The sequence below is a fragment of the Microcoleus sp. PH2017_28_MFU_U_A genome (assembly GCF_020738035.1).
Classification (GTDB): Bacteria; Cyanobacteriota; Cyanobacteriia; order Cyanobacteriales; family Microcoleaceae; genus Microcoleus.
This window is the reverse complement of the sequence record NZ_JAEQCX010000059.1, coordinates 1-57,671: the sequence shown is the minus strand read 5'-3', so window position 1 is coordinate 57,671 and position 57,671 is coordinate 1. Positions and strand designations below refer to the sequence as shown.

The 57,671-nt window shown below is 44.9% G+C and carries 57 protein-coding genes and 1 pseudogene (1 of these 58 running past the window's edge); 38 read left to right on the top strand and 20 right to left on the bottom strand.

The features are described from left to right. The 10 genes from JGK14_RS15190 to JGK14_RS15145 form a co-directional block, all read left to right on the top strand. Nucleotides 1–342, top strand: the 3' end of a protein-coding gene (locus tag JGK14_RS15190) for a flippase (RefSeq protein WP_325315241.1). The gene continues 993 nt to the left of window position 1, outside the view; 342 of the gene's 1,335 nt are visible here — the last part of the coding sequence; its start codon lies beyond the left edge, outside the window; its stop codon occupies nt 340–342. Next, a complete protein-coding gene (locus JGK14_RS15185; protein ID WP_325315240.1) occupies nt 339–1,556 on the top strand; it encodes a hypothetical protein in 1,218 nt (405 codons plus the stop codon). The genes JGK14_RS15190 and JGK14_RS15185 overlap by 4 nt, the downstream gene beginning before the upstream one ends. A 38-nt stretch (nt 1,557–1,594) precedes the next feature. Beyond that, nucleotides 1,595–2,656, top strand: coding sequence for a hypothetical protein (locus tag JGK14_RS15180; RefSeq protein WP_325315239.1), 1,062 nt, complete (start codon nt 1,595–1,597; stop codon nt 2,654–2,656). Nucleotides 2,657–2,674: 18 nt separating this feature from the next. After that, on the top strand, nt 2,675–3,601 hold the full coding sequence (locus JGK14_RS15175) for a glycosyltransferase family 2 protein (RefSeq protein WP_325315238.1): 927 nt from the start codon (nt 2,675–2,677) through the stop codon (nt 3,599–3,601). A gap of 150 nt (nt 3,602–3,751) precedes the next feature. Continuing rightward, nucleotides 3,752–5,002, top strand: coding sequence for a glycosyltransferase family 4 protein (locus JGK14_RS15170; protein WP_325315237.1), 1,251 nt, complete (start codon nt 3,752–3,754; stop codon nt 5,000–5,002). A 315-nt stretch (nt 5,003–5,317) separates the two neighbouring features. Then, nucleotides 5,318–6,199 (top strand): glycosyltransferase family 2 protein, encoded by an 882-nt coding sequence (locus JGK14_RS15165; protein WP_325315236.1) that lies wholly within the window; start codon nt 5,318–5,320, stop codon nt 6,197–6,199. Between the two features lies 1 nt (nt 6,200). Continuing rightward, entirely contained in the window at nt 6,201–7,367 is a 1,167-nt protein-coding gene (locus tag JGK14_RS15160) for a glycosyltransferase family 4 protein (protein WP_293183717.1), read from the top strand. Nucleotides 7,368–7,600: 233 nt separating this feature from the next. After that, the gene (locus tag JGK14_RS15155) at nt 7,601–8,842 is read left to right on the top strand and encodes a glycosyltransferase family 4 protein (protein ID WP_325315235.1); all 1,242 of its coding nucleotides are present in this window, start codon (nt 7,601–7,603) and stop codon (nt 8,840–8,842) included. A 58-nt stretch (nt 8,843–8,900) separates the two neighbouring features. Continuing rightward, entirely contained in the window at nt 8,901–9,983 is a 1,083-nt protein-coding gene (locus tag JGK14_RS15150) for an NAD-dependent epimerase/dehydratase family protein (protein WP_293183713.1), read from the top strand. A gap of 110 nt (nt 9,984–10,093) precedes the next feature. Beyond that, a complete protein-coding gene (locus JGK14_RS15145) occupies nt 10,094–10,900 on the top strand; it encodes a WecB/TagA/CpsF family glycosyltransferase (RefSeq protein ID WP_293183711.1) in 807 nt (268 codons plus the stop codon). Nucleotides 10,901–11,100: 200 nt separating this feature from the next. On the opposite strand, the gene JGK14_RS15140 is transcribed toward JGK14_RS15145, so the two are convergent. Then, nucleotides 11,101–11,376 carry a hypothetical protein gene (locus tag JGK14_RS15140; protein ID WP_325315234.1) on the bottom strand — a complete coding sequence of 92 codons (276 nt, stop codon included), beginning with the start codon at nt 11,374–11,376 and terminating at the stop codon, nt 11,101–11,103. Between the two features lie 142 nt (nt 11,377–11,518). Here JGK14_RS15140 and JGK14_RS15135 point away from each other — a divergent pair, with 142 nt between their 5' ends. Beyond that, nucleotides 11,519–12,985 carry an Ig-like domain-containing protein gene (locus tag JGK14_RS15135; RefSeq protein ID WP_325315233.1) on the top strand — a complete coding sequence of 489 codons (1,467 nt, stop codon included), beginning with the start codon at nt 11,519–11,521 and terminating at the stop codon, nt 12,983–12,985. 603 nt (nt 12,986–13,588) lie between these two features. On the opposite strand, the gene JGK14_RS15130 is transcribed toward JGK14_RS15135, so the two are convergent. Beyond that, nucleotides 13,589–14,527 carry a class I SAM-dependent methyltransferase gene (locus JGK14_RS15130; protein ID WP_293191965.1) on the bottom strand — a complete coding sequence of 313 codons (939 nt, stop codon included), beginning with the start codon at nt 14,525–14,527 and terminating at the stop codon, nt 13,589–13,591. A gap of 394 nt (nt 14,528–14,921) precedes the next feature. Then, nucleotides 14,922–15,890 (bottom strand): DUF362 domain-containing protein, encoded by a 969-nt coding sequence (locus JGK14_RS15125; protein WP_293206944.1) that lies wholly within the window; start codon nt 15,888–15,890, stop codon nt 14,922–14,924. Nucleotides 15,891–16,008: 118 nt separating this feature from the next. Between JGK14_RS15125 and JGK14_RS15120 the strand changes: the two genes are divergently transcribed. Beyond that, a complete protein-coding gene (locus JGK14_RS15120) occupies nt 16,009–16,188 on the top strand; it encodes a hypothetical protein (protein WP_325315232.1) in 180 nt (59 codons plus the stop codon). Here the strand turns inward: JGK14_RS15120 and JGK14_RS15115 are convergent. Then, nucleotides 16,185–16,511, bottom strand: a complete 327-nt coding sequence (locus JGK14_RS15115) for a hypothetical protein (RefSeq protein ID WP_293206940.1) — start codon at nt 16,509–16,511, stop codon at nt 16,185–16,187. The two genes, JGK14_RS15120 and JGK14_RS15115, sit on opposite strands and share 4 nt — an antisense overlap. Before the next feature lie 176 nt (nt 16,512–16,687). Then, nucleotides 16,688–18,139, bottom strand: a complete 1,452-nt coding sequence (locus JGK14_RS15110) for an aspartate ammonia-lyase (protein ID WP_293206938.1) — start codon at nt 18,137–18,139, stop codon at nt 16,688–16,690. A gap of 187 nt (nt 18,140–18,326) precedes the next feature. Here JGK14_RS15110 and JGK14_RS15105 point away from each other — a divergent pair, with 187 nt between their 5' ends. The 8 genes from JGK14_RS15105 to JGK14_RS15070 all read left to right on the top strand — a co-directional run bounded on the left by JGK14_RS15105 (nt 18,327) and on the right by JGK14_RS15070 (nt 25,194). Continuing rightward, the gene (locus JGK14_RS15105; protein WP_293183700.1) at nt 18,327–18,524 is read left to right on the top strand and encodes a hypothetical protein; all 198 of its coding nucleotides are present in this window, start codon (nt 18,327–18,329) and stop codon (nt 18,522–18,524) included. Between the two features lie 6 nt (nt 18,525–18,530). Then, nucleotides 18,531–18,980 (top strand): hypothetical protein, encoded by a 450-nt coding sequence (locus JGK14_RS15100; protein WP_293183698.1) that lies wholly within the window; start codon nt 18,531–18,533, stop codon nt 18,978–18,980. Nucleotides 18,981–19,635: 655 nt separating this feature from the next. Continuing rightward, nucleotides 19,636–21,516: a hypothetical protein gene (locus JGK14_RS15095; RefSeq protein ID WP_293312881.1), complete on the top strand. Its 1,881-nt coding sequence runs from the start codon at nt 19,636–19,638 to the stop codon at nt 21,514–21,516. Nucleotides 21,517–21,960: 444 nt separating this feature from the next. After that, a complete protein-coding gene (locus tag JGK14_RS15090) occupies nt 21,961–23,649 on the top strand; it encodes a DNA repair helicase XPB (protein WP_325315231.1) in 1,689 nt (562 codons plus the stop codon). Between the two features lie 133 nt (nt 23,650–23,782). Then, nucleotides 23,783–24,007, top strand: coding sequence for a hypothetical protein (locus JGK14_RS15085; protein WP_293183692.1), 225 nt, complete (start codon nt 23,783–23,785; stop codon nt 24,005–24,007). After that, nucleotides 24,004–24,288, top strand: a complete 285-nt coding sequence (locus tag JGK14_RS15080) for a type II toxin-antitoxin system RelE/ParE family toxin (RefSeq protein ID WP_293183690.1) — start codon at nt 24,004–24,006, stop codon at nt 24,286–24,288. The genes JGK14_RS15085 and JGK14_RS15080 overlap by 4 nt, the downstream gene beginning before the upstream one ends. A gap of 182 nt (nt 24,289–24,470) precedes the next feature. Next, nucleotides 24,471–24,878 carry a DUF2281 domain-containing protein gene (locus tag JGK14_RS15075; protein ID WP_293183688.1) on the top strand — a complete coding sequence of 136 codons (408 nt, stop codon included), beginning with the start codon at nt 24,471–24,473 and terminating at the stop codon, nt 24,876–24,878. Further along, nucleotides 24,865–25,194, top strand: a complete 330-nt coding sequence (locus tag JGK14_RS15070; protein WP_325315230.1) for a type II toxin-antitoxin system PemK/MazF family toxin — start codon at nt 24,865–24,867, stop codon at nt 25,192–25,194. Before JGK14_RS15075 ends, JGK14_RS15070 begins: the two co-directional genes overlap by 14 nt. Nucleotides 25,195–25,475: 281 nt before the next feature. Here JGK14_RS15070 and JGK14_RS15065 read toward each other — a convergent pair whose 3' ends face one another. From JGK14_RS15065 to JGK14_RS15050, 4 genes are all read right to left on the bottom strand, one after another. Next, a complete protein-coding gene (locus tag JGK14_RS15065; RefSeq protein ID WP_325315229.1) occupies nt 25,476–26,192 on the bottom strand; it encodes a hypothetical protein in 717 nt (238 codons plus the stop codon). 269 nt (nt 26,193–26,461) lie between these two features. Next, the gene (locus JGK14_RS15060) at nt 26,462–27,079 is read right to left on the bottom strand and encodes a hypothetical protein (RefSeq protein WP_325315228.1); all 618 of its coding nucleotides are present in this window, start codon (nt 27,077–27,079) and stop codon (nt 26,462–26,464) included. 56 nt (nt 27,080–27,135) lie between these two features. Then, nucleotides 27,136–27,906 (bottom strand): SGNH/GDSL hydrolase family protein, encoded by a 771-nt coding sequence (locus JGK14_RS15055; protein ID WP_325315227.1) that lies wholly within the window; start codon nt 27,904–27,906, stop codon nt 27,136–27,138. Between the two features lie 236 nt (nt 27,907–28,142). After that, on the bottom strand, nt 28,143–28,922 hold the full coding sequence (locus JGK14_RS15050; protein WP_325315226.1) for a class I SAM-dependent methyltransferase: 780 nt from the start codon (nt 28,920–28,922) through the stop codon (nt 28,143–28,145). Nucleotides 28,923–29,116: 194 nt separating this feature from the next. Between JGK14_RS15050 and JGK14_RS15045 the strand changes: the two genes are divergently transcribed. Together JGK14_RS15045 and JGK14_RS15040 are read left to right on the top strand one after the other, a co-directional pair. Further along, nucleotides 29,117–30,262 carry an iron-containing alcohol dehydrogenase family protein gene (locus JGK14_RS15045; protein WP_325315225.1) on the top strand — a complete coding sequence of 382 codons (1,146 nt, stop codon included), beginning with the start codon at nt 29,117–29,119 and terminating at the stop codon, nt 30,260–30,262. Between the two features lie 233 nt (nt 30,263–30,495). Further along, the gene (locus JGK14_RS15040; RefSeq protein ID WP_325315224.1) at nt 30,496–31,677 is read left to right on the top strand and encodes an aspartate aminotransferase; all 1,182 of its coding nucleotides are present in this window, start codon (nt 30,496–30,498) and stop codon (nt 31,675–31,677) included. Between the two features lie 265 nt (nt 31,678–31,942). On the opposite strand, the gene JGK14_RS15035 is transcribed toward JGK14_RS15040, so the two are convergent. Beyond that, nucleotides 31,943–33,085 (bottom strand): hypothetical protein, encoded by a 1,143-nt coding sequence (locus JGK14_RS15035; protein WP_293196276.1) that lies wholly within the window; start codon nt 33,083–33,085, stop codon nt 31,943–31,945. Between the two features lie 504 nt (nt 33,086–33,589). Continuing rightward, nucleotides 33,590–34,468, bottom strand: coding sequence for a diaminopimelate epimerase (gene dapF, locus JGK14_RS15030; protein WP_293191949.1), 879 nt, complete (start codon nt 34,466–34,468; stop codon nt 33,590–33,592). Nucleotides 34,469–34,525: 57 nt separating this feature from the next. Between dapF and JGK14_RS15025 the strand changes: the two genes are divergently transcribed. Continuing rightward, nucleotides 34,526–34,672: a hypothetical protein gene (locus JGK14_RS15025; protein ID WP_293183669.1), complete on the top strand. Its 147-nt coding sequence runs from the start codon at nt 34,526–34,528 to the stop codon at nt 34,670–34,672. 59 nt (nt 34,673–34,731) lie between these two features. Next, nucleotides 34,732–34,944, top strand: a complete 213-nt coding sequence (locus JGK14_RS15020; protein WP_293183666.1) for an Hfq-related RNA-binding protein — start codon at nt 34,732–34,734, stop codon at nt 34,942–34,944. 157 nt (nt 34,945–35,101) lie between these two features. On the opposite strand, the gene JGK14_RS15015 is transcribed toward JGK14_RS15020, so the two are convergent. Next, entirely contained in the window at nt 35,102–35,260 is a 159-nt protein-coding gene (locus JGK14_RS15015) for a hypothetical protein (RefSeq protein WP_293183663.1), read from the bottom strand. Between the two features lie 16 nt (nt 35,261–35,276). After that, a complete protein-coding gene (locus JGK14_RS15010) occupies nt 35,277–37,592 on the bottom strand; it encodes a cation:proton antiporter (RefSeq protein WP_293196272.1) in 2,316 nt (771 codons plus the stop codon). Between the two features lie 119 nt (nt 37,593–37,711). Here JGK14_RS15010 and JGK14_RS15005 point away from each other — a divergent pair, with 119 nt between their 5' ends. Continuing rightward, entirely contained in the window at nt 37,712–38,803 is a 1,092-nt protein-coding gene (locus JGK14_RS15005; RefSeq protein WP_293206930.1) for an acyltransferase family protein, read from the top strand. Between the two features lie 331 nt (nt 38,804–39,134). On the opposite strand, the gene JGK14_RS15000 is transcribed toward JGK14_RS15005, so the two are convergent. After that, nucleotides 39,135–40,262 (bottom strand): formylglycine-generating enzyme family protein, encoded by a 1,128-nt coding sequence (locus JGK14_RS15000; protein ID WP_293191945.1) that lies wholly within the window; start codon nt 40,260–40,262, stop codon nt 39,135–39,137. A gap of 235 nt (nt 40,263–40,497) precedes the next feature. Between JGK14_RS15000 and JGK14_RS14995 the strand changes: the two genes are divergently transcribed. From JGK14_RS14995 to JGK14_RS14985, 3 genes are all read left to right on the top strand, one after another. Beyond that, nucleotides 40,498–41,439 carry a M23 family metallopeptidase gene (locus tag JGK14_RS14995; protein WP_293211930.1) on the top strand — a complete coding sequence of 314 codons (942 nt, stop codon included), beginning with the start codon at nt 40,498–40,500 and terminating at the stop codon, nt 41,437–41,439. 212 nt (nt 41,440–41,651) lie between these two features. Then, nucleotides 41,652–42,194, top strand: coding sequence for a late competence development ComFB family protein (locus tag JGK14_RS14990; RefSeq protein ID WP_293185350.1), 543 nt, complete (start codon nt 41,652–41,654; stop codon nt 42,192–42,194). A gap of 156 nt (nt 42,195–42,350) precedes the next feature. After that, complete coding sequence (locus tag JGK14_RS14985) at nt 42,351–42,509, top strand: hypothetical protein (protein ID WP_293196268.1); 159 nt, start codon at nt 42,351–42,353, stop codon at nt 42,507–42,509. A gap of 20 nt (nt 42,510–42,529) precedes the next feature. Here the strand turns inward: JGK14_RS14985 and psb29 are convergent, their stop codons facing one another. Further along, on the bottom strand, nt 42,530–43,243 hold the full coding sequence (psb29, locus tag JGK14_RS14980) for a photosystem II biogenesis protein Psp29 (RefSeq protein ID WP_293185349.1): 714 nt from the start codon (nt 43,241–43,243) through the stop codon (nt 42,530–42,532). Nucleotides 43,244–43,266: 23 nt separating this feature from the next. Here psb29 and JGK14_RS14975 point away from each other — a divergent pair, with 23 nt between their 5' ends. Both JGK14_RS14975 and JGK14_RS14970 read left to right on the top strand, forming a co-directional pair. Then, nucleotides 43,267–43,470, top strand: coding sequence for a hypothetical protein (locus tag JGK14_RS14975; protein WP_293211927.1), 204 nt, complete (start codon nt 43,267–43,269; stop codon nt 43,468–43,470). Nucleotides 43,471–43,583: 113 nt separating this feature from the next. After that, nucleotides 43,584–44,234 carry a chromophore lyase CpcT/CpeT gene (locus tag JGK14_RS14970; protein WP_293191937.1) on the top strand — a complete coding sequence of 217 codons (651 nt, stop codon included), beginning with the start codon at nt 43,584–43,586 and terminating at the stop codon, nt 44,232–44,234. 191 nt (nt 44,235–44,425) lie between these two features. On the opposite strand, the gene JGK14_RS14965 is transcribed toward JGK14_RS14970, so the two are convergent. The 3 genes and pseudogenes from JGK14_RS14965 to hemF all read right to left on the bottom strand — a co-directional run bounded on the left by JGK14_RS14965 (nt 44,426) and on the right by hemF (nt 46,421). Next, complete coding sequence (locus JGK14_RS14965) at nt 44,426–44,788, bottom strand: STAS domain-containing protein (protein WP_106149243.1); 363 nt, start codon at nt 44,786–44,788, stop codon at nt 44,426–44,428. Nucleotides 44,789–44,899: 111 nt separating this feature from the next. Continuing rightward, nucleotides 44,900–45,031, bottom strand: a pseudogene (locus JGK14_RS34060) (zinc ribbon domain-containing protein); the annotation flags it as partial. Nucleotides 45,032–45,377: 346 nt separating this feature from the next. Next, a complete protein-coding gene (gene hemF, locus JGK14_RS14960; protein ID WP_293185344.1) occupies nt 45,378–46,421 on the bottom strand; it encodes an oxygen-dependent coproporphyrinogen oxidase in 1,044 nt (347 codons plus the stop codon). 189 nt (nt 46,422–46,610) lie between these two features. Between hemF and JGK14_RS14955 the strand changes: the two genes are divergently transcribed. From JGK14_RS14955 to JGK14_RS14935, 5 genes are all read left to right on the top strand, one after another. Further along, entirely contained in the window at nt 46,611–47,681 is a 1,071-nt protein-coding gene (locus tag JGK14_RS14955) for an Mrp/NBP35 family ATP-binding protein (protein WP_325315223.1), read from the top strand. Between the two features lie 198 nt (nt 47,682–47,879). Continuing rightward, complete coding sequence (locus tag JGK14_RS14950; protein WP_293185343.1) at nt 47,880–48,071, top strand: NAD(P)H dehydrogenase subunit NdhS; 192 nt, start codon at nt 47,880–47,882, stop codon at nt 48,069–48,071. 170 nt (nt 48,072–48,241) lie between these two features. Beyond that, nucleotides 48,242–48,910 carry an HAS-barrel domain-containing protein gene (locus JGK14_RS14945; protein WP_293185341.1) on the top strand — a complete coding sequence of 223 codons (669 nt, stop codon included), beginning with the start codon at nt 48,242–48,244 and terminating at the stop codon, nt 48,908–48,910. A 53-nt stretch (nt 48,911–48,963) separates the two neighbouring features. After that, entirely contained in the window at nt 48,964–49,272 is a 309-nt protein-coding gene (locus tag JGK14_RS14940; protein ID WP_293185331.1) for a Rieske (2Fe-2S) protein, read from the top strand. Nucleotides 49,273–49,897: 625 nt separating this feature from the next. Beyond that, the gene (locus JGK14_RS14935) at nt 49,898–50,368 is read left to right on the top strand and encodes a cupin domain-containing protein (RefSeq protein ID WP_293185330.1); all 471 of its coding nucleotides are present in this window, start codon (nt 49,898–49,900) and stop codon (nt 50,366–50,368) included. 248 nt (nt 50,369–50,616) lie between these two features. Here JGK14_RS14935 and JGK14_RS14930 read toward each other — a convergent pair whose 3' ends face one another. Together JGK14_RS14930 and xrtO are read right to left on the bottom strand one after the other, a co-directional pair. Further along, nucleotides 50,617–53,481 (bottom strand): TIGR02921 family PEP-CTERM protein, encoded by a 2,865-nt coding sequence (locus JGK14_RS14930; RefSeq protein WP_325315222.1) that lies wholly within the window; start codon nt 53,479–53,481, stop codon nt 50,617–50,619. Continuing rightward, nucleotides 53,459–55,009: an exosortase O gene (gene xrtO, locus JGK14_RS14925; protein WP_293185328.1), complete on the bottom strand. Its 1,551-nt coding sequence runs from the start codon at nt 55,007–55,009 to the stop codon at nt 53,459–53,461. The genes JGK14_RS14930 and xrtO overlap by 23 nt, the downstream gene beginning before the upstream one ends. A gap of 138 nt (nt 55,010–55,147) precedes the next feature. Between xrtO and smpB the strand changes: the two genes are divergently transcribed. The 3 genes from smpB to JGK14_RS14910 all read left to right on the top strand — a co-directional run bounded on the left by smpB (nt 55,148) and on the right by JGK14_RS14910 (nt 57,278). Further along, nucleotides 55,148–55,615 carry an SsrA-binding protein SmpB gene (gene smpB, locus JGK14_RS14920; RefSeq protein ID WP_293185326.1) on the top strand — a complete coding sequence of 156 codons (468 nt, stop codon included), beginning with the start codon at nt 55,148–55,150 and terminating at the stop codon, nt 55,613–55,615. 749 nt (nt 55,616–56,364) lie between these two features. Next, nucleotides 56,365–57,051 carry a tetratricopeptide repeat protein gene (locus JGK14_RS14915; protein WP_293203343.1) on the top strand — a complete coding sequence of 229 codons (687 nt, stop codon included), beginning with the start codon at nt 56,365–56,367 and terminating at the stop codon, nt 57,049–57,051. Further along, on the top strand, nt 57,048–57,278 hold the full coding sequence (locus JGK14_RS14910) for an Osc7112_2153 family protein (RefSeq protein WP_293185323.1): 231 nt from the start codon (nt 57,048–57,050) through the stop codon (nt 57,276–57,278). The genes JGK14_RS14915 and JGK14_RS14910 overlap by 4 nt, the downstream gene beginning before the upstream one ends. Nucleotides 57,279–57,671: the final 393 nt, after the last annotated feature.

Below are 57,671 nucleotides of genomic sequence, written 5' to 3'. Positions count from 1 at the left end.
GCTCAATATACAGAGTCAGCCAGGGTATTGTCAATCTACGTTTGGGCTCAATTTGGCAGTAACTTCGGCATCGCTAGAAATACCTATTTTGCCTTAGAAGGTCAACTGCGATACGGTCTTTACTTGACATTTATTGGCTCATTTTTTAATATAGTATTGAACTCTCTACTAATTCCTAAATATGGAGCTTTTGGAGCAACTGCGGCAACTTTAATTACTTATTTCTATGTAATTATTTTAGTCAACTTTTTGATTAAAGAACTGAGACCTTTTGGTAATTTAATTCTGAATTCGCTGAATTTATACAAGGCTGCATCCAGGCTGATAGGATTGATCAAATGATTGAAATTAAACCCAAGCTCGAACACCGATCGCACTGTCCCTCTTCTGGGCAAATACTCAAACCTGTCAAAGTATTGTGGCAAGGTTCCCGCATCTGTGTTGTGTCTGAGTCTCCAGGAGGTGGCGAAATCATTGACGAGTTGAGAATTGGCCACGCGGCTAAAACTGCTTACAGCATTAACTTAGCTGAAGGAACAACTTTTAGTGATGACAAATATGCGGAAGAATTTTTAGCAAAACCCTTGCTCAAATCTCTGCAAAATCCTCAAAACGAACACCTAGAAATTACTCAAGAAATCTTTAAATCTTGCGATCGGGCGATCGTATTAAACTGCATCGATTATCTGTACGGACACAGCCTTTTAAAGTTGCTCAACGCACAGAGACATTTAGAATCTCACCCAGAATTTGGTTTGATTGTCATTGTCCAAAAATTTATGAGGTGGATGGTTCCCGAAGGAGTTGCTGAAGTCTGGACAGTACCTATATCGCTGAAAAACGGTCAGTGTTACTATCCCAGTTTTGGCAATTTTGTCAGCAAACAGTTAGAACGTTTCCAGGAAGTTTACATCAGTGAAGCCTATTCTCACCCCAGTCAATTTGACATTAGTAAATTTACGGGGGTTGCCAAACACGATTTTGATAAGGAAGAATACAAAATTACTTTTGTTTGGCGGGAAGATCGGCTGTGGTGCCGGCATTTGGTTGTCAAAATTTTCAGAAAAATTAACTTGCTACAAATTCCTTTAAGTATTCAAAATTGGAAAGTGCAGAGGTTGTTTGCGAAAATGCGAAAGTTGCTGCCGCAAGCTAAGTTTGCAGTTGTAGGTTTAGGCAAAAACACTAGCTTTCCAGAGTGGGTAGAAGATTTCAGAGTGGATAAGTTCGATGAAAAAACTGAGAGGCAAATGTGTCAGGTTTATTCAGAGAGTCGCTTGGTAATTGGGATTCACGGTTCCAATATGTTGCTGCCTTCGGGACACGCTGGTATGACGATCGATATGATCGATGAAAGGTGGGGCAATTTTGCTCAAGATATTTTATATCAAGAAACAGATCCCAGACTGTCTTCGTTTCGCTATCGATATCTGCCGCTGGCGACTAGCTTAAAAAACTTAGCGCATATTGGTTCTGAAATGATTATCAAGCGCTTGGATTTCTATTTTCACATGACGGGCGATTCCCTTAGGGATAGCTTCGCTTCACGGCTTTAATTTACTCCAAACTTTAAAGATAACAGGAGATATACACGATGAATGACAGCGGTTCTGTTTACATAGTTACTGGAATGTGCTGCGATGAAGAAGGCCAGGAAAGTAAATATCCCCAAGGATCGGATGCTAAATCTTCTTCGGAAAAATTTCAATCAGTTTACTGGCGATGTGCGGTGGTATATTTTGCTTCCAGCGTTAGAAATAACCCGGCAGCTCAGCATATCTTATTTACGAATGCCGATCGCATTCCAAATATTGAAAGCTTTAACACCGTTGAGTTTTTCGACAAAATCGGAGTTAAAGTTGTCCGGATTCCATTTACCTATCAGCCACCAATGGAATACTACCCCGCCTTCAGAAGTACGTTTTTTAAGTTTGACATTATTCAATATTTGAAAAATCATTCAGCGTTAAACGATCGCTGTATAGCTTTAGACTCTGACTGCGTGTGGGTAAACTCCGCCGATCGCATAATTGCCGATATTGAAAAACAAGGTTTGGCTACCTACGATTTGTACGAGCCTGAAGACAAAAAAATCAGCGGTTTAACCAGGCGAGAAATGCAGAAAATTTATGAGGAATTAGGCTATAAAGTAGATGAGCCTCCCAAGTATTTTGGTGCAGAATTTATCGTAGGAAGTGGCAAACACATTAAAATATTGTCCGACGAAGTAGACTCGATCTGGGAGACTTGCTTGCAAAGATTTGCCGAAGGAAAGACAAAATTAAATACAGAAGAGCAGATGCTCACCTACATTTACAACAAGCTGGGATATGCTCGCAGCAGCGGCAATGCTTATTTTAATCGAGTGTGGACATCGCCGATCATTCATACGGCAACTGAGGCTGATTTAAAAATGGATATATGGCATTTGCCAGCCGAAAAAGGATACGGAATTAAGCGAATTTTTGCACAAGTTTCTAATCCCCAATCAGATTTTTGGAATTTGCCTTTAGGAGAGCAGTTTACTAAATATGTTGCGGGTTATGTTGGCATACCACAACGGAATATTTCTAAGACTGTCTTGGATGTTTTTGACAATAGAATTTCTGGTATCAAAAGGAGATTGTCGAAAGTCAAAAGTGTTGTCAGCAATTAGCATAGTGGAGTTGTGTAAATGTTCGATCGACCGTTAAAAACCCCCGTCGCATTTATTATTTTTAAACGCCCCGAAGAAACTCAGAGAGTATTCGCAGAAATTCGCAAAGTCAAGCCGTCAAAATTGTTAGTAGTTGCTGACGGGCCGCGGCCGGACAAGCCGGGAGAAGACGCGCAATGCGCTGCGGCTCGCGCGATTATTGAGCAGGTGGATTGGGAATGCGAAGTTTTGCGGAACTATGCTGAGACTAATTTGGGCTGTCGCCAGCGAGTTTCTAGCGGGTTAGATTGGGTGTTTGATACGGTGGAAGAGGCGATTATTATTGAGGATGATTGTTTGCCTGATAGTAGCTTTTTCTACTTTGCCGAAGAGTTGTTGGAACGCTACCGATACGACGAAAGAATTATGTCGATATCTGGTCAAAACGTGCAGTTTGGCAAGCAGCGAACTGATTGTAGCTACTACTTTTCTCGCTACACTCATTGCTGGAGTTGGGCGAGTTGGAGGCGAGCTTGGCGACACTACGATCTAGATATGAAGCTGTGGCCGTCGGTTCGAGATGGAAATTTTTTGATGGATGTATTGGAAGATGCTCATGCTGCCAAAATCTGGACTAAAACTTGTCAGTTGTGTTACGACAAAGCTATTGATACATGGGATTTTCAGTGGACATTTGCGAGTTTTATTCAAAATGGTTTGAATATTTTGTCTAATGTCAATTTAGCTGCAAATATCGGACACGGAACGGGGGGGACTCACACGGATGATATCAATAGTCCCTACAACAATATGTCTGTTGAACCGATCGCCTTTCCTCTAAAACATCCTCCGTTTGTGATTCGCGATGCCCAAGCGGATCGCTTTACTCAAGAGAGTTTATATGATTACGATCCGAAATTGGTCAAGAAAGTCCAGCGCAAAATTAAAGGATTATTGAAAATGTAAGTAAAAATGCTGTTTTTTAGATATCCTACTTTTTGAATGAGTCGGGGATTTGGGTCTTTGGTTTGGGATTTTTAAGGATTTAACCACAGAGGGCGCAGAGGGCGCAGAGAAAGAGAAGAGGAGAAGGGATTTGATAATGAGGATGTTTCGATGAATGTTCTGCTGGTGAGTAATTACGATCTTAAAGGCGGTGCTGCGAGGGCGACTTATCGGCTGCACAAGGGCTTGCAAAGTATCGGGGTGAATTCCGAAATTTTGGCTGGTTATAAGTTTAGTGATGATGAAACTGTGCGGTTGATGCCGACAAGGTTAGGAGAAAAGTTTAAGAGTCTCCGAGGAAAATTAAATAGATTGCCGTTAAAAGTTTATCCCAAACTAGGTCAGGTAATTTTTTCGCCGCAATGGGTTCCTGATTCCTTGGCATCGGAAGTTGCCAAAATTAACCCTGATGCGATCAATTTGCACTGGGTTTGTGAAGGTTATATGCAGATTGAAACTCTGGCTAAGTTTAATAAACCGGTGGTTTGGACGCTGCACGATATGTGGGCGTTTACGGGTGGATGTCACTACAGTGAAAATTGCGATCGCTATCTTGATGCTTGCGGTGCTTGTCCGCAACTGCACAGCACTAAGGATGCTGATATTTCTCGTTGGATTTGGCAGCGGAAAGCTGAGGCTTGGCAAAATTTGAATCTGACTTTGGTAACTCCGAGTCATTGGTTGGCTGAATGCGCGAAATCTAGTTCTTTGTTGAAAAATTATCCAGTTAAAGTCATTGCGAATGGCCTTGATGCTGAACTCTACAAGCCGCTGAACCGCCCGCAGGTGAGGGATAGTTTGAATTTGCCTCAAGATAAACAGTTGGTCTTGTTTGGGGCGATGCAGGGTACGGGCGATCGCTGGAAGGGGTTTCCGTTGCTGGTTCCGGCTTTGCAAAGCCTCAGTCAGTCGGGTTGGCAAGATAAGATTGAACTGTTGGTTTTTGGGTGTTCTGAGCCTGAAAGCCCGATCGATGTTGGTTTCAAAACTCATTATTTAGGCAGGTTGGATGATACTACTTTGTCACAGGTTTATGCAGCGGCGGATGTGATGGTTGTACCTTCGCGGTACGAAGCTTTTGGGCAGACGGCATCGGAAGCCATGGCTTGCGGTACGCCTGTGGTGGCTTTTGATGTGACGGGACTAAAAGATATTGTCGATCGCCAGTACAATGGCTATTTAGCCCAACCCTATGATACCGAGGATTTAGCGCGAGGGATTGCTTGGGTGCTAGAAGATGGTGAGCGGCACCAAAAGCTTTGTCGCCTAGCACGAGAGAAAGTTGAAGCCAAGTTTACCTTAGAAGTGCAAGCTCGCGAGTATCAAAATCTTTATCAAGAAGTTTGCCAAACTCCTAAGTAAGTAAAACTGATTAAATGTAAAACTTGTAGGGTATTTATAATGCCGATTTTTGGGTGTTTATTAGTATATTTTCGGACAGCCGACGTGTTGATTGTTACAATTACACCGTCAGGCAATTAGAGGCTGGGCAAAGCTGGCCAATCAAAAAATAAACGATCGACTAAATATCTTGATACTTGTGACAGATTAAGTTATTAATTGAATAGGACTCGCCTGCGATCGGCATTGTCGATCGCCCGAGGACAGTTTTATACCAATTTTGCACAAACAGCCCAATATTTGATATAGATGGAGCAGATAAGTATAGCAGTCCTGATGACTTGCCATAACCGCAAGTTAAAGACTTTGGCCACTCTAGAGTCGCTGTTTAAGCAAAAATTAACAAAGGAAATTGCACTCAATGCTTATCTGGTAGATGATGGTAGCACTGATGGCACAGCAGAAGTAATACAGCAAACATACCCTCACGTCAAGATTTTTTCGGGAGATGGTAACTTATTTTGGAATGGAGGAATGCGGGTTGCTTTCAGCGAAGCTATGAAAGACGATCCAGACTACTATGTCTGGCTCAACGACGACACCGTACTCGAACCAGAAGCTTTCAACGACTTGCTCGCCACCAGTAGCGAGCTAATCAAAAAAGGAGAAAAAAAGGCGATCGTTGCCGGCTCTACTCGCGATCCAGAAACCGGTGATTTTACATACGGCGGTATAGTCAAGATTACCCCATTACTTCCCTTTAAATTTCGCTTCCTTCAGCCAACAAAAGCACCTCAGCCTTGTGACAGCATGAATGGTAACTGCGTGTTAATTCCCCGCAGCGTGGTTGAACTGGTTGGCAATCTCGATCCAGCCTTTATTCATTATCTATCAGATTGGGAATACGGTCTGCGTGCCCGACAAAAAGGCTGTACAGTTTGGATAGCTCCAGGCTATCAAGGAACCTGTTCTCCCAATCCGCAATCAACAACAATAGCGGCTGCCAATATGAGTGAAGGCTTGGAAAAAATGAACCAACCCAAGGGTTTAGCTTTTAAAGATGCTACCCTTCAACCCTGGGAAGAGTGGAAAGTTTTTGCTCGCCGTCACGGTGGTTTATTCTGGCCAGTATATTGGTTGCTACCTTACAGAAGGTTAGTTTGGTTTTCAGTTTTAAGCAAGCTGGGATTCAATAAAAACAAAACTGAAGGTGAATAGCATGGTCGATAGAGATGATTTGCGCGTCGCTTGGCTGGTTCCAGAAGTAGAATTGGGCGCATATTGGCAGCCTGTATTAAGAGAATTTACAAAAGTATATAAAAATACTGTGTTTTATACTGGTCGCGTTTGGTCTGGGTTCGATCCGACGCTACCGGGAGCATCAGCAATTAAATTGGTAGGGGAGACTAAATTTGTCGAGACAGAAAAGATCGAAACAGGATACGATCGCGGTTTCATCGCAGTCTCGCCTAGCATCATCGGTCATTTGCTTAAATTTAGGCCACAAGTAGTTTTTCCTCAAGCTTTTTCTTTGTGGACTGTCTTGGTAATTCTCCTCAAACCGCTTTGTCAATGGCGAGTTGCAATTATTTATGACGGGAGTTCGCCAAACACAGATTTTCGAGATTCGAGTTTTCGGACATTCGCCAGACGCATTCTAGCTAAGTTTGCCGATGCTTTTGTTTCTAACAGCCAAGCTGGAAAAAGATATTTGGTGGAAGTTCTCCATGCACCCCAAGAGCAAGTTTTTACGAGAACTTATTTAGTTCCCGATGCGGAAACGCTGCTGAAACCTTTGGTCACAACCAAGCCACTAAATTTAGATCTCAAACACCCAGTTTTTTTATATGTGGGACGGATCACAGCTAGAAAAGGAATTAAGACGCTGTTAGAAGCTTGTGCCCTTCTCAAAAAGCAAGGATATTCTGATTATACTTTACTAATTGTTGGCAAGGGCGACCAGCGAGAGGAGTTGGAAGCTTTTATTAAAGAGCAAGATTTCCCCGAGCAAGTAAACTGGGTGGGATGGGTTGACTACGGAAGTTTGGGAGCTTATTTTCAGCTTGCTGATATTTTTGTTTTTCCTACTTTTGAGGATGTCTGGGGTATGGTTGTACCGGAAGCAATGGTGTTTGGGAAACCGGTATTGTGTTCTAACGGTGCAGCTTCCTGTGAGTTAATTGCGTCTGGGGAAAACGGTTATATTTTTGACCCTAACAATGCCAAGGAGTTGGCAGAAAAAATGCAGATTCTCATAGACAATCCTAATTTGATTGAATCGATGGGAGAGTGTTCGCGACAGCTAATTTCTCAAAAATCTCCTGAAACAGCAGCTAAAGCTTATGTCGAAGTTACATCTTTTTTGATGAAGTCAGTTGACGGTTGACGGTTGACAGTTGACAGTTGACAGTTGACAGTTGACAGTTGACAGTTGTTAGTTGTTAGTTGTTAGTTGTTAGTTATTGGTTATTGGTTATTTATTCCCAATTCCCAATTCCCAATTCCCAATTCCCAATTCCCAATTCCCAATTCCCAATTCCCAATTCCCAATTCCCAATTCCCAATTCCCAATGCCCAATGCCCAATGCCCTATGCCCTATTCCCTATTCCCAATTACCTATGAAAGTTCTATTATCTGCCTTTGCTTGCGAACCAAATCTAGGATCTGAAGAGGGAGTAGGATGGAATACTGTTATCCAATCTGCTAAACATCACGAAAGTTGGGTATTTACTCGGACGTTTTGTCGATCGTACATTGAAGCAGAACTAGAACGCAATCCAGTGCCCAACCTGCACTTTGTTTATTTCGATCCGTTTGGGTGGAGCGAAGATTGGAAAGGAAAACAAGGATTGCTGCAACTTCACTACTATCTGTGGCAAATCTGGGCTTATTTTATCGCTCGAAAGCTCGATCGCGAAATCGGTTTTGACATAGTACACCACGTAACTTATGTCAAACATTGGTCACCAAGTTTCCTGGCGCTGTTGCCGCATCCTTTTATTTGGGGGCCTGTCGGGGGTGCAGAAGCAGCACCAAAGCCTTTTTGGCAAGATTTTAGCCGCCGGGGCAGAATTTATGAAACACTGCGAGCATTGGCTCAAAGCGTAGGAGAACGCGATCCGTTTGTGGGGCTGACGGCGCGTCGCAGTGCGATCGCGCTAGCAACTACCGAAGAAACAGCAGCCCGACTGCGATTTCTCAAAGCAAAAAATGTGAAAATTTTCTCGCAAGTCGGTTTGTCCCAGCAGGAAATTGAGGAACTAGAAAAATTTCCAACCCCGCCCGATCGACCAATTAGATTTATTAGTGTGGGTCGTCTATTACACTGGAAAGGAGTGCACTTGGGACTCCGTGCATTTGCGGAGGCAAACGTGGAAGAATCGGAATACTGGATTGTGGGAGACGGCCCGGAAAGGAAGCGTTTAGAAGCTTTGGTAACAGAATTGGGACTGGCAAATAAAGTATATTTTTGGGGAGCTTTATCGCGTACTGAAACTCTTTCAAAAATGGGCGAGTCTCATGTTCTCCTCCATCCGAGTTTGCACGACTCGGGAGGTTTTGTATGTACTGAAATCATGGGGATTGGGCGTCCTACGATTTGTTTGGATTTAGGTGGGCCTGCGACTCAAGTAACGGCCCAAACTGGCATTAAAGTCAAGGCTAGCGAGCCCGAAAATTCGACGAAAGGTCTAGCAGAAGCTATAGTGTGTTTAGCGCACGATCGTGAATTGCGAGATCGCTTGGGTCAAGCCGGTCAAAAGCGCGTCCGGGAAATATATGACTGGAACATAAAAGGTAAATTTTTTGCCGAATTGTGCGCCGAATTGTGCGAAGATGTATTCCAAGGCAAATCAGGATAACTTCTGATTTGTGCGATCGCACAAAACAAAGAAAACTATATTTTTTAGGCGGTGAAACGTGAGCGTTGCAATTATTACTGGAGCGGCGGGTTTAATTGGATCCGAGGCTTGTAAATTCTTTGCCAAACAAGGTTTCGACATCGTTGGCATCGACAACAATATGCGTCAGTTCTTTTTTGGTGCTGATGGTTCTACTAATTGGAACCGCCAACAACTCGAAAAATCACTGGGAACAAAGTATTACCATTTAGATGTGGACATTCGCGACTATGAAGCGATTACCAATATCTTTCAGCGGTATGGCGAGTCGATCGAGTTAGTAATTCACACAGCAGCCCAACCCAGCCACGATTGGGCTGCCCGCGCTCCTAAAATAGATTTTACCGTCAACGCTAACGGTACTCTCAATCTTTTAGAAGTAACTCGCTTGTACTGTCCCAAAGCCGTTTTCATTTTTACTTCTACCAACAAAGTATACGGCGATACGCCCAACAAATTACCTTTAATTGAATTAGAACACAGGTGGGAAATTGAACCAGGTCACACTTACGAAGGTGGGATTCGGGAAGATATGTCAATCGATCAGTGCCTGCACAGTTTGTTTGGTGCGTCTAAGGTGTCCGCTGATATTTTAGTTCAAGAATACGGTCGTTATTTTAATATGAATACGGCTTGTTTTAGGGGTGGCTGTCTGACTGGGCCCAATCATTCGGGAGCTCAATTACACGGATTTCTCGCCTACTTGATGAAGTGCGCCGTGACAGGAACTCCCTACACCGTGTTTGGGTACAAAGGCAAGCAAGTCCGCGACAACATTCACAGTGCTGATTTAATTTCTGCTTTTTATGAATTTTATAAAGCTCCCAGAAGCGCCCAGGTTTATAATACAGGAGGAGGCAGATATAGCAATTGTTCGATGTTAGAAGCCATCCAGATGTGTGAGGCAATTGCTGAACGCAAATTTAATTGGACATATGCAGAAGGGAATCGCATTGGCGATCACATTTGGTGGATTAGCGACAACTCAAAATTTTCCAGCCACTATCCTGACTGGAAAATGAAATATAACGTCAAACAAATCCTACAGGAGATTTATGACTGTAACCGCGAGCGCTGGCTGAAAGAAGGGGCGCAGAATTGAGCGGGACAAAAATAATGGGCTGGCATTTTTGGTAAAGATTGAATACAACGTTAAACAAATCCTACAGGAGATTTATGACTGTAACGGCTGTTGGCTTACAGAGGTGTTCTATGATCGATCTCGGGAAAAAGAATGTACTAGGCATATTAGTAAATGCCCTGAATTATGAAGCGGCTGTCAGCAAAATTATTGCGGCAGCCAAGGCAGGAAAACCACTTTCAGTTTCGGCTCTAGCGGTGCACGGGGTAATGACAGGGGTTCTTGACAGCACTCACCGCTATCGGCTCAATCACATTGACTTAGTATTGCCGGATGGACAACCGGTAAGGTGGGCGTTAAATTTGCTCTACAATACGGGATTGCCCGATCGAGTTTGCGGGCCGAATGCGATGTTAGAAATCTGCGAACGTGCGGCCGAAGAAGGATTATCTATCTATTTGTACGGCTCTAAAGCTTCTGTACTGGAGGCTTTGTCTCGCAATCTCTGCCAACTTTATCCCAAGTTAATTATTGCTGGAACTCAGCCTTCTAAATTTAGGCACGTTTCGCCGGAAGAGAAAAAGGAAATTGCGCTGCAAATTCGCAACAGCGGTGCAGCCATTACTTTTGTAGGTTTGGGCTGTCCGCGACAAGAAGTCTGGGCTTACGAATACCGGGATGACATATCAATGCCACTGATTGCTGTAGGTGCAGCCTACGATTTTCATGCGGGAAATTTGGCTAAATCTCCTGAGATTTTAGGTAAGATGGGTTTGGAATGGCTGTTTAGGTTCATGAAGGAACCCCGACGCCTCTGGAAGCGGTATGTTTTGTTAAATCCGCTTTATATCTGGCTGTTTTTGCTGCAAGCTTTCAAATTAAAAGAGTTCGACCCCAAAGACGCCACGCCGCCTGTGGAAGAAGTATTGTATGGTTGAATTTTATCTATTGTGTTGTAAATAGTCAGTTTTGACTAATAAAAAGCCACAAGCCGAAAGTAGAAATAATAAATAATTATTTTAACTGGCAACTTTAAACTTGTGACTATTTAAATCGAGAATTAATGGGTTGTTTTCTGTGATTTTTGTTTTGCTTGCTTTGTAACTTGCTATTTAGATTGCTGAGGAACTAGCAGCCGTCATTGTTCGATCGTTTGGGGGACTTGAACTCGACAGCCAGCACAGTTGCAGCCTGAAGTTATGAGGGCGAGGTCTCCTATTTTGTCAGAGTTGATTTCTGGCAGCGAGGATTGGGTTTCGTCTTGATTTATGTCTGGATTGGCTGATATTTCGCCATTGCGCTCAATGCTGAAATTTGGGGCAATTGGGGCGCTAGCATTGGCGGGATTTACCGCGAAGAGCATTAAGCTTAAAGAACCGGAGCATCCCAGTACAGTCAGTAGGTTTTTGTTCACGATCGCTTTCGAGTAGAGGGGAAAGACATTAGTTTAACAGACTGATTTGAGCCATCGCATAAAATTTAACTTTTTATTTGAGATTGCTTGTTTGTATTGAAACAAGTTTGGCAATTAGTCTAGTCTAAATTCAGGCTATTGTATGTTTGTGGGAAAATTAACAAGATTCGAGCCGATCGACCGCACGGCTGTATCATTGATGGTATTGCTGAGTTTCGCGATCGGGTTTTTGCTTGCTCTGGGCGATCGATCTTTACCGAAAGTGCGCGATTTTAGCTGGGAAAACAAACAAGTAGGGGCGAGAGATACGGCTTTTGTCCTGACTTTCAGCCGCCCGATGGATCGTGCAAGCGTTGAAGCAAACCTGCACGTCGAGCCACCTTTGCCGGGAAAAATTAGTTGGTCGGGGCGACGGTTGGTATATACTTTAATCGCGCCTCCCCAGTACGATCGCACTTATACAATTTCATTGCAACAAGCGCGGGAAAAACTAGGTTCTGACAAACAAGGAAATGCGATCGCACCGTTTGTCAGTCAATTTAGCACGCCCGATCGCGCTTTTGTTTACACTGGCACAGAAGCCTCAGAAAAAGGGCGGTTAATTCTTTACAATCTCACCCGCAAACAAAAAATCATCCTCACCCCTGAAAATTTAGTAATTAAAGATTATAAAATTTACCCAGTGGGCGATCGCATTTTATTTTCTGCTAGCGAATGGTCAAAATATCAGCCTGGTTTGTACGAACAATCTTTGTATGCCGTCACTACAGGCAGAAGTTCCGATCCGGCTCAAAAACCTGGTAGCATTCAGCAGATTTTAGGCAATCAAGACTATGAAAATCTCAAATTCGATCTGTCTGCTGACGGCAAGACGATCGCGATTCAGCGGGCAAAGAGGGGCAATGCAGAGGACATTGGTTTGTGGGTAGTGCGATCGTCCACTTCGGCGGTGCCGCAGCGGTTGTTAAGTCATCCCGCTGGAGAATTTGCGATCGCCCCAGACAGCGCAACTTTAGCCAATCCCCAAGCAGACGGGATCGCCATTTTATCCCTCACACCAAACGTCAAACCTTTAGAGTTCATACCATCTTTTCGGAGAGTGTTCAGCTTCACTCCCGACGGCAGAGAATCGGCAATGCTCAAGTATAATAGCGATTTTACGCAGTCAATCTTTTTAGTAACCAACCAGGGATTGCAAAAAGAATTGATCCGCACCGCCGGAGAATTCCTCAACTGTCAGTTTGATCCCAGAAATCCTCAGCTTTACTGCTTGTTAACCAGGCGCCAGCCCGGAAAAGATTTTTCCGAGCAACTCACCCTAGAAGCAATTAATTTGCAGACATTTGCAGTAAAACCGCTGTTAGTTTTGCCCGACCAAGTGGAGACAAAAATGAGCTTGTCGCCCGATGGGTTAGAATTGCTGTTAGATCGGCTAGTTGTCAAGAAATCGGAACCAGTCGCAGGAGATTTGAGAACAGATGGCGGAAATGCGATCGCCTCTTCAACTCTCATACTTTTAAACTTAAAAAACCCACCGGCATCTACTAATAATTCTCCATCACCCGAAGACTTGCCTTTAAAAGGATTCCGCCCCCGCTGGCTGCCCTAAAAAAAATCTTTTACCAAAAAGAATGGGTTTAAAGCCGGAAGCGCGATCGGGATAAATTAAAAGAAAACAATTCATTAATCGAATCCTCTTCCTTCTAGGTAGAGGTAGCTGTCAACTATCAACCAATACTGTTTACTTAAGACCGATCCCCCCTAACCCCCCTTAAAAAGGGGGGAAAGAAAGCTCTTAAAGTCCCCCTTCTTAAGGGGGGATTTAGGGGGATCTCCGAGTATAAGAATTCTTAAGTGAACCGTATTGAACTATCAACTATCAACTGTCAACTGTCAAAGGACTTACGCAAGAGGCTTAGAGATAGGGGCGATTCCTGCTCGGGATTGTTCCTACTTTCACACCGTATGCAGAGGTGGTGAGTCAGGGTAGCATCTCAGTTTGCTTGAATAGTGCCACATCGCTTGCGATCGCTTTATAGAAGCTTTGCTATGTGGGGAAAGTAGCACTAAGGCAAAAAAGACGTAATTGCCCAAGTTAGATGCACCCGTCCGTCATGCGTAAGTTCTGTCTTAGGTAATGGGAAGCCTCGCTTCTGAAATTCTCAAGGTAATAAGAAATTCTCAAAGCCTTATTTCCCTTCCTTCGCTCTTACTATGACTTTTGTACAACAATTCTGACTGAATCGTATTTTTTCTCGTCGGGAGCCAGAAATGTTTTCAGTAGTAACTTCCAAGCTTGGAGTTTACTGTTTGCTTTGGGCTTTACCATCCCAGGAGATTGCCTTGAATCGAGCGCATTCAAAATTTTTCTTTCATCATCGATCCAACCGTTAGTAAATAGGCGATAGTAGCCATTAAACTCGGTAGAAATCACCTCAAATCCCACCTGTTGGCAGATAGCGCGCAAACTGTCCGGTGTGAAGAAATAAAAATGCCTTGGCACATCTAGATGGAGCCATGCAATCCCTGATTCTTTTAGCGCCCTACACGAGTTATTTGGTACTTCCATCACCAATTTGCCGCCGTCCACGAGCAACTCCATGGTATTGCGGAGTGCCAGTACAGGATTTATGGTATGTTCCAGTACGTGGTTCATAATAATCATGTCGTATTTTCTCGACGTGATTTCCGGGGGCAAAGATTCAGCAGTGCCATAATATACATCAAGATTTCGTTCCTCGGCGAAACGCAAAGCTTGTCTATCTGGTTCTACTCCCCAGACTTTGTGACCATCCAATTTGAAGTCTTCCAGCAGTTTGCCATTGGCGCAACCGATTTCTAGTATCGAGTAAGAAGAAGTCCCGAACTGCTGTTTCCACCATTGAGTGGTGACATCTACTCCCTTATCGAAACGCCAAGCTAGATGGGTTCGCAATTTATCGAAGAAGGAAATAGAAGAGGGTGCTTCTGAGTCGGTAAATTCTGCATGGTGAGTATAGTAATCGTCGATGTCGTAGAAGCTCTCAATTTGGTCTAGTTCTGGTAGAGGATGGAGGCATCCAAGTTGTGATTTTTGACACCAGTACAATTGAAATGACTCTTTATTTGCAGGTCTTCGCCAATCACCCGGGATGAATAACCAGGGTTTCATACTCTGTCCCGATATAAGGGAAACTACAGTAGGACTTAAGGGCTTCTGAGTTTGCATTGGAGTTCTCCTTATTTTACAGACTTGATGTACTGATAACCACCGGAGTCGCAGTTTACATCATGAAATCAGTTATCGCAGTTGAAAATTGTGTGTTCTGATACACAGTAGATGATTACCCTAAAATTATGAGGATTCAGAAACAGATTTCTCCGGCATGGTTGTTAGCTTAGCATCTTATTGAAGATAACTCATTGAATTTCAATACTCAGGACAGGTTTTAGTCAGAAATCAGGCTGGGATAGGGTTTGGGCTTTCTCGACAGCTCAAATTTAAACGGTAGAATGAGGGTTTGGGCCACTGCCCAAAAATGTCGAAATTATTGTAACTTGCTTTGTCACTTGTTCGATAAAAACACACTTGTTCCCTTATTTTCTTTGATAAAGCGGATATAAAGGTGCTTGAACACTGACTTAATCACCCGAGGCATCCCAAAGTCGATCGGCATCATATTTTCCGGCAATTTCCAATCGAAAACCTTGAGAGTTTCCGGGCGCAACAGTGGAAAATCGAGTTCCTCCAAATTCGAGCACAGTCCCAATCTCATCGCCGCAGCTACAGTCGGAACCATTGCTGGATCGACATTAATAATTTCCACTAAAGTTCGATCCAAAGCAAACACATCACTGGAGGCGCCCAAAATTCCTAAAAACTTAGGTTCGCCGCCGCTGGGCCCGTTACCTTCGTGACCGATAATGCCATCCAAAATCGTCAAATTTGGGTTAATTGTCCGGGCAGTTTCTACCAGCATTTGACCGAATCTGGCGCTATCTTTGCCGGCTTCCATGTGCCACCAAGCCTTCATTTTCCCGGGCACGCAGCCGAACAAGTTTTTGACGCCCATTGTGACGGTTAATTGAACGTGAGATTTGAGTTTGGGCAGATTAATCACCACATCCGCTTCCATTGCTTCTTTGCAAAGTCGGAGATGATTGAAATCTTGGCTGACTGTTTTGTAACGTTTTGCTTGAAACTCTACTACGGGCAAATTTAGTTCTGCCAACAGTGGCAAATAACCGTTGGCTTTGGCGACACCCATGGCGCTACCAAAAGCCGGACTGTCTCCTAAAAACGGTTTACCACCTGCTTCGATGACCATTTTCGCCACGCAGTAAACTAATTCTGGGCGGGTGACGCATTCTTTGGTAGGGCGAGCACCTGTGAGGAGGTTGGGTTTGAGTAAAACACGATCGCCCGATTTGACAAAAGCTGAGATTCCGCCCAAGGGTGCGAGCAAGTTTTCTAAGGATTTTTGTAGCTTTTGGCGATCGTATGAATTGGCCCGAATTAAACTAACAGAAGACATAATCATTCAGTTGACAGTTGACAGTTGACAGTTGACAGTTGATAAAAGAAGGAAGAGGATTGGAGTAATGAATCGTGTTATTTTAATTTCTCCCGATCGGGGAGAGGCTTTAAACTAATTGTTTCTGGGAATCGGGAATTGGGAATTGGGATTTGGGATTTGGCGATCGGGAATTGGCAGGAGAAATGGATTATTAGTATTTTTACACTTCGTGATTACCAATTACCAATTACCAATTACCAATTACCAATTACCAATTACCCATTACCAATTACCCATTACCATCAACCAAGTTTAAGTAGACATCGGTAATCTGCCAGAAGCAGCCCGCTGCATGGTACTAACTCGCAGGGAGTTAGGGAAAATTCCTTGACCTTGAAGTTCCGGGATAGCAGGTTTAACTTCCACTTTCACCAATCGGGCCGTGCAGATAAAAACCGTTTGATCGACTAGATGAAAAGTCAACCAAGGTTGATTTAACAAATTCAGCACTTCCTCTTGAAATTCTAGTGCGGGCATCGGAATAGTAAAGGTTTCCGTGTGACCTTCCACATAATGAAATGTCACTTGAGTGGTGTTCTCTTTATCTTGAGTTACTTTGCCAAAGGAACCTGCGCGCATAAATATTGCTCCCAAACTTTAGAGTTGAAAAGATTAAGATGGCGGTTGAAACCGCGTCTAAAGAAACCTAGGCGTTAGATAGGACGTACGGTTGAAACCGCGTCTACACAAACGAAGTCCACCTGCGTGGTGTAAAGAAAATAATTTAATTTTAACCGCCCGGCCTTCAACCCGCACTAGAAGGGTTTTGTTTTTATAGACGCGGTTTCAACCGCCCGGTTTTCTGGCATCGCACTCATTTTCTCCAAATCGAGAACTGTTGCCAAGTCTTCTGCATTCATTAAACCGCGTTCCAGCACAATTTGCCGCAAAGATTTGCCGGTTTCGAGAGATTCTTTGGCGACGGCGGCGGCGTTGAGATAGCCGATGTGAGTATTGAGGGCGGTAACGAGGGCGAGACTGCCTTCTGCGTAGGCGAGACATCGATCGCCATTGGCTTCAATTTTGTCGAGGCATTTGGTTGTTAGGGCGCTGATGGTGTTGCCCAAAATTTCGATGCTGTGAATTAGATTGTAGGCGATTAGGGGCATCATTACGTTCAATTCTAATTGTCCTGCTTGGGCTGCTAGGGCGATCGCGCTATCGTAACCCATAACTTGAAAACACACCATCGATGTCATTTCTGCCATCACCGGATTGTATTTCCCAGGCATAATGGACGAACCAGGTTGCACGGGAGGCAGTTGAATTTCCTTGAAACCCGTTTTCGGCCCGGAATCCATCAAACGCAAGTCGTGGGACATTTTAACGCAATCCTGAGCGAGATTTCGGATGGCGCCGGAGACATTGACAAACGGCGCCATACTCTGCATTGCTGCCATTAAATGCGGTGCTGGTTTCAGAGGTTTTTGGATTAATTCCGAAAGAATTTGAGCGACTTTTTCGCAGTATTCTGGGTGAGTATTTAAGCCAGTTCCTGCGGCACTTCCGCCCAATCCCAAGGATGTCAAATCGCCGGAAGCAGTGGTAATTCTGGCGCTGTGCTCTCTAAGAATCTGTGCCCAAGCGCGGAAGGTTTCGCCGAGTCGCACCGGGACGGCATCTTGCAGGTGAGTGCGGCCGGATTTGACGATATTGTGGAATTCTACGGCTTTTTTGTCCAGGGATGCGATCGCCCCAGACAAAGCCGGGAACAAAGTTTTTTCCAAAGCCAACAATCCGCCAATCCGAATTGCAGTTGGAATCACATCATTGGTTGATTGACCGTAGTTTACGTGATCGTTGGGACTAACGCGCTTGTAGTTACCTTTTTCATCGCCCATAATTTCCAAAGCGCGATTGGAAAGAACTTCATTGACGTTCATGTGGTGAGAAGTTCCGGCACCTGCTTGGTAGACATCAACGACAAATTGATCGCGCAAATTTCCTGCTAAAACTTCATCAGCAGCTTTAATCAGTGCTGTGCTGATATCTTCAGGAATGCAGCCGAGTTTACCGTTAGCTATGGCGGCAGCTTTTTTAATTAAAACGCAAGCATCGACGTAAGTTGATAAAGGCTTGATACCGCTAATTGGAAAATTTTCAACGGCGCGCAGAGTTTGGATGCCGTAGTAAACAGTAGATGGGATTTGTTTATCTCCCATCGAGTCGCTTTCGGTGCGGTAGGTGATGGTTGGCTGTTGAGTCATATCGTCTGGTTTGTGATAATTAGGAAGTGTACAATTTTTTGGGTAACACCACGCTGCGGGTGTTTTTACTGTACCGCACCCGCTGGCGACTGTGCAGTAATGCTTCAACAGTTGACAGTTGACAGTTGACAGTTGACAGTTGACAGTTTGAGAGCGACCTCTACCTAGAAGGAAGAGGATTGGAGTAATGAATAGTCTGATTTTTATTTCTCCCGATCGGGGTTACGACTTTCAACCAATTCTTTCTGGTAAGTTGCGATCGCCTAGAATTATCTCACATCTCGGGGTTCCCTCTCCAATCAAGTTGGCGGTAAGGGCGATCGCGCGCACACAGCCCCAGTCAGCTATAATCCTACAAGTAAACAAATTTCACTCTTACTGTTAAACTCCCATGAGAACACCAGCAAAAAGTTTCAAATTCCCGCTCAATATTTTGACGATCGGCTTAAGTGCATCCCTGATTTTTCCAGCTTCAGTAAAAGCCATATCCAGCATGGTTTCCTCCCCAGCAACTTCCGAAAAACCTGCCGTTTTAATGGCTAAGGTTCAGCAGCGAATCCAGTTCAAAAAAGGTACTAATTCAGCGGAAATCAAAGGAGGAGTAGCGCGCGGCACTGTTAATACTTATTTGATTAAAGCTAAAAAAGGGCAAAAGATGAAGATCGAGATCCAATCCCTTGAAAAAAATGCTGTTTTTAACATCATAGACCCAAATACAAAGACAATAGTTAAAGAATCAAAAAACTGGTCTGGAGAATTGAGCCAAACAGGAGACTATCAAATAGCTATCGGCACAGAAAGAGGAGGTGCAAGTTACAGTATGTCAGTTTCGATCGAGTAAGTAACCACACAAAATTAATTACATAAAAACTCCTTTGTCGGCAATGGTTTCAGTTAGTCGTAGGGTGTGTCGCACGAGAACAATCCCTAAATTTCACGCCATATCTCATGGCGACGCACGTTACACATTGGGTGGACGAAACAAACCATACAATATAATTGTTCGTTTTGCTGATAAGAGGCTCAGTTTATAAGGTGCGTCGCTTTGAGATTGTTCATTTTTTTGAGGAATCAATCCCAAATCGAAAATCTAAAATCCTCTCTTCCCCCAAATTTATCCGTGGGGTCAATCTAAAATCTAAAATCTAAAATCTAAAATCGATTGACTTGTGGGATGGTGCCCAGAGTCCGTCCGAAAATTTGATTAAAAGGACTTTTGCAAGAAGTCTAAGGTGCGTCGCTTTGAGATTGTCCATTTTTTTTGAGGGATTGTTAATGGCGACGCACCCGACTACTGTTGAACCGGGTAATTTTAGGGTGGTAAATATTCCATTAAAATTTAAAACAAATAATCTATACACCGTTCCGGTTCATCGTACCGTAACTGTTTAACCAAATTTCTGGATTTTGTAACAAAAGTTCAAGCTTTGCATCCCGTAAAGTTGTTATATTTGGGTTGCAAAAACAATTTTGAAGCGGGCGCATTGTCAAATATTATGTCGCGTTACCAAACCATAAATAACCTTGTTAGCCTCCAACAGGCACTCGAAGGAATAATTGTTGACGATTTAAAAAAGCTCAAAGCATTATTACCAGATCCTCGTAAATTAACCCGTAAAGCAGATCTGGTTGATGGCATTAGATCGCAATTGCTGGGAGAGAACCTTCGGAAGGTGTGGGCGAAATTAGACGACCTTCAAAAAGCGGCTGTAGCTGAAGTTATACATGGGGAGGATGGTATTTATTTTCCTGAGATATTTAGCGCAAAATACGGAGAACCAGCAAATTTTGGAACAAGCGATCGCTATGGAACTAACAGAGAACCATCACTGCTATGCTTGTTTATTTATGGCAGGCAGATACCCTACGATTTAGAAGAAGAATTGCTGAAATTTGTTCCAGAACCCAAAGAAGCCACGTTAGATAATGTTGGTGAAACATTACAAAATCAGGTTAAACTCAGCGTTCAAAGATATAACTATAGTACAGGAGAAAAGGAGACAGAAGAATACGATATTCCCTTGGCTTCTTGTGAAACACAGTTGGCAGCTACAAAGGATTTTGCAGCCGTTTTGCGTCTGATTCAGTCGGGTAAAGTTGCGGTTAGCGAGAAAACTGCTTTACCTACTGCTGGAAGTGTAAAGGCGATCGCCTCTATATTGCAAGGCGGTGATTTTTATAATGAGGAACAGCGTCAAATTAGCCTAGCCAAGGATAGCGACTACGATGATGAAGTATTCGCTGAAATCGGTAGCATCAAGCCCTTTGCTTGGATAATGATAGCGCAAGGGAGCAAGTTCGCGGAACGATCGGGCAAAAAGCTAGTTTTGACAAAAGCGGGACAGAAAGCTTTACAAGAATCACCCGCCAAAGGTTTACAGACAGCATGGAAACGCTGGTTAAAGACAAAAGTCTTTGATGAATTTCGCCGCATTGATGCGATCAAAGGACAAACTGGGAGGGGTGCAGGTGGCATTACGGATGTCACTTGGCGGAGAGATGCGATCGTCTCTGTGCTCGTAGAATGTCCTGTGGGTAAGTGGATTATGTTTCATGATTTTAGTAGATATCTAGTCGCAACGGGCCATAGATTTGAGGTGACGGAGGAACCGTACTATCTGTATATTGGTGAAGCTGGGTATGGAAACTTATCAGAATTGGGTGGCGACAGTTGGCCGATTCTGGAAGAACGATATATGCGCTGTTTTTTGTTTGAGTATGCTGCTACTTTGGGAATCATTGATGTTGCATATGTCGATCCGTTACTCATACCATCCGATTATGACTATCTTTGGGGAACGGACAATCTGGAATTCTTGAGTCGTTATGATGGCTTAGTATATTTTCGCTTGACGGCTTTGGGGGCTTATTGTTTGGATTTGACGGATAAGTATATTCCGCCAGCAATTGAGGTTCGTCAAACGCTGCGGGTATTGCCGAATCTAGAAATTATTGCGGCGGGAGATGGTGTCGAGACATCTGATGCGATCGTCCTGGATATCTATACTAAGAAAGTTTCGGATGTTGTGTGGCGACTCGATCGCCCAAAAATCTTTGTAGCCATTGAAAACGGATATCCATTAGCCGAGTTTACAGAGTTTTTGGACGCCCGGAGTATTGAACCGCTGCCGCAAACTGTGCAACAATTTCTGACGGATGTTACAGAGCGATCGAATAGCGTGCAAGATATAGGTAGTGTCAGGTTGATCGAATGTACTACCGCCCATATAGCATTGCTGATTGCCAATGATTCCCGTACTAAAAAGTTCTGTCAGTTGGCGGGCGATCGCACTGTAGCGGTTCCATTGGGCCAGGAAACGAAATTTCGCACCGCCCTGCGACAAATGGGTTATGTCTTACCCCAGTCGGATAAATAATACACCTGATATTATGAGTATCAACAATGGCGCGAAAACCTTTGTATCTTTCGTTTATAGCCGAGGCAAGATCCCCCTAAATCCCCCTTAAAAAGGGGGACTTTGAGAAGCATCCTGTCCCCCCCACAAGAGTATTTGTAGGGTGCGTCGCTGGCGATAAATCCCTAAATGCGATCTACAATCTCGATCGCGACGCACCTTTCACATAGACTGGAATAAATAAACCAAACATTTCTCTTCCTTCTTCCTTCTCCCCTCTTTTTACCCTGATCGAACTCGAAGGGATTTTTTCCTTCTATCAACTATCAACTATCAACTGTCAACTGCCAACTGTCAACTATCAACTATCAACTGTCAACTGCCAACTGTCAACTGCCAACTGCCAACTGTCAACTGCCAACTGCCAACTGTCAACTGTCAACTATCAACTGTCAACTGTGAATTATGAGTTATGTTGCTGAGAATGCTTTAATCGTGCAGAGCGATCGCTCAATTTTACTAGAAGTTCACGCCCCTACAGCGAAATTAGCACGAGAAGCGATCGCACCTTTTGCCGAATTAATCAAAAGTCCCGAACACATCCACACCTATCGCATCACGCCCTTGAGTGTGTGGAATGCCAGGGCGGCGGGAATGTTAGTTGAATTGATGATCGCAGCGCTGCGAAAGTATGCTAAATATGATATTCCCGAATCGGTAGCGCAGGAAATTGAACTACTCGGTACGCGCTACGGATTGACGGTAATTGAAAGGATTGATGCGGAAAATCCCAATTTACAACTGCGGATTGTCGATCGCCCGCTGACGGAGTTGTTAGTGCGGGACGATCGCGTAAAACCGCTGTTAGGTAAGCGGATTTCGGATCTTTGCTTTCAAGTCGATGCGGGGAATCGGGGTGTACTCAAACAAGCTTTGCTAGCAGTAGGTTATCCGGCGGAAGATTTGGCTGGATATATCGAGGGTGCCGAGTTGGCGATTGCGTTGCGCGATCGCACTTTAGGAGGCGACTTACCCTTCAATTTGCGCGCCTATCAAAAGGAAGCCGTAGAGGCATTCTATCAAGGCGGAGAGGTTAGAGGCGGCAGTGGGACGATCGTCCTACCGTGCGGGGCTGGTAAGACGATTGTGGGGATGATTGCGATGAGTTTGGTGCAGCAAAAGACACTGATTCTTACCAGCAGTTTGACTTCGGTGCACCAGTGGCGCAGGGAAATATTGGACAAGACGAGTTTAACTGAAGATGCGATCGCCGAGTACAGCAGCAACAGCAAAAAAACGGCTTCTGTAACTCTCTCGACTTACCAAATGCTCAGTTATCGATCGACTAAAGATGATGACTTCCCGCACTTCGAGTTATTTAACGCGCAATCCTGGGGACTGATTATTTATGATGAAGTTCATCTATTACCCGCACCGATATTTCGGATTACCGCCGACTTACAAGCGCGACGCCGCTTAGGTTTGACTGCGACATTGATTCGCGAAGACGGGAAGGAAGGGGATGTTTTCACGCTAATTGGCCCGAAGCGCTATGACGTACCTTGGCGCGAATTGGAAGGACAGGGATTTATTGCTACAGCCAATTGTACCGAAATCCGCGTCGCCCAAAATGAGGCCGAAAAAATGGAATATGCCCTAGCGCCCCGCCGCAGCCAGTTTCGGATTGCTGCGGAAAATCCGGGTAAGTTGGATGTGGTGCAAGGTTTGTTGCAAAAGGAGGCGGGACACCGTATTTTAATTATTGGTGAGTATCTCGAACAGTTGGATGCGATCGCCCGAGTTACCGATTTGCCGCTGATTACGGGGAAGACAAAACAGGTTGAGCGCGATCGGTTATACGAAGCATTCCGTCACAAAGAGATTCCCGGATTAATTCTATCTCGCGTGGGCAATTTTGCCGTCGATTTACCCGATGCCGATGTGTTGATTCAAGTATCAGGTAAATATGGTTCTCGCCAAGAAGAAGCGCAGCGCCTCGGACGAATTCTCCGCCCTAAATCTGACGGACACACTGCGAGTTTTTATACATTAGTGTCGCTACAAACTTGCGAGGAAGATTTTGCGCGACACCGCCAACTGTTTCTGACTGAACAGGGCTACAGTTATACTATTGAGGTTCAAGGCGATGGTTAGTTGGCTTGGCAGGATAGACCGGGTGCATCTCATTTTTGCAAATATACTCGTAGGGGCGAAGCCCTTCCCAAATTGAGATGCACCCATCGATTAAGTTAAGCTATAATAGACTGATTGCAACCTTAACCTAAACATGACTCAAGCTGAAAAGACTTCTATTTTTCAAAAAGCAATAGATACCGTAGAAGCTCTCTCGCCTGAAGAGCAGAATATGCTGATCGATATCATTCAAAACCGTCTTAAGCAACAGCATCGCGATGAACTATTGAAAGCAGTTGCCGAGTCAGAAAAAGATTATGAAATAGGCAATGTGCGTCGAGGTACAGTTGCCGACTTGATGGCGGAGTTAGATGAGTGAAAACTTTAATTTGGAGTTCAGCCTTTACTCGTGCGCTCAAGCGTTTAGTTCGCCAAAATCCGCAATTGCGCTCTTTAGTTGAGCAAACATTACAACAACTTGCTGAAGAGCCATTTGCTCCTACTTTACGGACTCATAAACTCAAAGGAGATTTATCGGATAGATGGTCTTGTTCCATTGACTATAGCAATCGAATTGTGTTTAAATTTGTTCATAATTCAGATACAGATGAAGCAGAGATTTTACTGCTGACTCTTGGCTCTCATGATGATGTTTACTAAGTTTTATGAATACAGCCTCTAATTGCTTGGATGATTATGAAATGCTGGATGACTGTATATAACTGCTGATGGGATAGGATTTTAGCGATCGAAATTGTGATCGGCGTGATTTGCAAACATGGAACTACAAAACTTGGCTGCGTGATAAATAAACCGATCAACGCTTAAGGAAGGTAATTGAAATGTCAGAAACAATCAATTTTGAGCAAGCCGTGTTAGAGAATCTGCGACAGTTGCCAACTGAGAAACAAGAAGAAGTCCTCGACTTTGTACAATTCCTCGTGCAAAAAGCGTCACAGAAAAAGCAGTTATCCAGCGAAAGTTCTGAGTCTAACAATTCGCCAACAACCGCACCTACTCTCAAGCTCTCACTTACAGAAATTGCTAGGTTGCCGATCGCAGAACGCCATAAAATACTAGCACCATATATAGCAGCTACAGCCGAAGATTTTTTGACTTATCCTGAATTAACGGAGTTTTCGGTACTTGATGGCGAAGAATCTTTAATTGACTCAGCTATTACTCGCAGCCACGAGGCTTTTTTGAACAGCTACGCACCCGAAGACGAAGGACTTTATGATGACTATTGAACCGGGTGATTTTTGGGTAGCAAATATTCCCTTTACAGGTGGCGCAGGCTCTAAAAAACGTCCCATATTTTTATTGTGGTTGGATTGCGAGGATGTGGTAGCAGCAGCCGTCACCTCTGCAAAACCCCGCAGCCAAACTGATGTATTTCTTAATGATTGGCAAGCCAGCGGTTTGCGTATTGCTTCAACAGTGCGTTTATCTAGATTAGATTGTTTGGAAAAGTCTTTGTTGCTGGCGAAAATCGGGCAAATTTCTCAAGCAGATGCAGAAGTAGTGAAACGAGTTTGGGATTTGTATGTTAAGCCTCAATTTTAATGATAAAGCGATCGCCCTTACAACTCCCTCAACCCATGCCCAACCACAATACTTAATAAAAACTTTACAAAAGTTACCATGTTGCCCAACACGAGTTAGAGTTATCCTCTAAAATCCAGCAATCCTGCAAAGCGTCAACCTTCCCGTCACTTACGATGTCACATTAGCCAGATGTCCCGATTTATTGATACTCGACTACGGCTTAATTAAAACAGCGCCGCAAAAGACATCAAATAAATGTTAAGCAGCGCAACATATCTAAATCTAGTAAAATTTGACATCTACCGATATCTGAGTGAAAATCGTCTTATTTCATTAGCAGCTTCTTGCCGTAGATTTATTGATTCAAGCCTACCTAGCTCTTGCCACACCACATTAATAGGCATAAGTACGCCATTATTCACTTGAATAGTAGGGTATTCACAACCTGGATAATCTTCTCTAATAACCCAATCACCTTTTACTCTGCGTCGTATAACCTCTCCTACATAGGCAATTAGATTATCGTATAAATCAGCTTGAACTTTTTCAAATCCATAACTTTCAGCCTTGCTAGATACAATATCTAAACTTTTGTATGAATAATCCAATTCCACATCCAAAATATCTAAATAAATTGTTAACTCATTAATCAATTCATCAACCTTGTTAACAAGCTGTAATTTGTTTTTTGAATAATATATCCAATGACTTACAGAATTACCCCGGTTATTAGCATAGTCATCCCTCACCTTCTGTGTCCATCGAATCATGTGCAGAAAATATTCTTTAGAGTAAATATCTCCTCTACCAGGACTTAAAAATCCTTTGGGATCGAAAACAAAGAGAAATCTATCATTTGATAACTCATAAATTTGAGGCTGATTCTTGTATCCAGTGCTATATGTCTCCTCAAAAAATTTTGTAAACTCCTCATGCAGTCTTCCCTCAGATTCTATTAATTCCTGAACCTGATTTCTTTTGAGCCGTTTCGCATTCAGTGATTTCTTCTTTCCCATTTTGATAATAAGTTTAAATGCAACTAATAGCCTAAGTCAACATAATTGAGCAATTCGTAAACAGTATATACTAGAACTCTTGCAAAAATCCAAAGCACCCCACCCCAACCCTCCCCTTATTAAGGGGAGGGAGCAAGATTATTCTTGTTTCCCCCCTTAGTAAGGGGGGACTAAGGGGGGTAAATTTGACGAGAGCAAGAGGTCTACTGTTTTTTGGCAGGATTCGCAACAAGTTCTGCACAAGTTGAAAACTCTATTCGATTTATCGATCAAAAATCTCTATTGTCAAACCTTACCATCCAAACCAAAAAACCCAAAATTTGCTCTACTGGCGGTAAGGAGTAAATATTCAGGTCGATGGTTACTTCGTTTCCAATAAGCTGAAGAAATTGCCATTGGAGACCATTAGTAACACAACCATAGAGGGTAGGTAAAGGTTTTTGTTTGGCTTCATTAAATTTCTGTGCCGCCACCATTTCTGCAACACACTGACCAATTCCTGTTTTTAAATCAGCCTGTTTTGCCTCTACAATAATAATGGCGGGTGCTTCAATTGCTAATTGTTCTGTGGAACAACTGATCAAAAAGTCGCAGCGTCCATTCAGTCCCAGAGATTCATCTACGTTGAAATCTTCCCCAGAGAACAGACTAATTTGACGGTTGAGAATGCGGCGAACCTCTACAAGCACGGGGCTAATAATTAGCTCGGATCTGGCTTTTTCGCTGCCTGTAGCTACAGCAAGTGGTAAAGTTTCTTCCAGAGTGGCCACCAGACTAATACTGGGTTGGATGGGGGCAATTTCAGGGAGAAATCTGATTCCTTCTACTGTGGTTAAATTGAAGGCTTCTTTAACCTTGGTGATGGTTGTAAATTGACTGTATGGCATATTTTTGGGCTTTTTATTGATTCATAAATTATTTATTTACACTAATATATTATTTTCTAATTCTGTACTTTCTTTTGTCCGCTTGTATTTAGTAGTGGCGACAGATTCTCATTGAGAATCGCATAACCCTGTGCATTCAAATGTAGTTCATCGGAGCTATATTTTCGTAAAATCATGCCCTGACTATCGCCAAGAATAGGGAATGTATCAAACACTATGATTTTCTCTCCAGCTAATGTAGCGATGTAAGCATTCACTTCTTTAATTGCCCGACTGATGTCATCAGACCAAAAAGGCTTGCGTTCTAGTGGCACTTCTCCGACTGGGAAAATAGTAGTCACGATTACTACTGCACCTAGATTCTTAGATTCTTCGACAATTCGTTTAATATTTGCTTGACAATTGGCAACGATCGCATTTCTGCTTTCTGGAAACAAGGGAATGGTTTTCAGATCGTTGACACCAACTTGGATAATTACAATTTTGGGTTTTAAGGAACTCACATGATAGGCAAATCTCTCGATCGCCTGAACAGAGGTTTGAGAACCAATTCCCCGGTTGATGAATTCATATTCACCGAGATTGGGTGATGTCCAACTGGCCGCCCTGGAGTCACCAAAAAAAACCACACGGGTTTGCTTGGTATTAGTAACTGGCTGGGCATTGATAGGATGGTTGTTCAATCCCAGAGGATCTAAGCGAGTTTGATTGAGTTCGCGATAATACTGTTTGGCTCGACTGAAAAGCAGAATATTTAGGAAAATTGAACTTCCTAGCACTAATAATAGAAGAGCGGTTAACAAAATACTATGTTTGCTCAATGTCATATTTTATTGCTTTTTGTGGTTTGGGCGTAGGTTTTGCCGATCGTCAAGTGCCATCGTGCCTCCTCAATGCTTGGCCGTAAATTCATTATACCGATCGCCCTTACAACTCGCCCAGCCCGTCCCCCAACCCCGCACAATACTTAATATAAATGCAAAATAAAGTTTAAGCTAACCAGACGGCGATCACCTTTGCAACCCAACAGATCACCTATGTGGCCTTCCATCTCAGTGCAATGTTAAGTGGCAGTATACATGAAATAATACCCTACATCATACTGCCTCTGCTGACGTAAATATCCATACTTGTGATTCCATACTCCTGTCTCTAAATCCCGCTCCAAACTTGATAACCCTTGCTCTAATTCATCATCAGTAATTTTGGAAAAGCTAGAGATCCCATTGCGAACGCTGTTATCCAAGTAAAGTTCTGGTCGCGCCCAACCCACCGCAGCAAATGAGTCTGACAAATCATTCGGTAACGGGAAAGGAAGTATATTCACGGGTGCATCCATAATTGACTCAATTTCAGACTTTAACTTGGCAATTGGCAAAAATGTGGACTGCACATCTGCAACAAAAGAGGGAAAATATTGCGTTAGCCAAAAACTCTCTATCATCTCTGGATCGTAATTAAAAATAACTACCTGACCACCACCTGTAACCCTGTGAATTTCTTGCAGTGCTTGTCGATAGTTTTGGAAGTGATGGAACGCAAGCATGATAATAGTTGCATGTGCTGATTTATTGGGCAAAGATAGACGATCCGCATAGGAATCTATCCATTGAATTGCAGGATGCGCGATCGCCTGACTTCGCATTGTTGCTGACGGCTCAACTGCCAGAACACGATATCCATGCTCAGCAAGAATAAGTGCATAAGAACCTGTGCCAGCACCAATATCAGCAATTGTAGAAGCCTGTGAAGATTGCAGAATTTCTAACAGTTTTGTCGCTATGCGTGGATCGCTTCTTCTGGTTTGGGCGTAGGTTTTGCCGATCGTGTCGTAAAGTGCCATCCTCCCTCCTCAATGCTTGGCCGTAAATTCATTATACCGATCGCCCTTACAACTCCCGCAACCCATGCCCAACCACAATACTTAATAAAAACTTTACAAAAGTTACCATGTTGCCCAACACGAGTTAGAGTTATCCTATAAAATCCAGCAATCCTGCAAAGCGTCAACCTTCCCGTCACTTATCCAGTGGTTCGATGACTCACACCCAAAGCACCAAAACCGCCACCCCTACTGCAATTTATTCCTTGACAATTGCTCCCGCTTGTGTATTGCGGGGTCAAAACGCCCTCGCACAAGCCGGAAATGCGATCGCCCGTTTCGGAAGGCGGCCGCTAATCGTCGGCGGTAGCAACTCCCTCGCCGCCGCCCAACCCTACCTGCAACCAATCCTCGAACAACAACAGCTACAATCCGCGCAAACAGCCTACGGCAAGGATTGCAGCGAAAGGGGCCTCGAAACTCTCCGCGCAGCCGTCCAAACCCACAAAGCCGACTTCATCATCGGCGTCGGCGGCGGCAAAGCCTTGGATGCAGCCAAACTCCTCGCCCATCAGTGCAAAATTGCGATCGTCACCATCCCCACATCAGCAGCCACCTGCGCCGCTTGGACAGCACTTTCTAACATTTATTCCGAACAAGGTGCATTCCAATACGATGTCACATTAGCCAGATGTCCCGATTTATTGATACTCGACTACGGCTTAATTCAAACTGCACCGCAGCGGACATTAGTAGCAGGAATTGGAGATGCGATCGCCAAATGGTACGAAGCATCAGTCAGCAGCGGACACTCAGAACAAACTCTGATAATTTCTGCCGTCCAACAAGCTAGAATCCTGCGCGATATCCTGTTCCAAAAATCAGCCGCCGCCCTCAAAGAACCAGGTAGCGAAACCTGGCAAGAAGTTACAGACGCCGCCGTATTGCTAGCAGGAGTAATCGGCGGCATCGGCGGGGCTGGGTGTCGCACCGTCGCCGCCCACGCCGTCCACAACGGCCTAACTCATCTATTAGCAAGTCACGGCACATTGCACGGCGAAAAAGTTGCCTACGGCATATTAGTGCAACTGCGGCTAGAAGAAATTCTGCAAAACAATCAACTAGCAGCAACCGCCAGACAGCAACTGCTAAAATTCTACGCCGAGATTGGATTGCCCCAAACTTTAGACGACTTAGGACTCGGAGACGTTAGCCTCACACAATTGCAGCGCGCCGCCGAAATAGCCTGCTATCCCAATTCCGACATCCACAGACTGCCATTTAAAGTCGTTCCCGAACAATTAATGGCAGCGATGGTTTCTACCACCGCACCTGTGGGAGAATTGAAAATCAAGAATTGAAAAAGTTTGCAGTCAGGACTTTAGTCCTTGAAAGGTTGCCCTAGAAAGGACTGAAGTCCTTACTACGAACCAGGCAAAATTCGATGGTTTCTACCGCACCACTTGTGGGACAATTAAAAATTAAGAATTAAAACAGTTTGTAGTAAGGACTTTAGTCCTTAAAAAACTGTGTGAGAAAGGACTGAAGTCCTTACTACGAACCCGAAAAACAACTAATAACTGATACACAAAAAATGACTTTGGATTGGATTAGCCCTGCTGACAGGTTGCAAAAACTACCGCCCTACGTATTTGCCCGTCTCGACGAACTCAAAGCCCGCGCCCGCGAACAAGGACTAGATTTAATAGACTTAGGAATGGGAAACCCCGACGGTGCGACTCCGCAACCGGTAGTAGAAGCCGCCGTCGCAGCTATCCAAAATCCTGCAAATCACGGCTATCCGCCCTTTGAAGGAACTGCCAGTTTTCGTCGCACAATTACCAAATGGTACAGCCGCCGCTACAATGTTGAACTCGATCCAGAAGGGGAAGCATTGCCTTTATTGGGTTCTAAAGAAGGTTTAGCACATTTTGCGATCGCCTATATCAATCCCGGCGACTTAGTATTAGTACCGAGTCCCGCTTATCCCGTATTATTTCGCGGCCCAATCATCGCCGGTGCCAAAGTTCACAACATCATCCTCAAACCAGAGAATGACTGGGTAATTGACTTAGGTTCCATTCCCGACAGCGTAGCCGAACAAGCCAAAATACTCTACTTTAATTATCCCAGCAATCCGACCGGAGCAACGGCCCCCCGCGAATTTTATAAAGATATTGTTGCTTTCGCACACAAACATCAAATTTTGTTGGTTCACGATTTGTGTTATGCGGAATTAGCCTTTGACGGCTATCAACCGACAAGTTTATTAGAAATTCCCGGCGGCAAAGAAATCGGAGTCGAATTTCACACCATGTCAAAAACCTACAATATGGCCGGCTGGCGAGTCGGTTTTGTAGTGGGAAACAGCCGGATCATTCAAGGTTTGCGAACTTTAAAAACTAACTTAGATTACGGCATATTTTCTGCCTTGCAAGCAGCAGCAGAAACAGCGTTGCAATTACCAGATAGTTACTTGCACGAAGTGCAGGAACGCTACCGCACTCGCCGCGATTTTATGGTTGCAGGATTGGCAGAATTGGGGTGGAATATTCCTAAACCTCTGGCTGCAATGTATCTTTGGGTTCCTTGCACTCAGGGCATGAGTTCGACAGATTTTGCCCTGAATGTTTTGCAGCAAACGGGTGTTGTTGTGACTCCTGGTAATGCTTTTGGGCCTGGTGGTGAAGGATATGTGAGGGTTAGTTTGATTGCAGATTGCGATCGGCTGGGAGAAGCTTTGCGCCGTTTGAAACAAGCAAACATTCGCTATTAATTACTGGTTACTGGTTATTGGTTATTGGTTAGTTGTTGGTGATAAGCTGCTCTGCATTTAAATTGTATATCAAAAAAGACTCAAAATCTTGTGGGGTGTCCCGCCTGCCCTGAATATGCAATAGACATCTCCAGAAAAGCCAGTTTTGAACAGGCAGGATGCTTGTTCCACAAGAATTATTGGAGATGTCTAATTTAAATGCCCAATTCCCAATTCCCAATTCCCAATTCCCAATTCCCAATTCCCAATTCCCAATTCCCAATGACTATAACGTTTTAATTTGCTCGATCGCCCAGTTGAACGTTTCCATAACTTGCTGGAGGGCAAATTCGTCTTCCAAAGTAGATAAAGCCAGACTCGGCGACCTTCTCTCGCCCGGTTCTGTAGGTAGCGAAAGACCGATCGAACTTAGCTTATTTCTCAATTCCAGCCAATTTTTTTCTGCATTAAATGGCGGTTGGGAACCGTAATTGTCAGCAGAAATCTCCATTCTGCCAGCAATATCTACAGTGAATAACTGATATGGTTTTCTGCCCCTGTGATGCAACCCGGCGGCGAAACCGCCGTAGGTGTCCCCCGTTCCCCAATGGATTTGAATTTCGGGTTCTTGACTTTTTGCCCAAAGGTATATAGCTCTTGCCATTTGCGCCTCGTCCGCGCCTTGTCTAGCTTTGATTTCCGCAAAAAATGACGATTCATCCCAGCGCCTTCTTTCGCGCATTGCGTTGGATTTTTTATGCTGTGCTTCGGCTGTCTGACCGATAACTCTGGGAACCAAGGTTTTCAAACCATCTTCACTTACATATTGCTTAATTTCCAGGGCCAAAACTTCAAGCGGGTCCATTTGTTCGTTGAGAAATTCCACAACTCGGCGCATTTCAGCCGAAATCTCGTCTGCTACAAATACTAAGCGAATTTTACCGGCTTGCAAATTAGTTTTAACTTTCTGCCAAAATAGGTCTTCATTAGCATCCGCACCGAGAAACTCTTCAAAAATCTGTTCGGGATCGCGACCCCGATCGCGACAATTGGCTTCAAACAGAGCAATAATTGAATCTATTGGCCAGTAAACCAACGCATTAGCAGCATAGTCGATCGACTGACCTAAAACTTTTTGCCGGAGTGCAGCATTAGGAGTGCGCCTGACATCCACCAAAGTAGGAACTGCATTTTGGTCGAGAAACAAATGATCCAGCGACCATTGGACGGCAGTTTCCTCATCGGTGGGCACTGATTCCCGTGAAATTAACAGCCACTTCCGCGCCGTCGCCCGATCGATTTGATCTCCGGCAATCAGATTAGGATAAGTTACAAGCAAGTCTTGTAACTGGTCTTCCGAGTCGTAGGGCTGTTCCATCATTTCTACCAGCCTGTCGTCGTCCTGAATCAGATAAATACCTCCAGCCATGCACATCCACCTACTTAATTTTAGATTTTAGATTTGAGAATTCAGGCTTAGTCAGTTGATAGTTGACAGTTGACAGTTGACAGTTGACAGTTGTCATTAGTCATTAGTCTTCAGCCTATGATATCGTTTTCGGTTGCATCGGAATTATGTAGTGCAAGCGTCCATAGCGAACGATTGGTTCCCGAGTGAGACGCTCGCACGCTCCATCATTCAAATATATTATTCCGATGCTACCGGATTTGATATGACTTCACAAGGCGCAAGGCATTAGTCATTGAGCATTCTTGATAATTAAAGAATTAAAGAAAAATTTGGAATTTAAGAATTTTTCTTGTTTGTTAATTCCACAAAAAACTCCTTTTGAGCAATGACCAATGACAACTGTCAACTGTCAACTGTCAACTGTCAACTGTCAACTGTCAACTGTCAACTGTCAACTGTCAACTGTCAACTGTCAACTGTCAACTGTCAACTGACAACTGTCAACTGACAACTGTCAACTGACTACTGACAACCAGTAAATACTCGCTGTGCTGGCCCAGTCATGTAAATCCGCCCAGAAACTTCTGCCCATTCGATTTCCAAAACGCCACCGGGGAGTTCAACAGCAGTTGTCCGATCGCACTTTCCGACCAACACCCCAGCCACCACAGCAGCACAAGCACCAGTCCCACAAGCTAGAGTAACACCTGCGCCCCTTTCCCACACCCGCATTTTTACGTAGTCCCGTCGTATCACTTGAATAAATTCGGTATTTATACGCTGCGGGAAGGCTGGGTGGTGTTCAAATTGAGGGCCGAGAGTTTCCAAAGCCACAGCCGAAACATCTTCTACAAACGTAATGCAGTGAGGATTTCCCATGCTGACACAGGTAACAGACCAAGATTTATCAGCAACTTCGATCGGCACATCTATCACTTTGGCATCTGGTGCAGCCAAAGTTGTCGGAATTTCCGCAGCCAGCAACCGGGGAAGTCCCATATCCACCTTAACCTGACCGTCCGATCGCAATTCGGGGCTAATCACACCCGCCAGAGTGTGGATGCGATACTCAGTCTTAGATTTACTCCCCCCCTTAGCAAGGGGGGGCTGGGGGGGGTGAATTTCCGCTGCTTCCAAATCGGCGATAAACTTAGCCAAACAGCGAATCCCGTTGCCGCACATTTCCGGTTCCGAACCGTCGGAGTTAAAAATCCGCATCGTATAGTCAGTGCCGTTTTGACCCGGAAGAGCAAAAATCACGCCGTCTGCGCCGATCCCAAAATGTCGATCGCACATGGACACAGCTTGTTCTGGTGTTAAAACTGGTTCTGAGGAGTGGCGGTTGTCAATCAGAATAAAATCATTGCCCAGTCCGTGATACTTCGCAAACTCGATCGACATAAAAACAAACCTCTGTTGACAGTTGACAGTTGACAGTTGACAGTTGACAGTTAATAGTTGACCCAACGACTGCGTTTATCCGCTCGCGTAGCCGAAGGGCGATCGGGTAAAGCAGTTGACCCTTCGTCTACGCGAACCCGCAAGCAGTTGACAGTTGATAGCAAAAAAATGACTAATGCTGTTCGCGATCGGGGACAGCACTAATGACCGATGACTAATGACTAATGATTAATGACTAATAACCAATTTACCCATTTCCCAGTATGTCTGAATTTGAGACCGGATTGCCCAGCGTTCGCTTAATACAAAGCTACATCAAAGACAAAGAACAGTTAGAGATCAAACTGATGACTGGCGACTTGTTAGCAGGCAGAATTTTTTGGCAGGATCATAGCTGCATTTGCCTCCTCGATGCCTCAGAAACACAAATTCTGATCTCGCGATCGGCAATTGCTTATCTCAAACCCAACGCGTGAAGAAGAGGGGGAGAGGGGGAGAGGGGGAAAATCTTTCCTGTTCGCTCTTCCTTCCATCCGTTATATCGTTTCCGGGTGCATCGGAGTTATATAGTGCGAGCGTCTCGCTCGCGAACCAATCGCGAGCGAGACGCTCGCACTACATAATTGAAATATATTATTCCGATGCTACCGGATTTGATATTACATCCGTTACATCCCCTACAGGGCTTCCCTCTTCCGTCTTTCCTCTTCCGTCTTCCGTCTGACTAATAACGTTCGATCGCGCGGACAGCACCAATGCCCCATGCCCCATGCCCCATGCCCCATGCCCCATGCCCCATGCCCCATGACTAATCGCTAAATAGCTTTTCGCTAACTTGGGCGGTGACAAAAGGCAGCTTTAAGGCTGGTTGCGGCAGCGGAGGCGAGGCCGTCCGCTGCATCAAGCCGAGCTCGTAGAAGCCGCCGCACAGCAGCAAACGATCGCCCTCTTGCAAATCAGTAGTTCCATCCGGCCAGCGAGTAAACTTCCCTTCCCGGCGGATCGCCCGCACCTGCACCCCATACTGAGTGAGCAAATCTACCTCTGACAGTTTTTGGCCAACCCAAGGACTGTTGGCTGGTAACCTCAACCACTGACAAGAACTGTCGCCCTCGGGGACAGCAACTTCGCCCTTCGCCAGCAACTCAAAACTAATCAGTTCTTCCGGTTCACCCACTACCAAAAGTCGATCGCCCGACAGCAAAGCAGCCTTCCCGTTAGGATAATCAATTTCCTCGCCATCTTCGCGGACGATCGCCATCACGCTGACCCCTGTCAACTGCCGCAAGTTAGTTTCTTCCAGAGTCATCCCACCAATGGGAGAGCCCTCCGGTAAGTTGTACCAATCGCCGTTGAGATCTCGAACCGCCACTTTCAAATCCCGCGAAACCGCCAAAGGTTCCCGCGCCGGCCGCAATTCCAGATAGCGGCTGCTGCGAATTTGCTGCACATCTCGCCCAATAGCCATTGCTGACAAACCCATACCAGCTAGCAAGTGGGCAGACAGTTCTAAACTAGCCTCAAACTCCGGCTGCACAACTTCCCAAGCCCCCAGTTGGTAAAGCAGTTCAATATCTTTATCTTTGTTGGCGCGCACCACAATATCCAAATCCGGGACTAATTCTAAAGCCCGCTTCAGACACAAGCGAGTGCTCATCGGATCGGGAAGAGTAATCGCCATTGCTTTGGCGCGTTCTACCCCGGCGGCTTCCAATACGTGCAAGCTGGCAGCATTCCCGTAAATGTAAGGAATTCCTGACACTCTGCACTCTTGAATTCTGCTTTCCGACTCGTCGATTACCACAATTGAACAGTTGCGGCTTTGCAGCACTTTGACTAAATTTCTGCCAACTCGCCCGTAGCCACAAACCACAACATGATTTTGTTCCGGCAAAGTTTCAGCTATTTCGACAGGTTGAGATGTTTGGTCAAAATAGCGCTGCAAAGGCCCGAAATTTTCCGCCCACTTGAATAACTGTGGCACGCTTCTCAATACAAACGGCGTCAGCACCAAGGTGACTGCTGTCGTTCCTAAAATTAATAGGTAAACGTTTCGCGAAACCAGTCCCATAGCTTGGCCAGAACTAGCGAGTACAAAGGAAAATTCTCCGATTTGAGCTAAGCCCAAACCTGCGATTAATGCTGTTTTTAGGGGATAGCCAAATAATCGGACGATCGGCGTTACAATCAAGAATTTGCCGACAAATACTAGAAATACCAGTCCCAAAATTAACTCTAGATGGTTCCAGAGAAACACCGGGTCGATTAACATTCCGATGGTAACAAAAAATAAGGATGCAAAAATATCTCGCAAAGGCTCGACATAAGTTAGAGTTTGGTCGGCATATTCCACCTCCGAAATCATTAAACCCGCCACAAATGCGCCCATCTCGATCGAGAAACCCAGATATTCTGTCAGCAGCGCAATCCCTAAAGCCAAAACCACAACTCCCAGCAAAAACAGTTCCCGGCTTTCTGTTCTCGCGAGGTAGCGCAGCAACTGCGGTACGATCCAAATGCCCGCTACTACTGCACCCGCAGCAAATAATCCGATCCGCACCAGGGCCCAGACTACCGTCATGCCGATCGCCTCTGCGGGCTGATTGAGGGCCGGCAAAACTGCCAGCATTAGCCCCAAAGCCAAATCTTGAACTACCAAGATTCCCAGCATGACTTGTCCGTGGGAAGTACCGCCTTCATTGCGTTCCATCAAGCATTTGAGTACAACCGCCGTCGAGGAAAGCGACAGGATCGCCCCTAAAAACACCCCTTGGGCAGGGGATTCTACCCAGCCTACACCCAAGGAAATTGCAGTAGTAATGGCGATCGTCAGCACAATTTGCAAGCCCCCCCCGCCCAGACTAATTGCTTTAACTCGATTTAGTTCGGCGAATGAAAACTCTACTCCCAAAGCAAACAACAGAAAAGCCACACCAAATTCTGCCAGGGTGTCTACCTGAACTAATTCTTTAATCAGCCCCAAACCGGCCGGCCCAACTACGATCCCTCCCAGGAGGTATCCGAGAATTACCGGCTGTCGCAACAACGATGCAAAGAGTCCTCCTGCTGCGGCAGCAGCGAGAACTAGAACTAAGTCAACAATCAGTCGGAAGTCTTCTTGCACAACTTTATGAAAAAAGTGTAAAGTTATATTATAGTGTTTAATGTGTTGACTATGTTGGGGGGCGTTGACTATAGTTGAGTAGCAAGCCCAACTGCCACTCTTGAACAAGGTATTTTCTAATGACAAAGAGTTCAAATCCTCACAAAAAGCTTAATCTCTTGCAAGTTTATCGAGGGATTGGGGCTTTATTGGTGGTAATGTTTCACGTCAACCAGATGAGCACGGAAAGATTAAATCAAGTTACTTTTTTTAATTTATTTCAGGCTGGGTGGAGTGGTGTTGATTACTTTTTTGTATTGAGCGGTTTTATCATGGTCTACGTTCACCGATCGGCGATCGGTAAAAAAGACCAGTTAAAATCATTTTTAGTCAAGCGCTGCGTGCGAATTTACCCAATCTACTGGATAATTACTCTGACAGTTGTGTTTTTCTTTCTACTGATTCCAGGTTTTGCTAATGCTCAAGACTTAAGTTTGGACAAGATAATTCTGTCGCTGCTATTGATTCCTCAATATGGCAAGCCAATTCTCGATGTAGGTTGGACTTTAGTTTACGAAATTTATTTTTATGTATTGTTCAGCATAGCTATCTGGCTAAAACCTAAACAGTCTGTGCCTCTGCTGTCGGCTTGGCTATTTGTCACACTTCTACATTTTTCTAAAGTAGTAACATTTCCCGATGCTTTTTTCTTGCTGAATCTAGTATTTGGCAATATGAATCTAGAATTTGTTTTGGGTGGCTTGGCTGCGTATATCGTGCTTAAATATAACAATAAGATTACTAATTACAGATGGATATTATTTGGGATAGCAAATTTAGGATATGTTATTTTAGGACTGTTTGTGGCTTGGGGCAACATTGAGTTCGATCGGATCAAGACTTTTGCAGTGCTGGCAGCTATATTAATCGTTGCTGCAACTTCGATCGACCTTAAGGATTCTCCGAGACTTCCTTATCTTTTAATTTTCCTGGGCGATGCCTCATATTCAATATTTCTGCTCCACAGCCCGGTGATATCAGCAACTACAAAAATTGTGCAAAAGGCAAATTTAGGAAAATATTTCGACGGTTTCTTTGCTCCGGCTATGGTGGCATTGTTTGCTGTAGTTGTCGGCTGCATATTCTACTCTTTCATCGAAAAACCATTGACAGTTTATCTGCGGAAAAATATTGTTGAAAAAATGTTTCTTCCGAAGGCGCAAGCCAGCTAATTGTAGGGTGCGGATCTGTGAGATGTGCGATCGAGCTTAACTTGCGATCGATTTACCGCAATACGTCAGCAGGGGGGGATTTTGAGGTGTAGGGTGCGTCGCAATCCAGAATCTCGGTAAAAAATCGAAAAATCTAAAAGCGACGCACCACAGGGTTTAATTAGTTCGATCGCACTTTATTTTCCATGGTGCGTCGCTGTGAGATTGTCGATCGAATTTGCATATTTTAGAAGAATCCGCACCCTACAATTGGATGGTGCGTCGCTGTGACATTTTCGCTGGAATTTGCATATTTTAGAAGGCGACGCACCCTACTATTGTGTGGAATCATTCACACAAGGTCAATAACAACGCGAAAACCAATGTCATTCCTCCGGCTGTCGCGCGAGAGAGAGTAACGATACAAACTAGAGCACTTGGAGCTATCACTATCCCAAGAGCCTCCACGCAACATCCGTTGATTCTCCGATCCACCTATTTCCCAGGAACTTCCGTCAGAGGGGGCCCCGTTATAGTTAGAGTGGTAGCAATCACTGCACCATTCCCAAACATTTCCGTGCATATCGTAGAGTCCAAAACTATTCGGATAAAATTTCCCATTATTAGTTGTTTGATTACTGCGATGTATAAAAGCATAGTCAGTATCTAGACCCTCGAAAGCAGGAAAACTTGACGTATAAGGCACATCAAAGCTAGTATTAACCAAATCCGTTGTAATTGTCGAACCAAAATAGAAGTCTGTGTTCGTTCCAGCGCGACAAGCATATTCCCATTCTGCTTCTGAAGGTAAACGATAACTATTGCCTGTTTTTTGAGTAAGCCGATCGCAAAATTCGATAGCTTCATCCCATGATACTTGTTCGACAGGTCGTTTAGCTCCTTTAAAATGAGAGGGATTACTTTTCATTACCCTTTCCCACTGTGCTTGATTAACTGTATATTCCGCCATAAAGACAGGTTGAATCGTTACTTGATGCGATGGCTTTTGCTCACTTCCAAGATGTGACGCACCCATCTCGAATTTGCCACCAGGAATATAAACCATCTGAAGTGCAAGTTTGTCACCTAAGTCTTCATTAAAAACTTGAGCCGACTTAACACAACGACTATTTTCGTTGCCGCTGTAGTGGTCTACCGTGATGACATCAAAATTAAAGGTATAAAAAAAATTATTTAATTGCCATTTTATCTTTGATTCATCTCGATCTTTTAGCAAATTGTAAACCGCAAATTTTACTTGTAGCGATTTATCATTCAGTCCTTGAAGAAGCAAGTCTAAGCCAGCTTCTCCATATTGGAGCGCCTCAGATAGTGCAGCGATTCTGACTTCGACAGCGGGTGAGGCTAAGCGGCTTTTAACGCCTGTAATTCCTCCCAGTACCGCCGCATCGACAGGAGTTGAATTTTGACCGCCAAGGACGGCATCATATTCTCCAGGTTGATTTTGCTCATTTGGCATGGCATTTTGACCTCTGTATGATTAACCACTGTGGCATTTACTTAATAGCTATGTCAAATATTCAAAACTTACCAACGCTACAAATAAGACAAATAGTGCGTTACGCTCCGCTAACTCACGCTACATTCGCGTACTTTGCGTAAGTCTTAATAGTCCTTTACCTTTTTGAGTCAAAGCGTGCTAAATTTAGCTACTTTGTGTAACATTAGCTAGACAAAGGTTAAGGATATCGGTAATGACAGCAACTGCGAATCGAGCTAACTGGGGACAAAGTGCCAAAATAGTTGCGAGTGCTATTTGGGAGTGTAGGCTATTGAAGGCAAACATAAACAGGGCGATTTTGACTGGCCCAATTGTTGCCAGCATTCTCAGTCTGGTATCGCCGGTGCAAGCTTTGCAGGTGCAGGTGACGCCGCCAAATCCCGAACTGGGTGATACGCTGTCGGTAATTATTCAGGTTGACGGTAACGGCGGGGAAACTCCAAAAGTGTCTTTACAGCAGAAAAATTACCCTGCTTTTCCGATCGGCAATAATCGCTTTCGGGCCCTGCTACCGACGACACCACTGGAGAAACCCGGTGCGCGCGTTGTTCAAGTCTCCGGTGACGGACAAGTGCAGAAGTTGAATGTGCAAGTGCGCGATCGAGATTTTCCCACTCAATCCATCTGGCTGCCACCTGGGAAAGACTCCGAAGGTACCGATGCCGAATTCGATCGCGTGGACGCGTTTAAAGCACTGGTGACACCCCAAAAATTTTGGGATGGCAAATTGTTGCGCCCCAACTCCGGCGAAATTACCACTATTTACGGCGTGCGTCGGTACTATAATGGGGTATTTGCTAAGGACTACTACCACCGCGGCGTCGATTACGCGGGCCCTTACGGTTCCCCTGTAGTTGCACCGGCTGCCGGTCGCGTGTCTCTGGTGGGACGCGAATCGCAAGGGTTTAAAATCCACGGTAATGTAGTTGGTATCGACCACGGTCAAGGGGTAGCAAGTATTTTGATGCACCTCAGCCGGATTGATGTCAAGGAAGGCGATTTCGTGAAAGCGGGTCAAGTAATTGGTGCTTTGGGGTCAACGGGGGCTTCGACAGGCCCTCACCTGCACTGGGGACTTTACGTGCACGGGCAGTCTGTCGATCCGGTACCTTGGCGGCTTCAGGGAGTTGAGTAGGACTTTTTACCGATTTTGACGAATTTAAAAGTCAATTATGGGGTAAGTTTGTGGCTGGGGTGTGTAGATAACTGTTCTGGGTTATCACTATTGGGTTATGATTTGTACAAAAATTCTCAACTCAAGCCTCAAAACTCGAATCTCAAGACGCCAGCAATTGCGTCTTTACAAAACAAAACTGTATTAATGATGCCGTTGAGCGGGAAGCATATATGAGTATTGAAAAAATTGTTGAACAGGCTTTGCAAGACGGCTATTTAACGCCGTCTATGGAAGCTGAGGTGGGACGAATCTGCAATACGGCTTCTGAATTGTCGATCGAAGAGTACATGGCTCTCGATCGCCTGATGGGAGCTTTGTTGACCGGAGAAGTGGTGGTTCTGCCGCGCAAACAGTTCATCAATGTGATGGAAGAGTTGGTGCTTAGCGAGGCGATCGCCAGGGTGGCAGAAATTGAGGCGGCGAGCAGCGAGCAGAGTCTGGATGTGGGAGATATTGCGGCTTATGCTTTAAATAGGCTGCCCCCTCTGTACGCTACGACGGAAGAGGGAGCTCACTTTCAAAGGGCTAGGGCTAAAGAGCAGCTTCACGATTTGATTTCCAAAGAAGTCAACGCAGCGATCGACCGCAACTTGGTCAGACCTGAACCCGTAAACCCCACAGCTTTGGGTAAGCCGTCTTCTGGAACCGAAGTTCTGTCAAATCTCAGCAATTGGCTGCAAGCTAACGCCGTTAATTTTGAGCCGCAGCCGTAGTACCACGTCCAACAGCTCTATTTTGGTTAAGTCGATCCCGCTCAATTCAAAAAGCGGGATTTTTAGTTTTTGAGCCAGAAACAGTTGACAGTTGACAGTTGACAGTTGACAGTTGACAGTTGACAGCAGAAGGAAGGGGGATGTGGGATTGGAGTAATGAATCGTCTGATTTTAATTTCTCCCGATCGGGATTCCGGCTTTAAACCAATTCTTTTTGGTCACAAGACATCCGTCACAATTGAAAAAAAAATTAAAGGAATTGTTTGTTTGCCACCTAAAACAAACAATTCCCTTTTCCTTCTGACTAATGACTAATGACTAATGACTTCAAACAATTAATTATTGCTCTCAGAAGAGTCTGCGGAGGGGCCGGCAGTAACTTTTGTTTCTCGTTTTTCACGTTTTTTCCGTTCAGCTTGGATGACATCTTGAAGCACTATTCGCGCTTGGGCCATTTTTTCCAAATTGCTGCGGTACAAATCTAAATCTTTGCTAACTTTGTCTTCAGGTAAATGCAAAGCTGCACTGATTTTGCCGATCGCCTCGTTGCGAGTTTCTTGGTTTTTTACCATTTCGGGGTCAGCTTTTTCTAACAGCGAGAACAAACCGATCGCAAATAAGCGACTGTACTTAAATTGAGCGTTGCTGGCGATCGCCCCTAAGGACGCTTGCAAATCTCCTGTATCTTCAAAGCTGGTGGAGCGATCGAGCCACGAGAGCAACTCAGACCCTCCAAGGCGATCGGCCAAGCTTTCCAATCTGTGAGCGTCTTGCTTGTAGCGATCGGGATCGTCTTCTAGGGCTTTGCACAAAGCGTTAAAAATCGAAAGTCTGTCTGCTTCTGGGGCGTACCCGAGCATGAATCGATCGAAAGCTGTCACCACACCCAAAGCATAAATCGGGTCGTATTGAAAATCGACATTCGCCGAAAGCAAGTGCATTTCTACCATCAACTCTTCCACCACTCGACGGTAAATTGAGTTAATCGGTCGAGTGTGAATCGTATAGAAACTTCGCTTAGTATCTGAAACAGTACGGTTCTTGTTCACCTGAGTTTTATAGATAAATAATTGTGCCGCCACAAGTGGACCAGCGCGGCATGAGTAAAGTCGGGGGAGTAAATTGGCGATCGGGCTGGCAAAATTTGCCAGTTTTTTTAACTGTGCAGCCGAGACTGCGAGGCAAAATTTTATCAAGAAGATTTTGCGGGCGATCGGCAGCAACAATTAATCTGTCGCAATACGATGGCAAAAGCCAAGTATCTTTACAATCATAGCTCTTCTGGGATCGCTGATAAATCCCATCTTCTGACTTGCCCGGCCCTCTTCGGGCAACCCTTACCACAATCAAATTTTATTGTCAAGCCCAATCCTCAAAAATCGAACGAACATGACAATTTCTCCTGAATTAAGAGCTTTAGCCCAATACATGGCGGGCGAATTTGACAACCAAGAACAAGCGCTAGCAGATCCGGCGTGGTACGTCCACCTGCGTTTTTGGCAAAGACCCCTGCCCGTGCCTCTCTTGGACGAACCGAGTATTGCCCTGTTTGCCGAACAAGCCAATATTCTAGAATTAGACAAGCCCTACCGTCCCCGCATCGTGCAACTGAGGCACGTGAAGACAGCGCCGGAACTTATAGAAGCTCAGTATTATATGTTCAAGGATATCGCAGCCGTCAAAGGAGCCGGTCGCAACCCCGACTTACTGGCAAAACTCAAGGGCGAGCAAGTCGAACTTCTTCCCGGCTGCACCCTCTCGGTTGCGGTGCAAAATTTAGGCTCAAACCGCTATCGATTTCGGGCATCTCTGCCGGAGGGAACTCGTTGCTGCTTTACCTACGATGGGCAAACTTACCAAGTAGACTTGGGATTTGAAGCCGCAGACGAGGAATTTCTCAGCTACGACAAAGGAATAAACCCCACGACAGGTAAGGCTATCTGGGGAGCTTTAATGGGCCCTTTTAGATTTGTCAAGCGTCAGGATTTTGCTTCTGAAATATTTGCCAATACGCTTGGGATCGGATCGGACGGCGGTTGAAACCGCGTCTACAGAAACAAAGTCCGCCTCCGCGGACTAAAGAAGAAGATCGCGTAATTTTCACCGCCCGGTCTTTAACCTGCACCAGACACGTGCAAGTTTGTGTAGACGGGATTTCAATCGCCCGGTCTTCTTCAACCTGCGGAGGCAGGTTTTGTTTGTGTAGAAGCGGTTTCAACCGCCCGGTTTTCTTAACTTGCGCGCGGCACCCCCTCTAGAGCTTCTTCTTCTGTTTCAAATATTTCAAAGACAGAATCCATCATGGTCACTTCAAACACCAGTTTGGCTTCTGGATGAACATTGCAAATGCGGAAACTGCCCTTAACTTTATCCGCATCGCGCATACCGGCTACCAACGAGGTCAGGCCAGAACTATCGATAAAGTTTACCTGACCAAGATTCACGACGACATGACGGCTGAGTTTGGAAATACACTCTTGCAACTTGAGGCGGAATTGCCAAGCTGTCGTGATGTCCAACCGTCCTGTCGGTGCTAAGACGATAACTGTTGTACCGTCAGATAGCGTGTGGGTTTTTTGATCAATATGAATCACTGACCCTTCCCTCAAATTTATTACTATTTATCGCGGTGGTTACTTTCTGCTATACAAATACTAGACAAGTCTAGACATTTGCTTCTTACTTCACAGGGAGCATGGGAGCGGTTATCCCTCAGTAAGCTTTCGCGCTTTAGCCAAGCGTGATAAATTAATCGCTGCCTTCAAGTCTCTGTCCATCGAATTACCACAACTTTCGCAGTTGAAGGTTCTTTCTTTCAGTGGCATATCTTGGATATGCCCACAGCTTGACTATTGTTTTGCAAGGGCGGAAACCAGCGGTCAGCAATGATTATTTCACAACCAAACTTTTTCGCCTTATATTCTAGGTGACGCTTGAATTCAGAGAATCCACAGTCAGCTATTGCCTGCGCTAGTTTGTGATTTTTTGGCATCCGATCAACATTTAAATCTTCTACTTATAGTTGCGTGGTTTTTGCATAAGTAAGTAGTGACTTGATACTGAAAGTCCAAGCTTTTTCGCAAATCGCGCAGGGTTTGAACATGGCACACTATGAGTGTTTGTGTAAAAGTTTACCATTCTGTCTACTTAATTGCTAGCTAAGGACTTTCTCAGTAGTTTAACTCACGTCGGTGACTGCTGAGGCATCCAATTCGCCCAATCTTGCGGTTTTAAGAACTTTGAGTAGAGTTCGGCTTCTGGAGAGTTGGGTTCTGGCTCGAAACAATACTCCCAGCGTACCAGAGGTGGCAGGGACATCAGAATCGATTCGGTGCGTCCGTTGGTCTGTAAGCCAAAGGTCGTGCCCCGATCGTACACTAAGTTAAATTCAACGTAACGGCCGCGGCGGTAAAGTTGGAAATCGCGCTCGCGCTCGCCGTATGCTTTCGATCGATGTTTTTCAACAATTGGGGTGTAAGCCGGCAAAAATGCGCGGCCGCAGTCCTGTATGAAGGCGAACAGCGACTCCCAGCTTCTAGGCTCCGGGTTTCCGACATTTTTGCTGTACTCAGCAGCTTTCCCTTTGACATTTTGGTCGCGGTAAAGCGGGCCTTGAGCGTTTTGGTAGTCAAAAAACAGGCCGCCGATACCGCGAGTTTCTTGGCGGTGGGGCAGGTAAAAATATTCGTCGCACCAGAGTTTAAATGTCTGGTAATAGTCCGAGTGGTGTTTGTCGCAAGCTGATTTCAGAGTTTTGTGAAAATGAGCTGCATCCTCATCCAACAGGTAATAAGGAGTCAAATCGACACCACCACCAAACCACCAAATCGGGCCCGCTTCAAAATAACGGTAATTCAGGTGAACCGTAGGCAAGTAGGGATTGCGGGGGTGCAGCACCATCGAAGTACCAGTGGCGTAGAAATCGTGACCGGCAGCTTCTGGGTGCTTGGTCAGAATCAAAGCAGGCAAACTTTCGCCCCAAACTTGGGAAAAATTAACTCCGCCTTGTTCAAACACATTGCCTTCGCGCATAACGCGAGAACGTCCGCCCCCGCCTTCGGAGCGTTCCCAAGAGTCCTCTTTAAATTTGCCGCCGCCATCGACCTGTTCGAGGGCTTGACAAATTTCGTCTTGTAGGCTTTTCATAAATTGGCTGACTCTAGCTCTAGAGTCAGCGGGCGGCAAAAACGGAGAAGTCGTGGTTTTAAGTGTTGTAGAAACTGTCATAAAATTTTCTGTTGTCAGATTTGAATCTTAGATGGTGATGATTGCCAAATCCAGTCGCCATGTAATTATGCCACCGCAGGTCTGCAAATGATCGCTATGAAGTTACATTAAAAAATAGCAATAAAAATATACTTAAACTTGCGATCGAACATTCACTGACACAATTGCAGAGCTATGGTGGAGAACACAATGCCCAGTACACTCGATATTAGTTCAGTCTTAGAAATCCTGCGACCTGTGCAAGACCCCGAACTGCAAAAAAGTTTGGTGGAATTGAACATGATTCGTAACATCAAAATTGACGGCGGAGTCGTCAGTTTTACTTTAGTGCTGACAACGCCTGCTTGCCCGCTGCGAGAATTTATTGTCGAAGATTGCCAAAAAGCGGTCAAACAGTTGCCAGGAGTCGAAAAAGTGGCTGTGGAGGTGACAGCCGAGACTCCCCAGCAGAAGGGAGTGGTCGATCGCCAAGGCATAGAAGGCGTTAAAAATATTATCGCAATTTCCAGCGGCAAAGGTGGCGTCGGCAAAAGCACGGTAGCGGTGAATGTGGCAGTAGCCCTGGCGCAAACCGGCGCAAAGGTGGGTTTGCTAGATGCCGATATCTATGGGCCCAACGACCCAAATATGTTGGGTTTGGGGGACGCGAAAGTAATGGTTAGGGATGGAAAAAGCGGAGAAAGCCTCGAACCCGCATTCAACTACGGCGTCAAATTAGTGTCGATGGCGTTTTTAATTGAGAAAGACCAACCCGTGATTTGGCGCGGCCCGATGTTGAACGGAATCATCCGGCAGTTCCTCTACCAGGCGAATTGGGGCGATTTAGACTATCTGATTGTCGATATGCCTCCGGGTACAGGAGACGCGCAGTTGACAATGGCGCAAGCGGTGCCGATGGCTGGTGTGGTGATTGTGACGACGCCGCAGACGGTGGCTTTGTTGGACTCCCGCAAGGGGTTGAAGATGTTCCAACAGTTGGGAGTGTCGGTGTTGGGAATTGTGGAAAATATGAGCTATTTTGTGCCGCCGGATATGCCTGACAAGCAATACGATATTTTCGGTTCCGGCGGCGGCGAAAGGACGGCGGCAGAGTTGGGAGTGCCGCTGTTAGGCCGCATTCCGCTGGAAATTCCGCTGCGGGAAGGTGGCGATTCCGGTGTGCCAATTGTCGTGGGACAACCGGGTTCTGCTTCGGCGAGGGAGTTGCGGGCGATCGCGGGTCGCATTGCTGGTAAAGTTTCTGTAGCAGCCCTAGCCTAATAGACATCTCATCCAAAAGTTCGTCAAGGGCAGGCTCTCCGGCCTGCCCCACAACAGTTTTTGGGAGAAGTCTCACAAACTTTCGTTTCCCAGCTTTGTCTCCTGTTGGCGAAGGTTTGCCTAATTCCCGAGCTCTGCTTGGGAACTAGAAACGAGAAACGGTAAGCTATAAAGAGCAAACTTAACATTCAAAGAATTATGATTTTTCCAGGTTCGGCAGTTCGAGTTAAAGATAAGGGCGAGATTTACTACGGCTTTCAAGGACTTGTGCAGCGAGTTACCGACGGGAAAGTCGCGGTATTGTTTGAAGGTGGCAATTGGGACAAGCTGATCACGTTCCGCTTATCGCAATTGGATATTGTGGATGCTACGGCTGGTCGCGCGAAATAGTCATTAGTCAGCGGTCATTAGTCAGTTGTTATTTGTTATTAGTTATTGGTTATTGGTTATTAGTACCCACTCACAAATAACAAATAATAAATAACCAACTGCTAACCGCCAACTGCCAACTGCCAACTGCCAACTGCCAACTGTCAACTGTCAACTGTCAACTGACTAATATGCGTTTACCTTTACCCCAATTTGGAACAAAAGAGCGGCATCCCGATCGCATTGCTGAAGTCATCGAGACGGCAACTACAGAGTTTTTGGCTCAATGCTTGGAACCGGATGACTTGAGTTTTCCGGTGATGCCACCTTTTGGGAGTTGGGTGAAGGCGGAAGATGAAGAGTCAAAAAATCAAATCTACGGCGTAGTTTACCATGCTACCACTAGCCCGATCGACTCGGTGCACAGAGCTAGGGCTTTGGGTTTATCGCTGGAAGAGTTGCGGGAAGAACAACCGCAGATTTTTGCGATGCTGAAAACCGAGTTTCGAGTGGCGCTTGTGGGGTTTGAGAAGCCACCGGAAAGGTTGAACGGCCACGGCCCATCGAGGGGTACAATTTATCAGTATTTGCCGCCGCGCCCGCCGCAAATTCACCAAGCGGTTTATCGCTGCGAACCGGATGAGGTGATTGATTTTACGGTGCAGTTGGATTTTTTGAGGACGCTGCTGGGAGTGACGAATGCGCCTGTGGATGCGCTGACGGCTGCGACGATTCGGGAGATTTATCAGTTGCGAATGCGCGATCGATCTTGGTTGGTGGAAGCGGGCAGGAATTTAAGTGTTTTGTTGAAGGATGATTACGATCGGTTGCGGGTGATTTTGAGTCAGATTCATCCGTAGGGTATGATATATATGGAAATAGAAAAGTATAGACAACTCAGAAAAAATATTTTATGTGGGTAGACGTAACAGCGCTAAATCAGATTCCCGAACGGGATATTTTGAAGGTAAAAGTTGAAGGAATTTCACTAATTTTGAATCGCCAAGGTGCGAATGTCACTTGTTACCGCAATGCTTGCACTCATTTAGAATATCCGATCGATATGGGGAAAGTAAGTAATGGCATCATTACCTGTCCCTTTCATAAATTTCAATTCAAGTTAGATACTGGTAAATGTTTGAATGCACCGAGTGATTCCCTAGAGTCTTATCCCGTAAAGATTGAGGGCGAAATCGTTTTTGTTGACATCAATGAATCATGATTCATCAGTCATTTATTCATACCAATTTGAAACAAAATCTCATAAGAATAAAAAAATAAGAAAAATAAATTAGAGGTTTTTACCTGTAGGGACACGGCACGGCACCGTGTCTGGCAATCTATGCCTTAAGATAGATATTTTTTATATAGTTAATAACCGTTAATAACCGTAACAACAATTTGTCAAAATCTTATTATGTGCTGTTTCCAACACAAACCTGCTAGCGCCGGGAGGCTTTGCCGACATGGGAGCCAAACAAGGCAGAGCATAAGAATCTGAGTTGCCTGGTAAATTACAAAGTCCCACGCATTTAATAGAAGGGTTCCGAGCGTGATACCAGTAATTTTATAACCCAATACGGTTCACTTAAGACAGATCCCCCCTAACCCCCCGGGAGATGCGGGGGGGACAAGAAGCTCTTAAAGTCCCCGCAACGATGCGGGGGATTTAGGGTGATCTCCGGGCATAAATAGTGTTAAGTAAACCGTATTGTTTTATAACCCAACAAACATTCTCAATAGTGTTCATACTCCTCGTACCTTCACGCGGCAAGGAGCGTCAAAGATAAAATCTCAACTAGGGACGGAAAACCAGATATTCCAACAAATAAAATCATGAAAAAACTATGCCTGTTTTTTTTTTGATGGTGATGATTAGCTTGGGAACAGTTGCAATTGTCAGAAGTCAGCAAACACCACCACCTATCAATACCTATAGTCAAACCGTGAAACGGGAAGTCTTCGCGAGTGGTTATCCTAGTGAGGCAGAAGGTAGAATTTTAGAATTAGTACGTTATACCATTCCTGGTATGGCAAAACTGCTGCCTCACGTTCATCCAGGGATGCAAATTTTCAAAGTTGAATTGGGGACACTCACCTATACTGTTGTCCAGGGAATCGCGAAAATTAAACGCGCCAATGGTAAAGAAGAAACCCTAGACGCGGGCCAAACTACTCGTCTGACGGTGGGAGATTCTTTAGTTGAGGCAGGGGGTATGGTGCATCACGGTCAAAATGAAACAGGAGATCTGGTAATTCTGCTTTCCACTTCTCTCCTGGATTCTCAGAAACCGAAAGCAATTTTGATCGAGCGTTAATCGACTTTACTGGTGCTTGGTGGTGGCGGATTAAAGTTTTGAACTGGCATCTGGGGTTCATATGGTGTCCGAGTAATTAAGCACAATCAGATTGGTTCGTAGTGCGGACTTCAGTCAGCTTTCATGCGGAGGACACTCCCGACGCACTACAAACTGTTTTTGTTATGGTAATAGAGCGGACATGATATGACTCTTTCCCAAGCACATCGCTTGGGAAGGAGTTAATTAACTTTAAACCACCGCACTTTTCAACCTATCACTTTGGCGCGCCGCTGACGGAGGAAAACCCCCAAAAGCCCGATCGCCCCAACGATCAAAAGCAGCCATTCTTCCGGTTCCGGAACCCCAGAAACATTCAAAGGATTGTTCGGTTTCGTCAACTCCTCCTTACCCGATTCTATCTTTCTTTCAAATCGATCGCTCTTAGCTTCCGCCGCCTTTAGCTGCGCCCTTTGCGCGTCATTAACTAGCACAATCATCGAAGAATAAGGCGTGACGACTTTAAAAGTTTTAGCTAGCGAGTGCATTGCATCCAACTGAGTCAACTGATTGGAAGTTTTCTCTTTGCTAAGGGCGGTTATCAACTGCCGCGCAGCTATCGGTTTAAAACCTTCATTTTCATCATCAGTTATTTTCGCAACCGCCGCCGACTTGGGAGTTTTGGCATAACTCCAAACATAGCCATCAACAACACTAATTGCAGATTTCCCTGATGATGCTGTCGTCGCCACTCGCTGCATCGCCTCTTTGATATCGGTAGAAACTCCGCCACCGCTATCTTGAATCAGCTTTAAAGTTCCATCATCGTAAGCCGGTGGTAAGCCTCCCAAATGCACAGTCCATAGGGGTGAGGGCATGGAAACGCTGGTTTTGCGATCGTCGGATAACTCATAGCTGTGGCGATCGCTCACCAAGAATACAGTATCATAAGTGCGATCGGCGCGTAACTGTGCAAACTGTTGCAGAATATCCTTAAGTTGGAGCGTACCATAAAACGTCAACTTTCCAACATCAAAACTCCCCAAATCTTCCACCAACTTCGGCGGCATCCCCGTCGCACTCGCCACATACAAATCAACCGTATTTGCTTTTAAACTATTCGCTTTCAACCATTCAAAATTCTCCTTAACTTCCTTTGTTTCCCCCGCCATACTGCGAGAAGTATCCAGAATCACTGCCAACTTTTTGCCCTGCGGCAGCGAATAATTTGCATCAACTAATGGCTTAGCCGAAATCGTATTTTCTCCCGGCAAATTTGCCAGACGCGGTATTGCTTGCTGCCGGGAAACTGCTAGCACAAAAGTCGGCAGCCAAGTTTCTTTTGCCTCTTTTCCCTTGTAATTTACCTGTTTTCCGGCAATTGTGCGGCGAGTATTTCCATCCCAATAAATGTTACGTTTTTCTGCTAAAACAGGCATCGCCCAACCCTGTGGTTGTCGCATCACTTTGTAAGTCAGCCACAAGTGCATTTCCGTTGGCCCATCAGTTTGCGTGCGCGAAAACTCTCGTTTAGCCGGAATTGGAAAAGCTCGCAAGCGGTATTGTTTCGGGCCAACTTGTTCGAGCAAAGCCGGGTCTACATTTTCTCTCACCTGCTGGTTGTAAACTTGCTGTGCAGCACCTCTGGGCGACACACTAAATGCAAAACGCCTTTTCAAATCCCCAGTATCGCCCAGCCAAACTCCTGTAACTGCGGCGCTTTCCGGCAGTGAAAAGTAATAAAATACTTCTTGCAAGTTCGGCGTTTGATTTTTGTAAACTTCGTAGAGTTGAACATCAGCCCAATCGCCCTTTTCTGTGATTGTAACTTCTTGGGACTGCAACCATACTTTTTCCTCATTGACATTCAGCAAACCTGCCTTAGCTTCTTGGCGGTTAGATGTTGACTGCACTGCGTGCTTTACTGCTTCCGTGTCACCTTTTTGAATTTCGGTATCGAAGAATCCAGCGTAGAGTTTTTCGGCTTTTTTAACATCGGAATCAGAGCCTTGATACAAAAACGGCGACATTAAAAAATTGTAGCTGTTCTGCACGTTGCGAGCCGCTGTGTTAGGCAAACTGAACGTATTTTTGTACATCTCATAAATGTGGTTGTTTTCTCCCACAGTGCTGAGATAGCGGTACGGAGATAAATAAGCATTAACTAAGCCCGATCGAATCATATCAGACTTGGCTAATAAAGTTTGACGCGCAGTGTCATTTGCTGCGGGAGTTGCCAGAATTTTCATGGCTTGAATTTGCGGCTGCTGTAGCAAAGCTGCGAAAATTGCCAGCCAAGCAGCCATGACTCCCAAGCTGCCCATGATTGCTTGATTCTTTCCGTATTGGGAAGCAAAACTGCGAAATACTTTGCGTCCAGATTGGATGTATAGAAAGCCGTAAAGCGAAGGCATTACTACGAACAAGCTGGAGGTAAGACCAAACAGAATCAAGGATAATGGTAGCCACCAAATTATGGATAATGAAGTGTACTTTAGAGAATCTATCAGTGGTGCTACCCAAACAAAACTTAAAAATCCAACTACCAGCGTAAATGCGACAGGTAGAGCGTAAAACATCAGCAAGGTTGCCGCCCAAGTTCCAACTAGCAGCATTAAGCTGTGAAATCCTAACTGGATCCATGCACTTCGCTTGTTTCCCATGAATCCAATAGAACTGGACTTTCTGTTGCGAGCATCTTGAGATATTGAAATATCTTCAATATTTTCTTGTTTCCCAAAATATCCGTACAGCATTTCTACTAAAAATGCTGCAATGCACAAAACGATTGTAGCGATAATTAGCGAGCTGGCTGGATTCAGTTCTCGAAGCATAAACAGCCTGATTAAGCAGAGCAAAAACAACGGCGCTTCTACTCCGTAAAACAAGCGCATTAGCTGCAATGGTTGCTTGTGAAAGCGCCTTGCTCCTACTATGGTAAACACTGTCGGTACTGCTATCAGTGCTGTTAGGGTTAAGGAAAATTCAAGGGGAATAATTCCGTCTATTGTTGCTTGGATTAACGGAATTGCTAGGTATGGCAAAATTCCTAGATAAACAGTTGACAAAAATGTCAGGTTCCACACCCAAAAAACAATTCTAAAAATTGCATCAAATACCTGCTTTGCTTTCATTTTTTGCTCCTTTTAAGCTTTGTTTGACAGCATTATGTACGTTAGCAGTAAACTCTTGTACCTCGGAATTTTCAGGATTTACGAAACTGTCAAAAAGAATGGAAACTAGCACCCAAGTCTGATTGCGATGGGTGATGTCGCTGCCGATGCGCGACAAGAAGTTATCTGTGGTTTGCGCTTGAGATTGCAGCCAGTATGCAGCGGATAGTTGGTTGTCTTTGAGATACAGCCAGCGAGCGGTTACGGTAGGAGTTAGCTGTTTTTGTTCTATTCGATTAACGGAGATGCCACTGGTTACAAAGCACAACTCTGGTGCGTGATAAGTCTGCCAAGATGTGCTGGCTACTGCGAGGAGGGAACCGTGCAAGTTACCTGAGACAAATCTCTTTTTTTCGGCTTTTGTATCTGGGTAATTGCCGAAGAATCTTTGTTCGCTGGGATTCAGCGGGATTGCTTCGGATATAATTTGTTGGGGTAGTTGTAAAGGGGCGATCGCTACTTTTGTACTTTCGACATGATACAATTGAGAAATTCCTGCTAAAACAGTCACCGTCACAATTAGTCCGGCTTTTGCCAGAGGCTGATTTTTCAGTATTTCCGAATCTCGTTGCGAGTTGAAATCAATTTGTTTTGTTGGCTGAAATTTGGGAACTTGTTGCAGCATCAACCAACTTACAAAACAACCGCAGACTAAACCTACAATTCCCAGCGGTACGTGGAGGATTTCTGCATAGGTTGGCTGTTGCCAAACTTGGGCAACCAGCACTAGCGCGACAACCCGCAAAGCGTTAGCAGACAGCAACATTAACAAGTTAGCAGCGCATACTGCCAGCCATTGAAAACTTAATTTTCGGCTTTCTAACCAGGTAGCCACTAGCAAAAATAGCGTCCCGACTAATAGGGTTTTAATGCCGCTGCAAGGTATATCAACGTGAGCGATGCCGTTTTCCAAAATCAGGATATCGTAGGAAGAAATAGCTCCCACGTGCAGGAATGAGAGCAACTGTTCTACTACGTGAGCAGTCATCACTCGCGCGGGCAAGCCGAGGCCGCTATTAAACTGATTGCTGAAGGGTAAAATACAAGCCAGCAAGCCGGCAATTGGCAAGTTTTTTTGCCAAAAATTCGGTTCCGCAAAGAAGCCGCACAGCCCGTAAGTTCCGAGGATAAATAGCAGTACGCTAACTTGTGGGATATTAATTATGCACCCTGTGGCGATCGCCAAAACACCTGCACCCAACATCAACAGCAGCGGATTGCGCCTCAAAATGAAGTTGCGGGAAAATGCGCGCGGGCGATCGCTCGGTTGGGGCGATCGCACTACTAATGCTACAATCAGAAAACCAATTGCTATCTTGTACAGTGCCGGTATCTCAACAAACGACGATAACAGCCACTTAACAGCCGAGATATTGGCCCAAAACCAAGCAAGCGCCAGCAAAAAAGGAGCCAGCCAAACCAAATTAACCGCCTGAGGGGGACTAACAGAATCTGAAATTCCCGAATCTGGAATATTGGTGCGCTGCATGATACCGCTTGAAATTCACATTGATGAAATCTTAGCTCAGCAAAATTGGTAATGCCTAGACCCGTAAATTAAGTTTTGTCAAGCTTCTATTTTCTATACATAAATGTTAGCCTTATAATAATTTAATCGGAGGTAAAAATGAGCGAAAAAAGTACAGGATACAAAATTCTTAGCGACAACCGACAAGCGCGCCATTTGTATGAAATTATAGATACATATCAAGTGGGAATCGAGTTAAAGGGAACCGAAGTCAAATCGATTCGGGAAGGAAAAGCGAATTTGCGGGACGGATATGCTTTGGTTAAAAATGGCGAAATATGGCTGATTAACGTTCATATTTCGCCGTGGAGAAGTGCTAGCAACTATTTTAATCACGAGCCTCGCCGCACCCGCAAATTGCTGATGCACAAGCAGGAAATTCGCAAATTAATCGGCAAAGTGGAAGAAAAAGGTTTGACTTTAGTGCCGTTAAAAATGTATTTGAAAGGTGGCTGGGTAAAACTTGATATCGGTTTGGGAAAAGGGAAAAAACTGCACGACAAGCGCGAAGATTTGAAGAAACGCGAAGACAAGCGGGATATGGAACGCGCGATGAAGCAATTTTAGTCATCAGTCATCAGTCATTAGTCGGTAAACAGTCAACTGTCACCTATCAACCCAACGACTGTGCTCTTCGGGCAGGGGGCAAGCTGTCAACTGTCAACAGTCATCAGTTATATTATGTGGGAGCATCTCATTTTTGTAAAAAGCATTTTTTTTTGAGTGCGAGCGTCCCCGCTCGCGTATTGTATAGTACGCGAGCGGGGACAGCACTATAAATACAAAACTCAGATGCTGCCTATCATGTCCGATCCATAACCATAATAAAAATGGTTCGTAGTGCGTCCTGGTGTCCGCAGCTTCAGAGCGGACACCAGGACGCACTACAAACTGTTCGCGCGTGCCCTTAATCGAGCGAACACCATATCATCAGTCATTCAGTCATCAGTCCTCTCAACCGCTTCTGTCAACCTCTTCGGGCTCTTCTGTCAACTGCCAACTGTCAACTGTCAACTGTCAACTGTCAACTGTCCTTCTTCCCGCTTCAATCTTCAATCTTCCTGAAAATATCCGGATTGCTTGTGGAGTCCCACGAAGGGTTAACCTATGCTCGAATACATCTAGGTAATCGCAGCATGAGGCAAGCATTCGGCTGTGGAGTTGCAAACCATAAATGAGAAATGAGTTCAAGCCTTCCTTCATTTCCTAAGATTATGATGCCATGAGGGTGGCAATTAAATCTAGACAACAAAATATCCCAACTCTCAAGTTAAAAGATGCTAAAAACGACACCGTTAGCTAACATTTTTAATGTCATGAAAGAGCCAACAAAAAAGCATCATCACTCCAAGTGGGCGGCATTCCTACTGATGCTAGCAGTAGGCTTTGGCGGCTGGCAATTTGGGTTGCCGGAACTCGCCTCACTGTTTAATAATAAGGGCTTTGAAAACTACAAAGCCAATAGATTGGCTGATACTCAAAAAGCCTATGAATTAGCCCTCTCCGTAGATCCCAAGAGCCGAACAGCTCTTTACAATTTGGGATGGCTGTGCGAAGAGGTGCAAGATTTAGAGTGCGCCCGAGGAAAATACCTGCAAGCTGCCAAACTGGGTCTCCCTGCTGCTTACAGCAATTTAGCTCGATTATATATAGTAGACAAGAAAAACTATGCTGCTGCCGTTCACTTGCTGTGGCAAGGTTTAAAATTAGCTGAGGACGATCGAGTAAAATATTCCTTACTCAAAAATTTGGGATGGGCTCGGCTGAAACAGGGTAGATATTCAGAGGCATTGCAGCATCTGGATGCAGCGATTAAGCTTGATAGTGAAAGACCTGCAACTTACTGCTTAAAAGCGCAAGTCCTAGAAGGGATGAAAAAGACGAAGGAAGCGCTACCGCAGTGGAAAACTTGTCTAAAGTATGCGGATTCCCAAGAATTCGATGAGGATATATGGATAGGAATGGCACGTCAACGATTAAAAGAGGAAAAAACAAATAAATGAAACGCACAGTTTTGCTTTCATCAGCCATGCTGGCAATTATAACGGTAATGGAGCTAAGTCAAGCCTCAAGAGCAATGCCAACTCCTGCAACTGTTACACCCACAGTGAATGAATCAGTCGCAACGCTGTTCCAATTGAATCAGTCTACGACGTGGCGGCGGTGCAAAGATAGAGATGGATATTATGCGTGTCCGAGATTTGCAATGCCTTCGGATAGCGAAGAATAAGAGTTATTTTCGATAATTTTTGTAGAGTTCGCCACTAGCACTTTACAACTAACAGGTATGTAGTATGTAGTAGTAGTTATGTAGGTGCACGCTGTGCACCTTATACCATTTGAGATTTGAGATTTGAGATTTGAGATTTTTCGATTTGAGATTAAAGAATTGGAAATGACTGATGACTATAGCCTTTTTCAGTAACAGTGCGGTGCTCATAGGGCATAGGGCATAGGGCATAGGGCATAGGGCATAGGGCATAGGGCATAGGGCATAGGGCATACCTCACTTATTTGAGAAAGGCTATAGCGCGTCGCGTGAGAACCCCGGTCTTTCAAGCCGGGGATGAAACGCAGTTGCAACCTTTAGGTTGCCAGTAATCTGTGTTATAGTTTTTAACAA

Excerpts from the sequence above, each read along its gene's own strand:
- JGK14_RS15185 (WP_325315240.1), top strand. The coding sequence starts at position 339 with ATGATTGAAATTAAACCCAAGCTCGAACACCGATCGCACTGTCCCTCT.
- JGK14_RS15180 (WP_325315239.1), top strand. The coding sequence starts at position 1,595 with ATGAATGACAGCGGTTCTGTTTACATAGTTACTGGAATGTGCTGCGAT.
- JGK14_RS15175 (WP_325315238.1), top strand. The coding sequence starts at position 2,675 with ATGTTCGATCGACCGTTAAAAACCCCCGTCGCATTTATTATTTTTAAA.
- JGK14_RS15170 (WP_325315237.1), top strand. The coding sequence starts at position 3,752 with ATGAATGTTCTGCTGGTGAGTAATTACGATCTTAAAGGCGGTGCTGCG.
- JGK14_RS15165 (WP_325315236.1), top strand. The coding sequence starts at position 5,318 with ATGACTTGCCATAACCGCAAGTTAAAGACTTTGGCCACTCTAGAGTCG.
- JGK14_RS15160 (WP_293183717.1), top strand. The coding sequence starts at position 6,201 with ATGGTCGATAGAGATGATTTGCGCGTCGCTTGGCTGGTTCCAGAAGTA.
- JGK14_RS15155 (WP_325315235.1), top strand. The coding sequence starts at position 7,601 with ATGAAAGTTCTATTATCTGCCTTTGCTTGCGAACCAAATCTAGGATCT.
- JGK14_RS15145 (WP_293183711.1), top strand. The coding sequence starts at position 10,094 with ATGATCGATCTCGGGAAAAAGAATGTACTAGGCATATTAGTAAATGCC.
- JGK14_RS15135 (WP_325315233.1), top strand. The coding sequence starts at position 11,519 with ATGTTTGTGGGAAAATTAACAAGATTCGAGCCGATCGACCGCACGGCT.
- JGK14_RS15130 (WP_293191965.1), bottom strand. The coding sequence starts at position 14,527 with ATGAAACCCTGGTTATTCATCCCGGGTGATTGGCGAAGACCTGCAAAT.
- JGK14_RS15125 (WP_293206944.1), bottom strand. The coding sequence starts at position 15,890 with ATGTCTTCTGTTAGTTTAATTCGGGCCAATTCATACGATCGCCAAAAG.
- JGK14_RS15115 (WP_293206940.1), bottom strand. The coding sequence starts at position 16,511 with ATGCGCGCAGGTTCCTTTGGCAAAGTAACTCAAGATAAAGAGAACACC.
- JGK14_RS15110 (WP_293206938.1), bottom strand. The coding sequence starts at position 18,139 with ATGACTCAACAGCCAACCATCACCTACCGCACCGAAAGCGACTCGATG.
- JGK14_RS15105 (WP_293183700.1), top strand. The coding sequence starts at position 18,327 with ATGAATAGTCTGATTTTTATTTCTCCCGATCGGGGTTACGACTTTCAA.
- JGK14_RS15100 (WP_293183698.1), top strand. The coding sequence starts at position 18,531 with ATGAGAACACCAGCAAAAAGTTTCAAATTCCCGCTCAATATTTTGACG.
- JGK14_RS15095 (WP_293312881.1), top strand. The coding sequence starts at position 19,636 with ATGTCGCGTTACCAAACCATAAATAACCTTGTTAGCCTCCAACAGGCA.
- JGK14_RS15090 (WP_325315231.1), top strand. The coding sequence starts at position 21,961 with ATGAGTTATGTTGCTGAGAATGCTTTAATCGTGCAGAGCGATCGCTCA.
- JGK14_RS15085 (WP_293183692.1), top strand. The coding sequence starts at position 23,783 with ATGACTCAAGCTGAAAAGACTTCTATTTTTCAAAAAGCAATAGATACC.
- JGK14_RS15075 (WP_293183688.1), top strand. The coding sequence starts at position 24,471 with ATGTCAGAAACAATCAATTTTGAGCAAGCCGTGTTAGAGAATCTGCGA.
- JGK14_RS15070 (WP_325315230.1), top strand. The coding sequence starts at position 24,865 with ATGATGACTATTGAACCGGGTGATTTTTGGGTAGCAAATATTCCCTTT.
- JGK14_RS15065 (WP_325315229.1), bottom strand. The coding sequence starts at position 26,192 with ATGGGAAAGAAGAAATCACTGAATGCGAAACGGCTCAAAAGAAATCAG.
- JGK14_RS15060 (WP_325315228.1), bottom strand. The coding sequence starts at position 27,079 with ATGCCATACAGTCAATTTACAACCATCACCAAGGTTAAAGAAGCCTTC.
- JGK14_RS15055 (WP_325315227.1), bottom strand. The coding sequence starts at position 27,906 with ATGACATTGAGCAAACATAGTATTTTGTTAACCGCTCTTCTATTATTA.
- JGK14_RS15050 (WP_325315226.1), bottom strand. The coding sequence starts at position 28,922 with ATGGCACTTTACGACACGATCGGCAAAACCTACGCCCAAACCAGAAGA.
- JGK14_RS15045 (WP_325315225.1), top strand. The coding sequence starts at position 29,117 with ATGACTCACACCCAAAGCACCAAAACCGCCACCCCTACTGCAATTTAT.
- JGK14_RS15040 (WP_325315224.1), top strand. The coding sequence starts at position 30,496 with ATGACTTTGGATTGGATTAGCCCTGCTGACAGGTTGCAAAAACTACCG.
- JGK14_RS15035 (WP_293196276.1), bottom strand. The coding sequence starts at position 33,085 with ATGGCTGGAGGTATTTATCTGATTCAGGACGACGACAGGCTGGTAGAA.
- dapF (WP_293191949.1), bottom strand. The coding sequence starts at position 34,468 with ATGTCGATCGAGTTTGCGAAGTATCACGGACTGGGCAATGATTTTATT.
- JGK14_RS15020 (WP_293183666.1), top strand. The coding sequence starts at position 34,732 with ATGTCTGAATTTGAGACCGGATTGCCCAGCGTTCGCTTAATACAAAGC.
- JGK14_RS15015 (WP_293183663.1), bottom strand. The coding sequence starts at position 35,260 with ATGGGGCATGGGGCATGGGGCATGGGGCATGGGGCATTGGTGCTGTCC.
- JGK14_RS15005 (WP_293206930.1), top strand. The coding sequence starts at position 37,712 with ATGACAAAGAGTTCAAATCCTCACAAAAAGCTTAATCTCTTGCAAGTT.
- JGK14_RS15000 (WP_293191945.1), bottom strand. The coding sequence starts at position 40,262 with ATGCCAAATGAGCAAAATCAACCTGGAGAATATGATGCCGTCCTTGGC.
- JGK14_RS14995 (WP_293211930.1), top strand. The coding sequence starts at position 40,498 with ATGACAGCAACTGCGAATCGAGCTAACTGGGGACAAAGTGCCAAAATA.
- JGK14_RS14990 (WP_293185350.1), top strand. The coding sequence starts at position 41,652 with ATGAGTATTGAAAAAATTGTTGAACAGGCTTTGCAAGACGGCTATTTA.
- JGK14_RS14985 (WP_293196268.1), top strand. The coding sequence starts at position 42,351 with ATGAATCGTCTGATTTTAATTTCTCCCGATCGGGATTCCGGCTTTAAA.
- JGK14_RS14970 (WP_293191937.1), top strand. The coding sequence starts at position 43,584 with ATGACAATTTCTCCTGAATTAAGAGCTTTAGCCCAATACATGGCGGGC.
- hemF (WP_293185344.1), bottom strand. The coding sequence starts at position 46,421 with ATGACAGTTTCTACAACACTTAAAACCACGACTTCTCCGTTTTTGCCG.
- JGK14_RS14955 (WP_325315223.1), top strand. The coding sequence starts at position 46,611 with ATGCCCAGTACACTCGATATTAGTTCAGTCTTAGAAATCCTGCGACCT.
- JGK14_RS14950 (WP_293185343.1), top strand. The coding sequence starts at position 47,880 with ATGATTTTTCCAGGTTCGGCAGTTCGAGTTAAAGATAAGGGCGAGATT.
- JGK14_RS14945 (WP_293185341.1), top strand. The coding sequence starts at position 48,242 with ATGCGTTTACCTTTACCCCAATTTGGAACAAAAGAGCGGCATCCCGAT.
- JGK14_RS14940 (WP_293185331.1), top strand. The coding sequence starts at position 48,964 with ATGTGGGTAGACGTAACAGCGCTAAATCAGATTCCCGAACGGGATATT.
- JGK14_RS14935 (WP_293185330.1), top strand. The coding sequence starts at position 49,898 with ATGCCTGTTTTTTTTTTGATGGTGATGATTAGCTTGGGAACAGTTGCA.
- JGK14_RS14930 (WP_325315222.1), bottom strand. The coding sequence starts at position 53,481 with ATGAAAGCAAAGCAGGTATTTGATGCAATTTTTAGAATTGTTTTTTGG.
- xrtO (WP_293185328.1), bottom strand. The coding sequence starts at position 55,009 with ATGCAGCGCACCAATATTCCAGATTCGGGAATTTCAGATTCTGTTAGT.
- smpB (WP_293185326.1), top strand. The coding sequence starts at position 55,148 with ATGAGCGAAAAAAGTACAGGATACAAAATTCTTAGCGACAACCGACAA.
- JGK14_RS14915 (WP_293203343.1), top strand. The coding sequence starts at position 56,365 with ATGAAAGAGCCAACAAAAAAGCATCATCACTCCAAGTGGGCGGCATTC.
- JGK14_RS14910 (WP_293185323.1), top strand. The coding sequence starts at position 57,048 with ATGAAACGCACAGTTTTGCTTTCATCAGCCATGCTGGCAATTATAACG.